Source organism: Mycobacterium sp. PSTR-4-N (assembly GCF_022348085.1).
Lineage (GTDB): Bacteria > Actinomycetota > Actinomycetes > Mycobacteriales > Mycobacteriaceae > Mycobacterium.
Map to the genome: position 1 here is coordinate 1 of NZ_JAKRFN010000031.1, position 57,671 is coordinate 57,671.

Consider the following 57,671-nt stretch of genomic DNA (forward strand, 5'->3'; position numbering starts at 1 on the left):
TGCGCATGATTCGGCGACATGGCCGCGCAGTGTGGAGACGCCGATATGGTTGGCGCGGGCCAGCCTGTCGATGTAGGACGATACGGCTTCCCAACGGAACGGTGCGATCGTTCGCGGGAGCCGCTGGCGTGGTCCGCGCGGCCACGGCCTGACAGTTGCCACGTCAGCTGGCCGTGCGGGCCGCGGCCGTGTGGGCGGCGTAGTCGATCAAAATATCGTCCATGGCCTCGCGGGTGATGTGCTCGGTGCCGTCGAGCATCGCTTGGATTGCTGAAGCCCGGATCAAGTGGGCCAGGCTGCCGATCATCCCGCCGGTGCGGCGGTGCAGGTAACGGGCCTGGGCGACAAGGCTTCCCGGTTCGTGTCGATGCAGACGCAAGGTACCTTCCATGGCGGCGACGAGTTGTCGCCACTCCTTGGCGTCGGGGAATGCGCTGGTGTGGATCACCCCGCAACGGCCGGCCAACTGCCGTCCCCGCGTGCCGGTGAACAGCCCCGAGCGTTCCACTTCGATCCCGGCGTAAACGAATGTCGCAGGCAGATGCTCGGTGAAGTATTTGAGGTGGTCGGACAGTTCTTCGCCGGCGCGGGTGTCGAGGTTGAGGTTGTGGATTTCATCGACCACCACGATGTCGGTACGGGCATCGATGAGCACCTGGCACACGGCATCGGAAATATCGGTCACGTTCATCCGCTGATTGAGCGTGGGAAGCCCCAGAAACCGTGCGAACTCCATCGCCAACTTGCGGGGCGACCCTTTCGGCGGGGCCGTCACATACACCACCGGAATCCGGCTCTCATCGCCGGGAAACCGTGCACGGGTGCGCAATTCGTGAAACCGACCCAGTTGCTTGATCGCCGTAGTTTTCCCCGTCGCTGCCCCGCCGGAGATGATCAGCCCGCGCCGGGCCCCGATCTCGCGCTGGTTGAGCAATGTCAACAGCCGGCCCTGATGGGTGATCGCTTCGATCGCCGACGTGGTGACCACCACCAGCTCCGAATGATGCGCAACCCGGGCCTCGTTGTAGGCCGTCCGCTCGTCCTCACCGAGGCTGGCCCACTCGTCGTCGGCGAGCAACGTGAACTCCGGCGGATCGGCATCAACAAAACGCCGCCAGCCCTCCAGCGTCGTGGTCGGCTGGCGGCGATCCTCTAACTGACCCACCGCCGCAATCTCGGTCACAGTCGCCACGTTTGGGCCTCCTTGCGTGCATCAAACACCGGCAGGGGTATGACCTCCGCCATCTCGCCGTCATCGTCGAAAGTCTCGTTGTCGGCGGCCCGTTCCGACGGTGACGGGCCATGATGTTCGGATGATTCCGTCGGGTCCGGCCAGTCCCGGCCGGCGCTCGCGGCGCTGGTCCGTCCAGTCACTCGGCGCTCGGCTTTCGTCTGCTGCTGCGGCCCAGCGGCGGCGCGGTCCAGCAAGTCCTCCGCGATGGCCGCAATCTCCGCTTCCTGGGTCTTCTGGGCCCCTCTGCGGTCGGCTACGGAGCGGGCGTGGCGCCACAGTGTCTCGCCGAACGGCACCGGCGAGGACCGAAGGTGCGTCCACGTCGCGGCCAGCCATCCGTCTTCGTGGTGATTGCGCACCCAAATCCTCGACACGTCATACGGGTCGTAGTGCACTTCCCACTGTCCGTTACGGGCATCGACCCCGGAATGCTGGCGCCGGTATGGGTTGAGCGCCTTGGCGTCATAGGTGCGATGGTTGATCCGGACCCCGTAACTGTTGATTGTGCGCCACTGCACGGGAAGCAATTCGATATAGTCGTCGGCGTCCAGTGGGACCGGTACATAGCCAGCCACCTCAACGAGGGCAGTGTATTTCTCGTTGGGAGACAACGCTTTCCCCGGCGTCACCGGATCCCGCAGGCCATCGTGGGGGCGGTTCTGCCACACCGCGATGATCCACTCGTCCAGCAGCGCCTGCAGCTCAATCATCGACCACACCGCGTCGTCCTCGGCGTTTTTCCCACGCCGCTCCACCGATGAACCGACGTAACCGGCCACGTACTGTGCGAACAGGGTGCCCACCGACTGCAATGTCCGCTCGATCTTCGGCTTATCGGTCGGGCAGTCGGGATGAGCCGGCTGCAGATTGATCCCCAATGTGCAGCACGCTTGCCGAAATGTTTGGGACAGATACGCTTTCCCGTGATCGCAGACGATCGTCTCGGGAGCGATCACCGGCCTGGCCGCAGCATCGGCCAGGCGCTGATCGACACTGGTCAGGCTGTGGTGCGGAAGTACCGACCGGGACATCCGCAGCGCATCGGCCCATCCCGGGCGCATCGGTTCGGGCGTCAATGCCCGCGCCAAGAGCAGTGACGCGTCCACTGCTTTGGTCGTCGGTCGCAGCACCGCGGCCGGGATGGACCGCGTAGCGTTGTCGACCATCGCAGTCAGCTCGACTCGGTCTACCATGCCGTCATCGAGCACTACCCGTACATCCAGAAGGGTTGAATCGATTTCCACCATCTCGCCGGGGCGCACCACGGTGATCGACCCGAATGGGCCATCGGGCTGCTTGGACAGCGATCGCCGCGTCCGTGCTGACCCGAACGTGTGCCGTCCTTCCGCGAGGCGCTTGACCAGCCGGTAGAAGGTGGGCTGCGACGGCATCGCGGGCGCGTCGTCGGCACCATAGGTGGCCACCAGCGTCTTGGCGACCCGCCGTTGCAGACGCTGCACCGTTCCCGTTGACAGGTCGGTCTCGCCCTCGATCGCATCCCGCACCGCGGCGACGACACGGTCGTCCACACGGCCGAATACCGCGCGCCGCCGATTATGGCGCCCGTCAACCACTCCCAGGAGCCCGTCCCGTTCGTAGGCAAATCGGCGACGCTGCAACGCATTCCGACTCACGTCGTGGCCGGCGGCACGCAGCTCGTCCAACTTGGCCAGCTCACGCTGCCGCAGAGATCGTTTCGCCGTGTCGAACTCTGGGCGGGGACGAATGCCCGCGGCCGTCCCAGGCGGGCGGCCGCTGAGGATCTCCACGATGTGGCGCTCCCACCACCGTGCTTGCTCGACGGCTGCCTCGGGAATGCCAGCCAGCATTTCCTCAGAACACAGTGGCGGTCGCGACCCCGACACCAATTCCAATGCCGGATCAACCATCAGCTGCGAGAGCGGCACCACAATCTGCTCGCCGACAGCGTCAACCAGTCGAGCTGATCCGCCCGACAGGGTAACGACGGTGAAAACACCTGCTGATAAACGGATTTCGTCTCCCTCTCGGACGACACCCGTTCGCACGTCAGGTCACCACCCGGTCCCGAGGCCAATCGCCGTGTCGTCGCCAAGTGCCGCTCCTTGCAGATCGGCAACTAAACGGCCGTGCCAGAGCAGATGAAACAGTACGGGCAGCACCACCAAAGGAGTCCCGACCGCGTGCACACCAGCCATCAACGGACGGACCCGAGCGAAGACCTCCGCCAGTTGATCAGCCAAACCGATCTTCAATACTCGCGGATGCCGATAACCCGACAACCAACGTAGATTCGCCCGCAGCACTGGATCGAGGGAACCGACACGCAGGTAATCCCAACCGACCATCGCGCACGTGGCGGCAGACCGATCGAACACGTCCCGATCAGCGTCAGAGATCCGGTCGTCCTCACGAACGTCGACTACGACGACAGATCCATCGCGGCGCCGCACGAAGTAGTCAGGAGCATGCCGCGTGCCGTCACGCCAATGAATCCAAAATGGTTGCGACAGAACACCAACAACATCCGGATCGGCATCCAACGCCATCAACTGGTCACGTTCTACCCAGGACTCGTGACCTACATGTGCGCCGGTTGTGGCGAACCACCACAGCCCGGGAAAGTTACGCTGACCTCGAAACGAGGGGAAATTCCGCACTGGTGAACAGTCCAACTCAAACCGGGTTGCAGCACATCGGTCCAGCGATTGCCGCGTGCATCCCTCGCGGGTGTTGAACTCCAAGTCCACTGCACTCGCTACACCTGGCCCAGCCGAAACAGCCGACGTCAGCACACATAAACGCTAAGCCTCGTGCCCCAGATTCAATGAGAAAGACACGCACTTACCCCAGATTCAATGAGAATGCCCCAGAATCAATGAGAACGGACAACCACGATGTCTTCAAATCCCCCTAGGCCGAGGTCGGCCTTCCTCTTCGACCACGCCCCTGCCCACGCACTAATACGTCACGGTGACGAATCACCGCCGCGCAGCTGTCATACCGAAGGAGCAGAATGCCCACCATGACCTCCACCCTGGATGCACAGGCACGCGCTGACATCGACAGCCGCCCTTGGTACGTCGTGGCCTACCGCGATCGCGACGTCGTCAACGTTCAGGAGTTCAGCACCTTGCGACCGGGACGGCGCTTGATGTCTCGCCACTGGAACGGGTTTCGGCTCTTCGACGACCCGGCGTACCTGGCGTACGCCGGAGGCCCTTATGCCCACCGCTGCATGCCGTGGGAGGTGTGGCATGTCATGCCCACCCGACCGTTGTGCTACGAACCGACATCGGTTCCGGGTTTCACCACCCGCCAGCTTCGGGCTCGCCGCATCGAAGTGGTGCAGCGCATGACCCCGGGCTTCGAGTACGGACCCCACGGCCGCACAGTCCGTGCACTCGTCGAAAAGCTCGCCCAGGTCCCACCCGATCCTCCCGATCCGGCCCGGCGCGATCTCGACTACGAAATCGCTCTGACCTTCCTCGAAGAGCAGCGGGGTCACGGAGGGTGGCTCCACGATTGCCGGGTGTCGCTGGCCACTGCATACCTGGACTGCCTCACATCGGGATCATCTACCGGGCCGACCGGCCGCTGGAAACACCGTCTGCCAACCAGCTTGCCGGTCCACACCCTCTTGGACGCGGCCATTTCCGGACTGCCGATCCCGCACGTCGTCGCTGAGCGGTGGAACCTCACCGAGGATTCAAGTGCCAGAATCTGACCTCTCACAACATCATTGGTGAGACGTCCGCTGTCTCTTACTGAAGGTCCCGATGCCGCCGTGAAGAACGCGGCGCAGTGGCGTGACGGCCAGGCCCTCGGACGGGGTTTCGGACCGAGACCAGAGTCGTAGGTGTCAGTGCCTCGGCGTACGGTCAGACGATGCCTCCCGAGTTGACCGCGGCCATGGAGGCGACGGCCTCGGCGGTCTTTAATGCGGCCACGACAACCCTGCTGCCGCAAGGGTTATCGCCGTCGCCACAGGTATTCGTCTTCGATCGGTTGGGTGGCGACAGGCTGGTTGGGCAGGTGACCTGTCGGCCGTACCGGCGTGGCCAGGACGCGGCGGTCGCTATCGCCGAGCTGGGGCGGATCGCCGCCGGCGTAGTTGGCACCGACCTGTTGGTGTTTTGGGAAGAGTTCGACCTGAGGACCTCGCTCTACGGGTCGTCTGAACAACACCCAAAGGCGCTGGTGATCCTGCAAGCAACCCTGCAGTCGCATTTTCTGACGTGGTTTCCGTTCGAAAGCGACGTGCTGAGCTGGCGGGCCAACGGCTTGCCCGACGATGTGCGGATCAGACGCGGTGCACCGACCGACACCGTCGAAGGAGCGCAGCTCTCAGAGCCGATTTACCGATTACTCGCTTTGTGGCGAGCTGGGATCGTGGCGTATGACTTCGACGAATGCCGGCGCATCGTCACCTCAGCTGTAAAAGACGGTTACGACGTCTCTTTCGTGACACAGTCTCACGATTAGCCCTGTGGGCCTGAACCGGTCAGGATTCGAAGTCGGCGGCCCCGGCTGGGCGGCAGTTCAAGTAGTTGCCGTCCTGGACCGCAATCCCGTAGCTGTCCAGAGGCTGAGGTCGGGGGCGGTGTCTCGCTCGCGGCCGCGGTTTCGGTTGTGGTGGTTGCGGGCCTGGATCCAGCGGCCGGCCGCCGGTGCGGTCGTCGAGTTCGGCGAGCATTACGGCAACGTCGGCTTGCAGCGGGAGTCGTTTCAGATCATCAGTGGTCGGCGGTCACGCTGAGATGTCTTGCGCCGGCGCCGCTGGGCATGAGCGTCGGCGGCGTAGCGCCACTCAAGCCGTATTGGTCCGCGCCAACCGTTCGCGTGCAACGCGATAGCGTGGATTTGCTCGTTCGTTAGCCCGGCGAGGCCGCCGTCTGCGTCATGGGAGACGATCATGACTCGGCCACGCAGGAGCGGAACGGTGCTTGGCCGCAGTTTCGCCGCATACATGAACAGCTCAGTTGCGGGCCGATTGACAGCGCGCGGCTCTGGCCCCGGCCAGCGGCTGAACCAGAAGTCAAGACGCCCGAACGGGCCTGCTGTTGCGAAGGTCTCGACAAACCTGTCCGGCGGGTAAGGTGCGCGCAGGTACATGGCCAGCTCGTCACGGTCGGAGACGTCCATCACGTCAAGCGACGACGGATGCAGATAGTGGTTCGCGTCGTGGATAAAGATCCCTTGCGGCATCTCTCGATCCTAATCAGCTTGCCCGACACTTCCCGGCTCCAACAACACCGTTCCTCGCTGCACAATTGCCGCTGCGGGACTTCGCCCATCGAAGTGGCCACTACGGCTGGTCTTCGCGGTGGAGCAGCAGATAATGCGCTCCTAATTGCTGTGTGTGGAACAGGGCGATGTTGGCGGGGAGGGTGTCGAGGCGGTCGGCGGTTTCGGTCCAGGTGGCTTGACAGGCGGGGCAGTCGGCGTGAGCGAGGTGCGCCAGGCTGATCAGCCAGGTTTCGGCGGTACCGCTGGTGAGCGTGTTGAATGTGCCCTCCAGCAGCGGCATTTGGGTGCTGGTGTAGGGGTGTCGGTACAGCCGTGGTGGATGGTGGGGCTGGAACTCAGCGGCGGGTGATCCGGGGATGTAGAGGGCTGATCCGTTGGTGAGGTGCCGCAGCCGGGATCGGGTGTAGCTGCTGAGGTCGTCGGGGTTGAGGCGGTGCAGTGTGATGGGGGCGGTCATCTGCTCAGTCCTTCGTCGGCGCTGCGGGTGCTGCGGTGTGGTCTGCGCTGTTGTTGGTCGGTCCACCATTGGCGCTGCTGCTCGGTGAGCCCATCGATGAGCTGCTGGTGCTGGGTGTGGTCGGGGTTGTCGCGCTGCCGGTCCTGTTGGGCGGGGATGAGGGCGGCCAGGTGGGGGTGCTCGCGCCAGGCATCGCCGTAGATGGCGTGGCCGGCCCAGAGGCTGATCGCGGGTACGGCGGGCCCGGTGAGCTGCAGGGGCGGGGTGTGGTCTTCGTCGAACGACATCACCAGGGTGCGGGCGTGCGGTTGGGGGTAGAACTCGGCGAGGTCTTGGTACCAGAACGACACGTAGCCGCCGTCGGGGCGGCTGCACATCAGCCGCAGGTTGGTGGTGAGGACCGCGGCTGGGCGGTGGTTGCGCCAACTGGGCTGGGCATCCTGTTCGGCGCGGCGTCGTCGGCCGCGGTTGACCGCTCCTTGGGTGGCCATCGCTCCGGCCATGAGCAGCGGGTTGACGAAGAATGGGGCGCCGGCGCGGTCGAAGCCCCCGTCGCCGCCCACCAGGCGGCTGTAGTGGGCGGGGGCGCTGAGCCTAGTCACCTCGTTGGGTTGCAGCAGTGGGCCGTGCGTGGCCACCACGGGTGGTTCCACTCCCCTGCTCAGCGCGACCGCGCAGCCTTGGGTGTAGCTCCACCATGGGTCGTCGGTGCGTTCCTGGCCGTTCACAGTGCCAGCCCTTCGTCGGTGTCGCGGTGAGCCTCCTGATCCGGTTCCTGTTGGGAGGCAAGGTATTCGGCGGCGCGGGCGCGCTCGGCCATTTTTTGGGCGAAGCGGTACTGCTCGGCGGTGTCGAAACCGGATTCCTCGAGGAGGAACGGGGTCGGGTTGAGGTGCAGGGACCATCCGGGTTCTCGGCCGGCGGCCCGCATGCGGTGCGCCGCCTCGGCGGCTTTGGCTTTGGCTGCCTCGGATTCGGCTTCCAGGCGCAGCATCGTGGTCAAGGTGGCGTGTTCTTCCCGGAGCGCGGCCAGTTCGTCGCCGCGGTCGAACGCCTCGACCTCGGTGGCTTGGAGGTCTTCGATGGCGCCGGCGAGCTGGTCATGGTGGCGCTGCAGCCGCTGGTGATGGTTGGGCAGGTCCTTGTAGAGGTTCTCGATGCGGGTGAGCAGGCCTCGGGCTTTGGCGTTGCCGTTGTCATCGAGACTGCCCAGGGTTGCGTGCAGGTCCATCACCGTGACGTCGACTTCGGCTGACGGCACGTCGGCTTTGATCCATAGTTTCGAGTTCATGTGGTCGCGGCGGGCGAGGAGCCCGACACCGTTGATCGAGACGTTCAGGGGGCGGTTCTCGTAACCGGGGGCGTTCTTCATGGCGTGGTAGGTATTGCGGCAGACGGTGGCCAAAGCTTCGGCGGCTTCCTTGCGCTCCTTGTGTCGGCGACCTTCGACCAGGATGGTCGGGCGGGCCTCGGGGTCGCGGGTGGTGACGTCTTCGGCCACGGGCGCTAGGGCCTGCAGGTCGGCGGCGACGATGGCGAGTTGGCGTTGGTTGGCGGCGATTTCGCGGTCGCGGCTGGCCAGCGTCTCGTGGTGGGAGCGTTCCAGTGCGGCGAGGTGGTCGATCTCGTCCTGCAGTTGCACCTGCCGCACGTAGCGCGGGTCGCCGGTGGCGATGGCCTTGGTTTCGGCGGCGCTGGCGCTGAGGTCTCCCCCACCGACGTCCTCGACTTCATCGACGGCGATGTCGGCGCGTTTCACCTGTTCGATGAACAGGGATTTGGCCTCGATCTTCTGCCACATCACCGTGTCGTAGCTGCCCTCGACCACATAGTTGAAGATGTGGACCTCGCGGTTCTGGTTGCCCTGTCGGATGATGCGGCCCTCGCGCTGCTCCAGATCGGCTGGGCGCCAGGGCACATCGACGTGATGCAGGGCGACTGCGCGGGCCTGCACGTTCGTCCCGGTGCCCATCTTCTCCGTGGATCCGAGGAGCACCGACACCATCCCGCGGTTGCATTCATCGAACAGTCGAAGCTTGTCCTCGGGTTTTTCGGCGTCGTGGATGAACCGGATTTTCTCGGCCGCCATGCCACGGGCGATCAACTCATCGCGGATGGCGGTGTACATCCCGAAGCTGTCTTTGGGTTTGCCGGCCTTCTTGGTGGGTGTCCCCCGGTCGCAGAACACGATCTGCAGGGCACCGGGATTGGGCATGTCGTGGCCGTGCTGGGGGTCTTTGTAGATGCGGTCGGCGGTGGCGTTGTGCACCGCCATGATCTGGTCGGCCACGGCCGCGGTGCGTGAGTACGCCGGGGCGGGTAGGTGCACCATCCGCGGGTCCAGGCTGGCCTCACGACCGTCGTTGCTGATCTTGAGGATGTTGTCTCGGGCCATGTTCTTCGGGTCGATGGCGGTGGCTCGATAGCCCAGGTCGGTGATGAAGTCCTTGAGTTCCTGATCGGCCGGGATGTTGATGATGGTGCGTTTGCCGCCGACCAGCTCCGGTAGCTCGATGTTGGCCTGGTCGAGCACCTGGTCGCGGGTGATGACGTCGGTGAACACCGACGACAGCTTCAACAGCTCCTGCAGGTTGCAGAACTTGCCGACGCGGGTGACCGGCCTGAGCTGGGTGCCGGTGGCGTTGACTTCGACGGTGTTGACGGTGGAGGTGAACGCTGCGCCCCAGTCGTTGAGGTGGAACACGCCGGCGTCGTCGAGCAGGTCGGGACGCAGGTAGCGCTGCATCACATACATTTCGCCGAGACTGTTGGCGACCGGGGTGCCGGTGGCGAAGGTGGCGACCCGCTCGTCGGCCGCGGTGGGCTGGCGGCCGACGGCCAGGGCCTCCTCGCGGCGGCGCTGGCGCAGCATGTCCATTTTCATCGCCAGGTCGTCGGCACGCTCAGACCCGTTGGGGCAGGCCAATTCCTTGACTGCCGACAGCCTCGTCCTGTTTTTGAACATGTGGGCTTCGTCGACGAAAAGGTAGTCCGCGCCGGTCTGCTCGAAACGCAACCCGGTGTCCTTGCTGGCCTGATCGGTGAGGTCGTTGAGTTTGGTTTCGTAGCGCTGCAGCGCTTTTTCGAGACGCTTGACGCTGGTGGGGGTGGTGTCTTCGGTGGTGGCGCTGAGTGCCTCGCGCAGGATTTCCAGCTCGCGTTCGATGTAGTCGCGTTGTACCTCGGGCCCGACCGGGATCGCCTCGAACAGCGACTGCGGCACGATCACCATGTCCCAGTCCGAGGTCGCCGACTGGGCGACGAAGCGACGGCGCCCTTCGGGGTCGGTTCCCGGTGCGCCGAGCAGGATTTCAGCGCTGGGATACCACCACTTGGCCTCCTTGCCGACCTGCTCGATGATGTGGTTGGGCACCACGATCCAGGGTTGGCGTGCCAGCCCGAGTCGGCGCAGCTCCATGGCGGCCATGAACATGGTGCCGGATTTTCCTGCGCCGACGACGTGATCGAGCAGCACGTTGGGTTCGGCGATGATGCGCGCCACCGCATCTCGTTGGTAGGGGTGCGGTTCGAAGCGCTTCGAGAGTCCGGGCAGGGTCAGCGCGGCGCCGGAGTAGCGGGGTGCCCGCAGGCAGTTGAACCGTTCGTTGTAGACGGTGACCAGTTCGTCGCGGCGGGTCTCGTCGGCGAAGATCCACTTCTGGAACGCCTCGCTGATCTTGGCAGCTTTGGCCTGCGCGGCGACCGTCGCGTCGCGGTTGACGCCGGTTCGGCCGGTGCGCTCGGTCTCCTCCGCAGTGTATTTGACGACGATTTCTTTGTTGTTGCACACCATTTCGAGCAGATCGATGGCGTCGCGGTTGTCGTAGCGGGTTCCCCAGGTTTCGAAGAAGCTGGCATGCGCCCGGTCGTGGTTGGGGCATTCGATGGTCCACACACCCTGGATGTGGTCGACGTTGACGCGGGGAATCTTGTGTTCGGAGGGCGCGAAGGTCTCGCGGGCGAACTGGGCGATGTAGCGGGCGTCGATCCAGGGTGATCCGGGGCGGGCGCTGATCTGGCTGGCTTGGCGGTCGATGGGCTGCACCTTTTGCAGCGCGTCGATGTATTCGTGGTAGCGGGGATCGGTTTCGGCGGCCTTTTTGGCCTCCCGCAACTGGCGGCGCACGTTGCCCGACAGGGCGGCGGTGGCAGGGATCAGCACGTCGGGGTCGCGCAGCGAGGGAAATACCAGGCCGCGCAGGTGTTCTCGCGCGGCGTCTGTGTCGGTGCCCAGCAGGGTGGCGATGTGGTCGAGGTCGACGCCGCCGTGCTGGTCGAGGCTGATGGCCAGTGCTTCCTCGGCGGTTTCGGCGCGGTCGCGGACGGTGGGCGGCCCCAACAGGTCGACGCTGAAGATCGGTGCCTTGCGGACCTCTTTGGTCTGCTCGTCGTAGGACTCCAGCGCCAGCACCGTGGTCCAGGACGGGTCGTTGCGCAGGGCGGTGACGATGTGCGGGCGCAGCTTGTAGGGGTTGGGGGCCTCCCAGGCCTCCTGGTCCCACTGCTCGATGAGTTCCTCGGGGAGACGGTCGGCGTCGGGGTTCTTCTTGCGCCACGAATCGATCTTCTTGCCGAGCCTCTTGTCGTGTTTGTCCTGGGTGATCTCGGCGGGGGTGCTCCACTTGAACCGCTGGATCGGGCCGTGCCGTTTGACGTAGGCGTCGTAGAGGCGGTTGAGCTGGGCGCGGAGCTGTTCGCGTTCCTGCGGTGGTAGCCCGTTGCGCTGTGATGCCACCACGGCGTTGGCGGCATCCCGCAGCGCCAGCAGTTTGATCGTCTCGTCCTTGCGGCTCTGGTAGACCTTGGTTTCCACCCACTTGTCGCGGTCCCAGGATTCGAACCGGTCGGCCTCGGCGTTGTAGCGCAGCGTGCCGTAGGCAGGCAGTTGGCCGGCGGTGGCTTTGGTCAACAGGCCGGGATCGAAGTTGACCTCGCTAACGTCGGTGAGGCTGGCCGGGCTGGCGGTCAGCCCGCGATCCTGGTCCACCGCGGCATCGACGATGCGGCGCAGGCAGCGGGCCACCTGCTCTGGGACGGCCGAGGGGTCGGTCGTGCGGACGTGCAGGGTGGTGCTGCCGTGGATGCCGTGCCCGATCATCGGGGTGCCGAGCATGTATTCGGGATGCTCATGGAAGTAGGTGTTGACGGGCAGCGACGACTCGCGCCCATCGTCTGTCACGAGGTCCATGTCGGCTACGGCCAGCCACCCGTCCTCCCCCACCCCGATCTTGCGGTCGGCCTCACGGCGGCGCAGCACGAGGATGTCGGTGACCACCTCCGTGCCGGCGACTCGGCGGAACGCGGCGGTGGGCAACCGCACGGCGCCGAGAAGATCGGCGCGGGCGAGGATTTCACGCCGAGCCTTCTCGTCGACGTTGTCCATGGTGTACCGGCTGGTGAGCACCACGACGTAGCCGCCAGGAGCGGTCAACTCCAGCGATTTGACGATGAAGTGGTTGTGGATGGACAGCCGTTTCGGGTTGTACGAGGGATCGCGCAGCGCGAAGTCCCCGAACGGCACGTTGCCGATGACGGCGGCGAAGCTGCCGTTGGGCACGTTGGTGGTTTCGAAGCCCTCGGAACGGATTTGGGCCGACGGATACAGGTGGGCGGCCACCGCGGCGCTGATCGGGTCCTTCTCCACCCCGACCATCTGGGCGTTGTCGGGTGCCAGCCCGATGAAGGTGCCCGATCCGCAGCCGGGCTCCAGCACACGGCCACCGCTGAATCCGGCGTGCTGCACGGCTTTCCACATGTGCTCGGCGATCGCCGGGTCGGTGTAGTGGGCGTTGAGGGTGCTGGCTGAGGCCGCCCGGTACTGCCGCTGCCCCAGCACCTCTTTGAGGTACTCGCGCTGGGACTCGTAGGTGTCCTTGCGGCTGTCGAAGACGTCGGCGATCGCACCCCAGCCCGACCAGCACGCCAGGGTCTGCTGCTCGGCGGCGGTGGCGGGCCGTGCGTCGCGCTGCAGCCGCGTCAGGGTGTCGATGACAGCGATGTTGGCCAGCAGCCGGGCCTTGGTGCCCGACGGCACGCGGATATCAGTGCCGGGCTGGAAGTCCACCGCTGGTGGGTGCACCACCTCCTCCGACTGCGGCGCCGTGGCCTTGGCCGGGGCCGAGTGCTCGGCAACGTCGGTGCCGACAGCAGCGGCGGCAGTATCACCGTCGACGGCGGGGGCGGTGGTATCGGGTACTGCGCTCAGGTGCGGTCGGCGTTGGGCTGGCTCGGCCGCGGCGGGGGTATCGGCCGGCGCCGGCGGCACCAGGGTGAGTGCCGGTCGCTGCGCGGAGTTGAGGGTCAGCGAGTCGACCGCCGGCGACGCCGTCTCCTGGTCTTGTTCGTCGGTGACGTCGCGGTGCGGACGGTGCAACGGGGGCAGCGGGGCGCCACCGGGGTCGATGACCCGGGGATCGGTGGGCAGGTCGAAGCTGTCCTCGGCGAACAGCGCCAACTGTGGGTCGTCGTGCTCGTCGCGTTGGCGTGCCTTCGTCTTGCGGGTTACTCGACCGGGTACCCGTCGGCCCTCAGCTCCTCCTCCACCTGCGGGGTGAGTCGGGGCACCAGGTGGTGGCGCGGGCTGGTGGGCACGGGGCGGCCTTCCTCCGCGCGGGTCGCGAGCAGGTAAGCGGCCTTGACCCGAAACATCGCCGAGCGTTGTGGCCACACCGTGTCGACCAGATCCTCCACGGCCTCGCTGGGTTCGGTCCGGTAGCGGACGTCGCGCCACCGGTCCTCCCAGCTCACCTCGGGCCGGGTCCTGCTGGCCGGCTCCGGTTGATCCTCGGCCGGCGTCGGAATCAGCGCGTACAGCTCCTGCCGCACGACCGCCTCCCGGGCGTTCTCCAGCGCTGTCTCGTGCAGGGCGACCGTGGTCTGATGATCGGGGTCTTGGCCGGGATGGGCCATCCGCCACCGACTGATGGCGTCCTCCCCCAGGTCGATCGACAACTGGGCGGCCCTGTTGTCCAGCCGCTCGGTCACCAGGTTGAGGAACGTCTCGGTCTGCTCGCTGGACCAGCCCGTCGGCAGGCCGAGCTGACGGTAGGCGGCCTCGACCGCCTCGCGCATCCATTGGCTGCTCACGGGCTTCATTCTCCGATGCATTGATGCTGAACAGATCCGGTTGCTGCTGGTCGCCCATAGCAGCCTCCCTACGGCCATACCGCTAGTCATGGATTTCTCCCTTACCTGCGGCATCGCTCTCATCGGAGCTGCCCGAATCTGGATCCAGCACGGCTCGCCGTGCCGGGTCCCCCACTTCTGCTATGGCGACGTTGACACGGGCCAAAGTCTCATCGACGTCGGACTGAAGCTGCGCCACGCTCTGGGCTTGGCGGTTGAGTCTGATCTTGACTGCCTTCAGGGTGTCGCGGACCGCGTTGAGCGGCACCAGCGCGGGATGGGCGACCGCGGCGCCGATACGCACCGGGGCTCCCCCACGCAGCACGGTCAGCGCCGATCCACGTTCCCACATCAGGAACCGGTCGATGCGGTCCAGTGTCTCGGCGGTTGGGACGTACCCGCGCCGGCCCAGTGTCGCTAGGGTCGAGCGGCCGGGGCCGCCGATCGCGGCGAACTTCGACTTCGTCATGTTCAGTTCGCGCAGCCGCCGCTCGATTGCGGTGACCAACGCGTTGTAGTCCCACTGGGCGGGGTCTTCGTTCGGGTTGAACAGGTTGTCGAGGGTGACCCCGGACTGCGCCTCCTCCTCGGGCAGGCTCGACTTCGGCAGGTGGCTGTACACGCCCTGTTCGCGCGGCACCGGGTCGCCGCCGTGCAGGACGGCTTTAGCTGACCCGGGTTCCCAAACCAGCAGGTCATCGAGTTTGGTGAGTGTCTGCAAATTCGGGACACGATCCGCGTCGCGCAGGCTGGTCAGGGTTGAGCGCGATAGGATTCCAAGCTTGGAGGCGCCAAGCAGGCTGAACCCCAGCTCCCGCAGACGTATCTGCATCTGCTGCGACAGCCGTTGGACATCGGGTTGCCCGTCGGATTCCGCGTCGGGCTCAACGGCCGCGATGATCGCCTCCTTGGGTCCGCTGCTCAACAGGACCGCAAAAGCCCTGATTGGTCCCCGATCTTACATGCCTGACACGCATACAGATAGGTCAACATCGCGCAATCGTCAATCGCCTTCTGCAACGAGTTGGTCTACGCCGAATCACGCGCGGGTCGCCCCCAGACCACTCTGCGCCACAACAGCCCCTCTCACATGCGGTGCAACAGCGGCTGCAACATGGCCTCCGTCCCGGCCATGGGTCACCTCGTATCCGAGCAGGCTCCCAACCTGGGAAAACGAGCCTAGACGCCCGTGGCGCCCCGAACGCGGGACCGCGCTATGGGAAGTGCCCGCGCCCGGTTCTGGAAGTGCGAGGAGCCCCGAAGAGCGCCTCGTTTTGGGTTATAACCCCGCGGTTCGGTGGTAGCACCCGCAACATCAGTCACCTCAGCGGTATGCAACATGGCATACAACAGGCGTAACAACATGCCGTGCAACACGGCATAGCTGACTGGTGCGGCTGGTAGGTGCGCATAGGTGGTGCGGCTATGCGGTCTGTGAGGGGACCGGCCTACGAGGTGCGCCGCGAAGGCGCAGCACCGACGTGCACCGACGTGGCGCGGCGAATGGGCGCGCCGTTAATGTGCGCCCATATTCACCAGCGAAGTCGTCCGCCATTGCCCTGCGCCGTATAGGTGCGGCGAAGTCGTGCGGCGTGTCGCTACGCCGGGGCTGTACGGCGGTGCTGTCTGTGTTATCGTTTGCGGCATTGGGTGGTGCTATCGCGTGACGGTAAGTGTTACCGCGCGGTGGGTGACAGGACGTGGCGACACGCTGGACCACGGCGGTAAGCAGATGTTGCATGGCGGCACTGCGCGGCGACGCGAGTACGGCAGCGGGGCGAGTGGCGGCACAAGCGGATGGAAGGGAAACTCCAATGCAGGTGACAGCAGGGGAGCGGGGGACAGCGCTGGGACGCATCGGCCTGACGGGGCCTGCCCTGGACACGTTCTGCGAGGACGTGGGCGCCAGCCCGGATTACGTGCTCGACCTGTTCGACCGACTCATCATCACCATCGCCGCGTGGAAGGGCGGCGTCGGGAAGACCGAGCTGGCCAAGGAGCTGGCATGGCTACTCGACGGGGTGCTGGTGGACCTGGACTGGGATGCCGGCGGCGCCACGCGTGCGTGGGGGTACCGCCACGAAACCCGCACGAATGCGCCGCTGCTGGACGCCCTGGAGCGGGGCAGGTGTCCTCGCCCCTTGTCCGGTAAGGGTGTGCGTGCCGACCTGATCCCCTCGCACCCTGATTTCTCGGTCAACCAGCCCGCCAGCCAGGACATGGCGGCCGCGCTGGAGAAATGGTCGGCCGAGCTGAAACGCCCGCTGGTCATCGACACCCATCCCGGAGGTGTCCCCTCCACGGTGGGTGCTGCCAGCGCTGCTCACGTGGTGGTGGTGCCGGTCAACCTCGAAACACGCGCTTTGGCAGCGACCGAGCAGATGGCCAACGAACTGCAGGGCGGGTATCCGCTGCTGTTCGTGCCCAACCGGGTCGAGGCGGCTCCCGAATCCGAGGTGAGCCGCCTGGAGAAGATCAGCACCACCTACGGAATCGAGGTCGGCCCGCCCGTGCACAGCCATGCATTCCTCAAGCGCCGCAAGTTGTCAGGCGCGGTGTGCGCACCGGGCAAGTCCGGCCAGATTCCCGCCTCCAACGCGAGGTTCGTCGCGGAGGTCAAAGACGTGGCTCGCGCCGTTTTGACCCATGCGGTGCGGAACGCGATCGCCCAACACCAGGAGGAGGCGTTGTCGTGAGCGATACTGCTGTCAGCGGTGGATTGAGCAAGCTTCGGGCGGGACGGCAGCGCAGGGCCGGACAGGTCCCGCCGCCCAAGCACCCCGCCGCGCCGCATACCACCGACCCACAGAACCCGGCGAACGCCGAGACCACCGCCCCTGCTACGGCCAACAGCCCCGCTCCCACCGTTGAACCTGCAGGCCAGCAGCGGGCGGGGCAGGAGAGCGCGAGCCCTGCGGCGGCCGCAACACCACCGGCCCCGCCCACTTCTGCACCGACGGAAGTCGCGCCGGCGGGCGGCACAACTTCCGCCCCGCAGCCGACGCCTACGCCTGCGCCGGCTGCAGCGTCGCCGGCGCAGACCGTCGTGCGGCGACCGCTGCCCGATCTGATCATCGACTGGTCCGATCCGGTGATGCATGTGGTGCGCGCGACTCGCCTCAGTGTGGCCAGTTCGGTGTTCGATGCGTTCAAGGCTGCAGCCGAGCAGCCGGGCCAGCCTCCGCAGACGTCGCTGATCATGGCGGCGGTCAGCACTCACTTGGCGCGGTTGCCCGAGCTGGTGTTGGCGCGGCGGCCAGAGGAGCACACCGACTTTTCGTCGTTTTATCGGCGGCCGGCGGCTCCGAGCAGGAACAGGACCGACCCGCAGGTGCCGCTCTACATCCGCCCGAACGGCGGCGAGGACCAGGCGCTCAACCGCATTGTCGATTGGGTCAACGCGATCATCACCGATGGGCATCCAGGGCGTCGGGAGGCGTCGCGTTCGGAGATCGTGGCGGCCGCGTTGGCGGCGGAGTATCTGGCGTCCTCGAAGCGCTGAACGACCGCGTTCACCTCAGTGCGGGCTCGGCCGCCACCACGACGGCGCCGAGCACTTCCCACAGCAGGGTCAGTGCCCGACGCTCGATGAGGGTTGATTCCTCGTCCTCGGTGTCGGGCAATCCGTCGTACCCGGGCACCGGGGGAGGGCCGGTGGCCAGCACCGACTGCAGGTAGGCGGCCTGCAAGGCCAGTGCCCGATCACGGCTGGGGCCGCGCAGGTAGGCCTCGTCGGCGGTCTGAGCGAGCAGCAGGTCATCTTGCACGTCACGTCCTCGGTCTAGCCACTGCTGCCAGGCGCTGCGTTCCCTGCGATAGCGCTCGATGCGTTCCTGACGGGTCTCGTGGAGTCTGTGCTGGGCGGCGATGGCGTCGAGGGTGCTCGGGCCGGGCCCGACGCGGCCGCGGCCGGTGACGGCGATCAGGCCGGCGATCTGTAGGTCGCTGATCATGGCGTCGCCGGTGCTGCGGCTGACCGCGGCCGCGGCGTAGATGTCGGCTCGCTCGGTCAGACCGTGCTGGATCACCAGGTCGTGGATGCGTTGCAGGCGCCAACCCAGAACGTGCCAGGCATCGTGCACAGGTTCGATGCGGATGCGCTCGGCTGCGCCGATGTCGACTGTGACGGCTCCTTGGCTGGTCAGGGCGTAGGCGTCGGCGTCGCGACCAACGGCGCGGCGGGTCAGGATCAACGGGGCGCCGACGCGTTCACGCACGTCGCGTAGCACCTTCCACACCGCGTCAGCGGTCATCAGACCAGCCGCCAGCGACAGGCTGCGTCCCCCCACCGCGACAACCCAGGCGCCGTTGACCTGTTCTCCTGATTTCAGAGCCAGGTAGGCCAGGGCCTGCAGCACCACCTTGACCGTCCAGCGTTGTCGTCGGCCGTGATACTCGGTGTCAGCCCAGCGGAAGGCGTAGGCCAGCCAACGGCGCAGTTCCACGGGCCCGCTGGGTCCGCGCGTCGCTGAGTTGGGTGCCTTGAGTGTTGACCCCCCCGGTGAGTCTTTCTGTAGCTTGTGCTGACGGTGCCGGTGAATTAACACCATTTCGTAGTAGTGGTTCATCGCCTTGCTGAAGTCCCTGGTCAGGGCGATGTCGGCGCGGTTGCCGTAGCGGTTGAACGCTGTCCCCAAGCCGTGGTGCCAGGGACCGGCGGGGGCGATGAGTTCGCGCAGGTCGTTGAGGGTGTAGCCGCGCATGACGGCGTGGTAGATCACCGACATCCGGGCTTCGGAGTGGCTGGGCCAGGCGCGGCCTGCCGACCCGTTGGCGTCACCGTGGGTGGCGTAGTGCAGCACTGCGGCCGGGATGGGTGTGGGGTTGGTGTGCTGGGGCGCCAGGCGTAGGTCGTCGCCGGTGCCGGTGGTGAACTGCGCCAGGGCTGGGCAGTTTTCGGCGGGGGCGGTGGCGTTCGCGGGCGTCGGGGCCGCGGTGGAGGGTCGTTTGAGAATGCCGAGGTGGGCGTAGAGGGTGGGCAGGAAGTCTGGGGTGGAGCCGTCGGCGATGGCGTCGAGTGCGTTGCTGAGGCTGCCGAGTAACTGGCGGTGTCCACCTTGCTTGTCGAGGGTGCCGGGCAGGCTCAGGCAGCCCGTCGCGACGTTGCCGTTAGGTGAGGTGTCCAGGGTCGGCAGATGTGCGGCCAGGACCGTCGTCAGTTGCGTGATCTCGGCGTGGGTGGCGCTGGTGGCCGGCGCCAGCGGGCAGATGATGTGCATCCCGCCGTTGGTGGAGCGGTCGATGATCAGGCGGCCGCCGGCGGCTGTGAGCCAGCGGCGGGCGATCTCGACGTCACGCTGCACCGCGGTCTGTCCGCCGCGGGTGGAGTCGAAGTCCAACGCCAGGATGCGTGTGGTCGCGGCGTGTTCGGTGTAGAGGTAGACCGCTGCGGGTCGGCCCGGCAGTTTGCGGGTGAGTTGGCGGCTGGTGCTGAACTTGCCCGTCGTCGGGTTGTACAGGCGCATAGTGGTGCGCCCTGGGGCGCTCAGCAGCGGCGCCAGCGCCGCCCACACCTGATCGGGAGTGGGGGAGGCAGGCACATGGTGTGCCACCGCTACACCGCCCACCTGCGGGTCGGTGTGTATGGCACCCCAGGTTTCGGGGTGCGCGAAAGATCACGGTTTCTGCACAGACTCCGCGCCGGTTCTGGAAAGAATCGTGGGTGTGCGCTACCGTGAGACGAGTCCTGCAAAGAACAACGTCCCTTCGGGGATGCGGGTGCGGACCCAGATTCGAAGGGCCAACTTCGAATCGAAACCGGAACGAGGCCCCCTAGTGGGGCCTTTGTTCATGTCCGGGTGGAAATCCGCACACCAGCTATGTATTTGTCACATCTGCCCCCAGAGTGGTCATCCACGACAACAAGACGAAAGGGGGGCTGGGGTGTTCAGATCGCCAACGGCAGCTCCTCACCGCGCCCGGGCGCATCGGTGGTCAGGTCTGTCAGGTTCAACTCGGTGAGGTCGAACCGGTATAGGTCGGTCATCAGCTCGGGCATGCCGACGTGCTCGCACAGCACATCACCGAGGTAGCGGCCCATGGAGATGCCGAGCATCGCAGCGCGGGTCCTGACCACGTTGTAGACCTCACGCGGAGCGAGGGCCTTGACGAAACTGGGTGCCTCCAGCGCTTCGACGTAGGAGGCGCGTTCCATATCCGGCACCGCGGGGGGCAGGATGCCTAGATCCAGGCCGTGCAGTTCACGGACAAGATGATCCAGGCCGACGTGCTCAGACAGCACGTCTCCGGCGTACTGCACGACCGGAACGTTCAACAGTGCTGCGCGTTCGCGGACCAGGGCGCATACGGTCGGGTCTGGGAGGGCCATGATCTGGGCCCTATCACCCTTGTAGGTGCTGCGATGGCGACGGTGCATCTCCATAACAGGTGACTCTTTCATCTCGGAACCGCTCTACCCTGTAAGTGATTCCCGCGTGTCTTGCACACTCCCTTGCGCGCGATGAGACGTACAGTACACAATGGAGCAGTTCGTGAACATGTTAGGCACATCGGGCGGGCACGAGAGAGGCTGAATCGTTATGAGCGCTGATCAGATCAGTTTGGACCCGGAGGCCGCGGCAGCCCTTGCCGACCGTTGGGACCAGTACGCCGATGAGCTGGGTCGATACCTGGCGTCGACACAGCCCGACATGGAGCAGTTGAGTAACCAGTTGGGGCCGATCTACTCGGCGTTCATTCAGGCCAAAGCGCTGGAGACGACCGAACGGGGTCTGAGCTACGAGCGCGTCATCGCCTGGGCTCGGTCGCACGCGCAGAAACTGCGTAATCATCGGACTGGCTTCGAGGCCGCTGACGACGACACCGCCCGCGCCATCGACGCCGCGGTGTCGAACTGATCTCAGCGAGGATCGTCCGGGTGGGGTTGGGTTGAGCCGGAAAGGGGGATGGCGTGGTTGACATTTCGTTCGAACCGCCCGCCCTGGTCGCCCACGGCCGCGAGTTGCAGGACGACGCGGCCGGGCATTCACCCTCCTGCTCGCTGTGCCAGCCCGCGGCCCCCGACGAGGTGTCGACCGCGGTGGCCGCGTCGTTCACCGCATGGGCCACGGGTCTGGAACTGCTCCTCGGGCACTCGATCGCCCAGCGGGCCGCCGGAGGAATGGCCGTGGCCACCACCGGGGTGGCACTGGACCAAAGTGACGCCGATGCCGCCACGGTGATCTCTTCCTATGGGCAGGCCCGGCCTTCCTCGGCCGCACCCGTCCTGCCCACCGGGCCCGGCCAGGTGCCGTCGTTACCGGCCGCCCCGGCAGTTCCTGCCGCTCCCACACCCGTGCCCGCTGAAACCTGGTCCTCGCTCATCCACGGCGGGCCGGGGTCAGAGCCGCTGCGCACGTTGGCCACCCAGTTCCGAACGCTGGCAACGGAATTGGACAAGCAGGCCGGCGACACCAAGCGCGCTGCCCAAGGGGTCGACGCGAACTGGAACGAGGGGAACCAACCCGCAGGCCGCAACATCTCCGAGCACGCCTCGTGGTTGGCCGATTCGGCGAACTACGCCAGGACTCTGGCGTCCTCAGCGGAGTCGGCGGCCAACACCGTCGACAATACCCGCACCGCGACGCCGACGCCGGAGACGTTCAAGGCGTTGCGCCAGGAGTACCGCACCGCGCTGCAGAAGTTCAACTCCAGCGCAGGTGTGATCAGTGAGCCGCTGGTGGTGGCCAAGACCAACCTTTCTACCGCGCAGGCTGAGGCCGTAGCTGCACAGACCAGCTATGCGCTGGCCGCCAACACCGACACCGTGACCGTGCCGCCGCCACCGCCGGCACCCCCGCCGATCGTGGGCAACACCCCTGGCACCGAGAATGCTGAGCACAAAGAGTCCACCACCGAGGCTGACGAGAAAAGGGACAAGCCCGAGCCCACCACCGAGGAGATCAAGGACGGACCCGGGTCTGGCGATCCTGGCACCGAGGGTGATCCGGCGACCAACAGCGACCCAACTGCACAGCCGACCGGCGACATCGCGGCCGCAGAGCAGGGGGACCTTCCCAGTGAGCCAACTGCGGCGCAACCTCCGCTGACTCCGGCCACCGATGCGACCGCCAACACCGCGGGCACTGTCCTGGGTTCGATTCTGGGCGCGGTGAGCCAATCTGCGGGCGGCGCTTCGGGGATGATGCCCGGCGGGGGCGCTTCTCCGCTGTCGGCGCTGTCGGGGATCCCGAGTCTGCCCGGCCTGGGGGGCATGCCCAGCACCGGCGGTGAGGGCTTGCCGCCTCCGGAGGACATGGGCCTTGACGACCTCGGCCCGAGTGATCTGGGTACCAGCCCGGCAAGCAGCGGCGGCGGCGGTGGTGGCGGCGGATTGCCTGCTGGCGGCCCATCGAGTTCGGTGTCCGCAGCCGCCCCCGGTGCGGCGATCAGCCCACCGGCCAGCGCACCGCCTGCGGCGCCCGCGCCGGCCCCTGGCCGAGTCGGCGGTCCGATGATGGGAGGCATGTATCCGCCGATGATGGGCGGTATGGGCGGCAACAACGAACCCGAGCGGGATAAAGACCTTTTCCCCGACAAGCGGGTCGTGCATCGCGGCCACGCGAACACTGAGCCGGTGTTCGGGGAGTTGGAACAAGTGAGGAAGCGTCCTGGCCGGCGTACGTCGTCCAAGACTCAGGAGGAGACCGATGGCGACACCACCGATTAACCCTGCCGCCGAGGCGGCGCTGGCACCGCTGAACAGGATGCTGGACGCGATCTACGCCTGGGACGAGGAGACCGACGCATTCCTGTCGAGCACCAGCGACGACGACGACATCATCGTCGTGCACGACTCTCGGGGACGTCTGCTTGACCTCGATGTCCGGGAGGGGCTCCAGCAGGAGTTGACCATCGGCGAACTCAACGACCGCATCAGCGATGCGTTGGCGCAGAACGCCCGCCAGGCCGCCGATGGGCTCGACGCCATCTCACAGAAGCTGTTTGACGAGTGCGCCAAGATCGCCTCACCCGAGCTGCTCCAACATCCTGTGGCCAACCAACTCGCCCAAGCATTGCACAGCCCGAACAATCAACGGAGGCAGTAGAAATGCCCGCAGTCACACCATCGGCACAGGGACAGTCAGCAGACAACATCGAAGTCGAACCGATGGCGCTCATCGCCGATGGAGCCGACACCGCGACCGAGGCAGCCAGCGTTGCCGCCCTCGGAGCGGGCGGGGCGGTTGGGGCCGCCGCGGCTACCGCGGCTGGGGCAGGGCCAGATGCGGTAAGTGCAGCGATCACCGCCGCCATGAGCCCGTGGGCCGCTGAACTGGCCGCATGCGAAGCTCAGGCCGCCGCTCTGGCAAGCCAAACGGCCGCGACCGACAGCACCTGCTCTGCCACATTGGAAGCCGAGGACGGTCAGACCGCTGCCACCATCAGCGCTGCCGTGGCTGGACCAGGGGTCTACACGGTCTGACGAGTTTTTACCGGCAAAGGTGTTGGTGCTGAGCGGTAGGCTCTAACCATCCACCCGATACGCAGGGAGACGACATGAGCCACCCCATCACAACCGGGCCTGGCACTGGACGCGCACACGGAGCTGGCTACCAACCAGCACCCGAATGGTCGGGGTATCAGCCCGCCCCCGAGGGGTGGGGCTACCAGCCATCCCCACCGCCACCCGAGGGGACCGTCTACCAGCCCGCCCCCGCGCCCGGACATTTTGGGTCACCCACTGTGGCCACCAAGCGCCCGCGTCGAGTGGGTCTCATCGCTGCGATCGCTGCCACTGCCCTGATCTCTGCCGGGCTGGGCGCTGCAGTCGGAACGGCCGTCACCAATTCAGCCTCATCGAGCGACGGTGCCACTCAAACAGTTGAGCCAACGAATGTTGCAGGTGCACCGGCCACCGGAGACACCCACGCACAGGATGTGGGACTGTGCACTCGCTACGCCATCATCAACGGGGCTATGCCAACTCGGGACACGAAAGCGAGTGACCTCCTTCCCGGCGTAACAGCGCTGCAGACGGCCCTGCAGGAGTTCCCTGGCGCGAGTCCCGAGATTCGAGAAGCAGTGGGCGACATGGTGTCCGCGTACTACGCACGTATGGCGGCATACGGACCAATCCGCCAGCGCGGGCTGGCTGAACCACCCACTCACAATGTGGAGGCCGAGAAAGCTGCGAGTGACCGGGTGTGGCAGATCTGCGGTCTCGACCAAGGCTGAGTTCGTATTCCAACGTGTGAATGAGGGGAGAGCGCAGCTATGCCTGCTGCTGGATCGTTAGGGGGTTCGGGAGATATTCAGCGGCCACCGGGCATCGGTGCCCAGATGGCCATCGGTGAGTTCTGGCCGAGTATCAGCGAAAGCGACATCCAGAGTGTTGCCGACGAACAACGGTCCGCTGAAACCAGGTTTTCCACCTACGGCGACACCCTCAAACGCAAGATCACAACGAGCCCGGACCTCCTTCAAGGGCAGGCCGGCATCGCGCGGGTCGAGCGGCTCACCATGATGCGCAACCATGCCTACGACGTAGCCGATCATGTGGGGTCGAAAGCCGTCACCGCGGAGTCCTACAAGAGCACCGTCGTCGGGCTGAAAATGGACCTCACCCGGATCGGGGATGCCGCTCAAACGGCTTGGGAGACAGCACAAAAAACCAAGACACCCTTTTCCGCTGGCACGTTCAAAGCAGAGGCCGCCACCGCGTACAGCACAGCGCTCGGAGACATCGCGGCTGCTCCCCCTCCACTTCCTATGCCTGGAAAGGAAGATGCGCCTGGCAACGGCGCCCCAGCGGAGCCAGCCAGTAATGAGACGGAGCAAGACGCGCAGCGCGAAGGCTCCTCGGAAGAAGTTCCGCGTGACGCCACGTCCGACGCTGTGGGTAACGCCGAGGAGGGCACTACAAGTCCTGATCGAGTGAACGAACAGGGCACTCCTGAGGAAGTTGTCAACGGACCAGGTGAACTCGGCTCTACCGATGGCGATGCACTGAACGGGCAGCGCCCGGTCGAGGCTGTTGAACAGCCCGGTATCACGCCCGTGACCAGTCCTATCACGCAGCCGACTATGCCGACGATGAGCAGCCCCCAGGTGGGCAATGTGGGTAGCGGCGTAAGTAGTGGCATGGGTGGGATACGGCCGCCGCAGATGCCGTCGGGTTTGAATGCGTTGAGCGGGAGTCCATTGAAGGATGCAGCGACGGCTCCGGCGTCGTCGATGTCGGAGGCGTTCAGTAGCAACCCGTTGACAAGTAATCCGTTGTCGAGTGCTGCGAGCAGTTTCCAGTCGGGTTTGGCGTCGGGTATGGGCGCTTCGGGTGCGGTGTCTCCGGCACCGGCGCCGCCGCTGGAAAAGTTTGCGGCGCAGCATCCTTCGGTGACTCCGGTGGCGTCGCCGGGTTCGCAGGGGCCGGTGGTTCCCGCTCAGGGCCCGACCGCGGCTGCACCAGGTCCTGCTTCATCTCCTGTTGGCGGCGGTGGAGGTATGGCGCCGATGGTCCCACCGGGTGGTGCAGGCGGTGGCGGTTTGGCACCGTATGTGCCGCCCGGTGGCGGCGGTGGTCCCATGCCGCCAGCTGGTGCGGGGACGTTGCCGGCGTCGGCTCAGCCTGCGCCTCCGGTCGGCCCCACACCGCAGCAGGGCGGCGGTGGTGCGGGGGCTCCGCTGGTCGCTGGCAGCGGGGGTGCGGGTGCTGGTGCGGCATTGACGGATTCGGAGCCGAGTGCCGATCTGCTGTTGGCGCGGCGGGTTCTGGATGGGCTGGTGCGCGGTACCGAAGTTCGGGAGGACTTACTCAACGGCGGGTTCGTGCAGTGGGCGGTGTCGGTGTTGCATTTGCCGTCCGGTCCGTCGGTGTCGATTGCGTCGAGCGTGGGCGGCGGCGCCTACCTGCCGCCTGGGGTCTTCATTCCGAACTCGGCGCACCTTGCGGTGTTCGATGAGCTGCTTCCGTTGAATTGGGCCACCCGGTTCATGGGGGTTGAGCAGCCGACAATCTTGCTGGCAGCTCATGCCGAGGAATTGTCGCGGCATGTGCCTGGGGCGCGCCGGTCTGCGTTGGTGACGACCGAGTTGGGGGTTTCTCGGCCGGTGGGGTGGCCTGATTTCGAGTCGGTCCGCGCAGTCGACATCCTGCATACCCCTGGCGAGGCTCCGAGTGGTGGCGGTGGATATGTCCACCGGTTGATGACGGTGGATCGGCCGGCGTGGGCGAAGGTGCAGTCCATCCTGCAGCAGGGTTTGGGTCTGCAGGCAGCTGGAGCGATCACCGAGGCGGTGCTGGCTGCTGCTGCGCAGACGCCGAGTCCGTTGGCCGGGGTGGGCGGTCAGGAGGCGCGGCTGATCGAGCAGTACGACGTGGATCATGTGTTGGAGCCGTTGCGCAGCCGTACCGCAGTGGACTGGGATGCCCACTACCGCAACGTGATTGAGCGGCATAATTCTGCGGTTCTGCATCCGAGCATGGCAGGGGCGGTGCTCGATGCTGATGATTCTGAGGTGTCGCGGGCTTCGCAGCAGGTGTACGTGCATTTCTACCGGGCGGGCCTGATGGTCGAACTGCTGAGGTGTTGGCGTGATCAGCCGCCGTCGCTGCCCGATCTGGTCTACTGCGCCAAGATCGCCGGGTTCGGCCATGTTGTCGATGCGGTGTTGGCGCCGCGGCCGCAAAACCAGGGGACGCCGAGCTGACCGGCGGCGAACAAACCTTCTCCAGCAATTGTGCCTGACATGTTCACTCATTGCATGAGTATGTGTAATATGTCCATCAACATGCGGGTCAGGTGACGTTGGGTGTGTGGCCGGAAGGGGAACCGTGACGGAGCAGGGGGCTGCTGAGGCGGCCAGTGATCTTGCCGAGCAGGTTGTGGCGACGGCGATCTCTGTGAAGCGCACAGTGTTCGTGCAGGTCAATGCCCTCGGTTTCGTCTGTGGTGTGGTGTTGAAGCCCGAAGCTCGGAACTGGGATTCGGTGACGCTGAACAACCGTGTCCGCAAGGTCGCCGCCGTCGCTCACGACCGGTATCTGGCCAATCTGGGCATTGATGGGACGTATCCGACGCTTGACGCGGTGGCAGCCGACGAGCGTGCATTGAACTTCTAGTCATAGGGAGAGTTGCATGTCGTGGGACATCGTCAGCAAAGCCGTCGAGACGGTCATCACCAACGCCATCCTCGGGATCGGCCGGCTGGCGCCGCTGCTGCCGACGTCGCCTGCCCCAGACGTTGAACTTGACGGGGGGGCGGGTGCGCCTGCCTCGCCGGCGCCGGGTGGACCGGGTCATCCTTCGCCGCCGCCTCCAGGTCCGGGCGCCCCTACGCCAGGGCCCGTGACACCGCCGCCTGGTCCTGGCGAACCTCCGTCAGGTCCGGGGGCGCCGCCCCCTCCGCCGGCACCTCCGATGCCCCCGGAGGGCGCTGAGGGGCCAGCCGCGGAGGCCGCCAAAGAGGAGGCGCGGCGTGTAGGCGAGATGCTGGAGCAGCTCGTGGAACTCGACAGCGCGGGGATCAGCGCTGAGGAGGTGGCCGCTGCGGGCGAGGTCGGCCGCCAGGAGCTGGAGGACATCCGCGCCGATGTGACGGCCAAGATCGAGCAGATGAAGGCTGACGGGTCGCTGTACACCGCCGAGGGTCAGAAGACGTTGATGGATTTCGTCAAGACCCGCCTCGAGGAGGCCCGGACGATCATCGAGAAGGCGGCGGCCGACTCCGAGGACAAGGCGACGGTGTCGCAGGACAACGCCACGAGATACAGCGGGGTGGGAACAGCACCCGACGGTGCTGGCGGGCCCGCCGACAGCGGAAGCGCCACGGATGCTCCTGCCGAGGCGGATTCGGCCAAGGAGGCGCAGACCAACCCGGCTGGCATGGGTCAACCAGGGCTGGGTATGGGCATGCCCCTGGGCGGTGGGATGCCGATGGGCGGTGGCATGCCGATGGGTGGTCTCCCCGGGTTCGGCGGTGGCGGGGGCGGACTGCCGGGCTTCGGCGGCGGCGGCCTGCCCACCGGATTCATGGACCCGCTGGCCTCGACGCTGGCGGGGTTCAACGATCAGCAGCCTGCCGATGAGGCTGCACCGGACTTCAAAGACGACGAGGCCGGCGCCCATACCGATGACGCCGCACCCGACTTCCAGGAAGACGAGGGTGAGACTGAGCCAACCTCCGAGGGCGAGAGTGGCTCCGAGGAGGGCGAAGAGGAGTCGGCGCAGACTCAGGCGGCCGCTGCCGAGCAGGCCGGCCCGCAGGCCGAGACGGTGGAGCCACCAGCGAAGTCGACTGATGTGCAGTTGCCCGACAACTCGGTGACGGAGGCGCGGACCGCGCAAGCTGCGGAGGCGGTGAGGTCGGCGCTCAACGGCACTCCGGTGGCCGAGGCGTGGCAACAGGCTGCGGGCGTGACACTGCCGCCGGCGGGCACCCCGGTGACCGATCCGGTGCCTCCGACACAGCTCAAGGCGGGGGATGTGGGCATGTGGAAGGACCACCTGGTGATGGCGTTGGGTGACGGCAAGGTGCTGGTGTCCGGGCAGGTGCAGCCGTTGGAGAGCGTCAGTTCGGGGCCGGACTTCCTGGGCTGGTTCGATCCCACGGCGACGGCGAAGGCGGGCGCACCGGCCCCGACACCGACTGCTGACTGACTGACGAGAGAGACGTGAGACTCGATGATGACCCCGCCGGAGGCACACTGAGATGTCGGTGGAGGGGTTTGTGCGTGCTGCCGGTGGGGTGATGGGTCAGGCGCGGGATGGTTTCGGCACCGGGGTTGGGGTGCTGTTGCCGCTGCCGCCGTTGGCTCCGGCACCGCCGCCGGCGATCACTCCGGGGCAGGGTCAGGCCGCCGATGGCCAACAGGATTCCGCGTCACAGCACCACAACTCGACGGCCGCGCTCAGCTCGCTCGATGACACCAGTCGCGCCGAGTTGGATGCGGCGACGGCCTCGGCCTCGGGTGGCCGGGTGAATATGGAGTCGATCATCGCCCAGGCGGTGGCCGACGTGCAGGCGCTGGGTTTGAGCACCAACACCCCGGAAGGCAAGCGGGCTTTGATCACCGCGATCAAGACACGGTTGGAGGAGACTCGCGGCACGGTGGAGACCGGTGCCGCTGAGGCGGGCACGCACGCGGCCTCGGCCAATGCCAACGCCGCCGGATACGGTGACGTGGCGGGCCTGACCCGCCCTGCGGGGATGTCGGCAAATCCGTTGGGCGCCATGCCAATGGGCGGTGGTATGCCGATGGGTGGCGGGATGCCGATGGGTGGCGGTGGGATGCCCGGCTTCGGTGCACCTATGTCCGCGTTGAGCGGACTGAGCGCCCCCTTCACCCAAGCCAGCCGACTCGCCGGCAGCAGCACTGGGAGCGCGTCCGAGGGCAGTAGCGGGTCGAAGTCGGCGGTGTCGCAGGCAGCGAAAATCCCGCTCGGTGCTGTGCGGTACGACCGGCAGAAGTTCCCGGTGGGCAAGGAGGCCTATCGGGGATACATCAGTGAAGCGCTCGACGTAATGGGTGTTGACGATCCGCAGGCGCGGGCACGATGGATGACTGGTTTGATGACCGCTGCCGCGCGGGAGTCCAGCTTCAATCCGCTGGCGGTCAACACCTCCGATATGAACGCCACGCGGCTGGCCGGCTCCGGTCCGGACGGGTTCCCAGCGGGTTCGTCACGCGGTGGGGTGCAGACGATTCCGGAGACGTTCGCCAGCTTCCACCAGCCTGGTACGTCGACCAACATCTATGAGCCGGTGGCCAATCTGTGTGCGTCGATGAACTACGTGATGAGCCGCTACGGGGTTGATCCCAGCGGGTCCAATCTGTCGAAGGTTGCGCAGTTCAACCCGAGTTCTGCAGGCGGTGGTTACTGATGTCGGTGGAGGGGTTTGTGCGTGCTGCCGGTGGGGTGATGGGTCAGGCGCGGGATGGTTTCGGCACCGGGGTTGGGGTGCTGTTGCCGCTGCCGCCGTTGGCTCCGGCACCGCCGCCGGCGATCACTCCGGGGCAGGGTCAGGCCGCCGATGGCCAACAGGATTCCGCGTCACAGCACCACAACTCGACGGCCGCGCTCAGCTCGCTCGATGACACCAGTCGCGCCGAGTTGGATGCGGCGACGGCCTCGGCCTCGGGTGGCCGGGTGAATATGGAGTCGATCATCGCCCAGGCGGTGGCCGACGTGCAGGCGCTGGGTTTGAGCACCAACACCCCGGAAGGCAAGCGGGCTTTGATCACCGCGATCAAGACACGGTTGGAGGAGACTCGCGGCACGGTGGAGACCGGTGCCGCTGAGGCGGGCACGCACGCGGCCTCGGCCAATGCCAACGCCGCCGGATACGGTGACGTGGCGGGCCTGACCCGCCCTGCGGGGATGTCGGCAAATCCGTTGGGCGCCATGCCAATGGGCGGTGGTATGCCGATGGGTGGCGGGATGCCGATGGGTGGCGGTGGGATGCCCGGCTTCGGTGCACCTATGTCCGCGTTGAGCGGACTGAGCGCCCCCTTCACCCAAGCCAGCCGACTCGCCGGCAGCAGCAGCCCCGCCAAACTCGCCTCGGCGGTGATTCCTGGGCTGGACACCAGCGGGTCGGGGAAGGCCGATGAGCGGGGTCTGCAGAAGTACACCAAGTTGATGAACCGGGCGATCTCGAATGCGTTCCCTGAGATCGAGGAGATCGGCGGGGTCCGCTCCGACAGCCTCAAGTGGCATCCGAACGGGCTGGCCTTGGATGTGATGATCCCGAACTGGGACACCGCCGAGGGGCGTGCCCTCGGTGATCGGGTGGTCAACTTCTTGATCCGCAACCAGAAACCGCTGGGCCTGGACCACATCATCTGGCGGCAGCAGATGATCCAACCGGACGGTAGTTCCTCGAAGATGGATGATCGAGGCAGCGCCACACAGAATCACTTCGACCACGTTCATGTGGCGTCATTGGGCGGGGGGTATTGAGCCGTGCAGGAACCGAAGCACACCCATCGGAGCGAGCGGCGCCGCGGCGGCACCGGATTGACTTACGCCTCACTGGAACAGGTTGCGGCGTGGCGGTTTCTGTGGCACCGCATGGCGGTGGCGGTCGCTCGCCATTCAGTGCGGCTGGTGCATGACCCGTCGAAGAACTACGGCGCGGCGGCCACCGTCGGGGTGGTGATCGCAGCACTGGCACTCGGGGTGTGCTTCGTGTTGTCCTGGCTGCGGCCGGTGGGGCAGATCGGCAACTCCAAGCTGGTGGCCGACCGGGGCAGTGGAGCACTGTTCGTTGACGTCAACGGAACGATGCACCCGGCGTTGAACCTGGCGTCGGCGCGGCTGATCCTCGGCCAGGACGCCTCCCCGACGCTGGTGCCGATGGCCCAGATCGAGGAACGACCGATCGGGCCCACGGTCGGCATCGTCGGGGCGCCCAATGATCTGACGCCACGCACTCCCGCCGACACCGGGTGGGGGTTGTGCGATAAGGCCGGCACTGCGGGCACTTTGGCGACGCCGCGGGTGACCGCACTGACCGGACAGGCCGAGCTGGGGGATTGGGCACACGAGATGGCTTCCCCGGAGGCGGTGCTGATGACCTACGGCGGCAGCGTCTTCCTGGTCACCGACGGGCACAGGTCCCAGCTCGACCTGGCCGACAAGCCAGTGATGCTGGCGCTGGGGCTGCAGGCGGGCAATCTTCGGCCCACTCCGATGTCGCGGGCACTGTATGAGGCGTTGATTCCCACCGCACCGCTGCGGGTGCCCGACGTCCCCGCGCCAGGTGGCCCGGTCGGGTATGCCGCGCCGGGGCTGCCGGTGGTGTCGGGGTCGGTGGTCAAGTCGCGGGGCGCGACCGGGGACGATCAGTTCTTTGTGGCGCTGCCAGCGGGGCTGCAGATGATTCCGGAGACGGTGGCGCTGATGCTGCACAACGCCAATGTGTCCCGGCAGGGGCGGGTGCTCGACGTGGAGGCTCCGATGGTCGCGTCGGCTCCGCAGGCTGTGGGCTTCGATGTGTCGATGTATCCCAACGGGCCGGTGAAGCTGCTGGATAAGGCCGCCGAACCGGTCACCTGCGTGATGTGGCGCAAGGATTCCGGTGCACCGCAGGCCACGGTGACCACCGTGTCGGGTCGGCGCCTCCCGATCGCGCAGGGCGAGGAGTCGCAGGTCATCAAGATGGTGTCGGCGCAGGCAGGCCAGCAGTCCGCCGACGAGGTGTACCTGGGGCCGCAGAGCGCGAACTTCGTTCAGGTGACCGGCGTCGAACCTGATTCCGGGCGCAGTGAGTCGGTGTGGTGGATCGGCCACACCGGTGTGCGTTTCGGCATCGAAACCTCAGACAGGGAACACGATCCGCTGCGGGCATTGGGATTGTCAGGTGTGACGCCGACCCCGGCGCCGTGGGCAGTGGTGCGTTGGCTTCCGGCCGGCCCGGCGTTGTCGCGGCAGTCCGCGATGGTCGAGCACGACACTTTGGGGGCCAACCCGGCGGCCGCGCCGATGAGCGAGAAGGGGACGCGATGACGACGAAGAAGGGTTTCGACAAGGAAAAACCGGCGGCGCCGATCCTGCCGGAACGCACCGCCACGATGCCCGAGATCGGCGAGATCACGCGGCCGCCGCAGCAGCGACCCCCGGTGTGGGTGTGGGTGCTGATCTTCGTCGTCGCCGTGATCGTGCTGCTGGTCATCATGATTCGAACCGGCGCGCGCTCCATCGGCCTGGGCGGCATGTTCATCATGCCGATCATGTTGGTGTCGATGCTGATGATGCTGCGCAATCGGGGCGGCGGCACCAACGAGAAGACGAAACCAGCAGCGCTCAACCAGACCAGGGTGGACTATCTGCGCAGCCTGGATGAACTACGCGACGACGTGACCGAAGGCGCTCAGGAGCAAGCCGCCGAGATCGCCTATCACCATCCCAATCCCTGCAACGGTTCGCTGCTGACCATGGTCGGCACTGGCCGAATGTGGGAGCGCCGACCCACCGACCGCAATTTCGGGCATGTGCGTCTCGGGCTGGGGGTGACCCGGTTGCGCACCATCATCAACCCACCGCAGAAGGTGCCGCCCCCGGAGTACCGGGAGACCTCCACAGCCATCGCCGCGCGCGATTTCCTGTTGGCGCAGAATGTGGTTCACGATGTGGCGCGGCCACTGCACCTGTTCGACCAGATGGGCTGGGCGTTCTTCGCCGAGGAGGAGCAGCGCCAGCTGGTGCAGGGAACACTGCGGGCGCTGGTGTGCCAGTTGTGCGTGTTCCATGGTCCCGACGTGGTGCGATTGGCGATCATCAGCGACGATCCCGCGTCGTGGGAGTGGGCCAAGTGGTGGCCCCATGTCGCTGACCCTGAGCTGGTCGACGCCTGTGGGCCGGTGCGGATGGTCTACAGCGATGTGGGGGAGTTTATGGAGCGCTTCGGGGAGCAGTGGCGAAGTCGGCCACCGTGGTCACCGCCGATGGAAGGACAGCCCCGCGCCGAGGACCACTGGGTGATTGTGGTGGACATGCCGGGCGCCAACTGTGCCCCGTTGTTGGGCAGCACCGGGTACGCCGGGGTGGCGGTGTTGGAGGCGACTAACGACTACTACTCGCCGCTGGCGACGTCGGCGACGGCGATGAAGTTCGATGCGGTAGGAAATCTGTTGCGGGCCAGGGAGGTTGTCTAAATGGTTCGGATTTCACCGTTGGCCGAGGAGGGGCTTTCCTTCGCGGCCACACCGGATGTGATGCCGCTGGTGGAGGCCGAGGTGTTGGCCCGCGCGGTGGCGGCATGGGAGCCGCAGGACGCCGCCACCCGCTTTGTGGCAGAGCGGGCTGCCGACGCGCGAGCAGGCCAGGATTTCCTCGACTTGTTCCAGATCGAGGATGCCCGGGTGTGGGATCCGACCACACTGTGGTCGCAACTGACCACGACCACGCGGCTGCGTGCCCCGTTGGGCAAGAATCCGAGCACCGGGAAAACGGTGTGGTTGGACCTCAAGGAGGGCGCCGAGGGCGGCATGGGGCCGCACGGCATGCTGACCGGTCAGATTGGCTCGGGTAAGTCCGAAACCCTGGTGTCGTTCTGCCTGGCTATCGCCATGCTGCACCCGCCGGAAGCGCTGCAGATGATCCTGGGCGACTTCAAGGGCGAGACGGCGATGATGAAGCTGGCCGATATCCCACACTGCCAGGGTGTCGTGTCGAATCTGGCCGAGTCCGCCGCCCGGCTGGATCGTTTCGAGGACATGATCAACGGCGAGACCGCGCGGCGCGAGGCGATCCTGAAAGCCTCGGGTTACAAGGACGTCCGCGACTACGAGCGGGCCCGGGCCACGACCCGCCCCGATCTGGAACCGCTGGGGACACTGCTGATCGTGCTAGACGAGTTCAGTGAGCTGCTGCGGATTCGGCCTCGGCTGGCCGAGACCTTCGACGTGGTGGCCCGAAAAGGACGCGGTCTGTGGATGCACATTCTCAATGCCTCGCAGCGGGTGGAGACCGGTCGAATGGCGGGCATGATCGCCCAGCAGACCTACTCGATCGGTTTGAAGCTCAAGGACGCCAGCCAATCTCGGGCCGCGATCGGCTCGACACGGGCCTACGAGGACCTCAAGGGCGCCCCGCAGGGCACAGGGTTCCTGGTCTTCGACGACGATCACACCCTATTTCGGTCGTACTACGTCTCCGCACCGTTCATCGCGCCGGTCGCGGGCCGACAGCAGCGGCGCCGCCAGGAGGGCCAGTACATCGATCCACGCCGATTCGGCGCCGCGGTTGAGCCGTTGCCGCTGGACATCGAGGTCGGGGAGGAAGAACCCAACGACGACCTCGCCGACGAGATCTCGATCGAGCAGATGAGCGTGGACGCCGACACCGTGGTGTCGGTGTTGGTGCAGCGGCTGGCGCAGGCAGGCCGCAGCGGCCGTCCCATGCACAAGTTGTACCTGCCTCCGCTGGATGAGACGCCGGTGGTGGCCGTCGATGAAGTGGCACAGGAGTTCTGGGGACGCGACTGGCTTGATGTCACCGCCGACTCCGGTCTGACGATTCCCTATGCCCGTGAAGATGACCCGTTTGACCACAGTCAGAAGCTGCTGAGCGTCGACCTGTCGGGAAGCATGGGCAACGCGGCCATCATCGGCGCCACGCAGAGCGGGAAATCCACTGCGCTGCAGTCGATCATGGCGAATCTCGCGGTTTCCCACAGCCCGCAGCGGGTGCAGTTCTACTGCATCGACCTCGGTGGCGGCAAGCTGCAGAACATGTCTGGGCTGCCGCATGTCAGCGGTGTCGCCGGGCAGGGCAACGAGGAGCGGCTCACCCGAATCCTCAGCGAGGTCGAGCGCCTGCTGGCCAGCCGGGTCCGCAACTGGGAGTTGGCCGGGATCGACCTGACGGAGTTCCGGGCCCGCAAGTTCGCCGGCAAGCCCGGTGAGGTGCCCGAGGACGGCTACGGCGATGTGTTCCTGTTCGTGGACAATATGGCGGCGTTGAAGATCAAGGACCAGGAGCTGTACACCCGGATCAGTGAGCTGGGGTCGTCGTCGGCACTGAACTACGGCATCCACCTCGTGGTCAGCAACGACCAGTGGACGAGCCTGCCGTACAGCCTCACCAGCAAGTTCGGCACCCGCATCGAACTGCGGATGGCCGATTACCGCGAATCGGAGATGGGTGATCGGGAACGCGCCAAAACCGTTCCCGACCAGCCGGGGCGGGGTCTCAAGCGCGGCGGCATGCACTTCCTGATGAGCGCTCCGGTCGCCACGCCGACGCTGACGGGCGCTCACGGCACCGTGACCTATGACCAGTCCTCGGTGGAGGCGACGTGCCGGTTGATTGCGCAGTCCTGGCAGCGGCGGGGCGTTGCCGGGGCGCCCCCGCTGCCCGAACTGCCCATCGAGCTGCACTGGCACGAGCTGGGGCCGGTACCTGCGGGCACCCTCAAGCTCGGTGTCGGGGAGGTCGCTCTTGACACCGTCGGTGTCGACCTGACCGCCGCAACGAACTTCTATGTGGTGGGCAGCAGCGGGTCGGGCCGCACGACGGTGATGCGCACGCTGGTGACCGCGATCCAGGACGCGTTCACCCCGACGCAGGCCCAAATCGTCGCGTTTGATCCCGACCTGAAGCTGGCTGCCTACATCGAACCGCAGTACCTGGCGGTACATATCGACAACCCGTCGGTGGACGTCGGCGCTATCGCGGCTCATCTGGCCAAGAGGTTCACCAGCGAACGTCGGCCGCCGGAGAACGCCACGGCCCATGAGCGGGCGCAGTGGCGCTTCAGCGGTCCTCGGTACTTCATCGTGATCGATGATCTGCACCTGTTCAACGCACCAGGCTCCACGATGGCGTCGCGGTTGATGCCGGCGTTGGAGCCGGTGATCGAACGAGGCCGGCAAATGGGGGTTCACGTCATGGCCAGCCTCAACGGCACCGGATGGGCGGCATCGAGCGCCCACAACAAAGTGGTGACCGCGATGGATCGCGCCGGGGCAGGGGTGCTCATCCTCGATGGCACCCGCGCCGACGGTGTCATTGTCGACGGGGTGCGGGCTGCTCCACGGGCACCTGGGCGAGGCGAACTGGTGTATCGCAAGCTGGGGCGCCAGCTCATGCAGGTGGCGTTGCCGCCGGCCGGGAAATCTCTGCATGAGCAGTCGGCTGATTCGTGGTGAACTGTAGTGACAACGTCAGCACGTCGTGGTGGAGTAGCAGAGCAAATTCATGCCGGTTTGTGCCGGAATGGATTGCCTGTGCATTAAGTGTGTACGAAGTGACTAACAATGTGTTAGGTTGCATCTACGGGGAGCAGTAAGGAGCACGATCATGTCGGCACTGTCAGTCTTCATGGAACCCGCCGGGGTCACCGCCGCGTCGGCCGCGACCGCCGCACTGTCGGCCGAGGCCGCGGGTCACACCGCTCAGGCCGCCGCCGCTTCCGCGGTCGTGCCGCCTGGGCTCGACGAGATCTCGGCGGCCAATGTCGCCAAGATCGCCTCCATCTCCGCTGACATCGCCGCGATTCTGGCCGCGGCGGCGGGCCAGCAGGCGCTCTACGGTCTGGCCAACGGCACTGCAAGCGTGCTCACCACCGTCGCTGACGAGGCGGCCGGTGCGGTGATCAACGCGGTGATCTAGAGAGCGGCAAGTCATGCCACCCGGGGCTTACCAGGCCGAACCGCCCGAGGCGACCTCGGCGCAGTTCTGGCTCGGCCCTGGGGCGGGGTCATTCTTCGCCTCGGCGGCCAACCTCAAGGCGTTGGCGGCGGCGATCATCGGCATGCTCGGCGGGCACATGTCGACCGAGGCGGCCATGGCGGCCAGTTGGCCGTCCCTGAGCGGGGAGATCGCCCGCCTGGCGCACACACCCCATCTGGCGTGGCTGGGCACGGCGGGCGCGATGGTCGCTGAGGCCGGGATGGCGATCGACGCCACTGCCGCATCGTTTGAGACATCGAAGTTCGCCACCCCCCACCCCGGCGAAGTGGCGGCAAATCAGTCCGAGCATGTGGCACTGAACAACGCCAACTTCTTGGGGTTCCTGACACCGCTGATCATCGCCAACCGCGTCGACTACGGGCGCATGTGGATGCAGGGCGTGACCAACAAGTACGCCTATGAGGCGGGGTCAGTGCCGCTGCAGACGGTGCCGCCGCTGCCACCGCCGCCGCCGTCGACGACCGGCGGTGCCGGGTCGGGAACACCGGGCCTGGATCAGGCGGCTGGCGAGGCGGGCGCTCCGCTGGACAGCTTCTTCCAGCAGATGACCGGCATGTTGCCCGCCATCGGGCAGATGCCGATGTCGGCAGTCCAGTCGCTGGGCAGCGGTGGCCCGCTCAAGACCCTGACCGAAGTGCCGTCGCAGCTTCTCTCTCAGATGGGATCGCTGGCCTCGGCGGCGAACCTGAGTCCCGAGGCGGGGCTGGATGGCTTCGCGGCGTCGGACTGGGTGACGTCCACACCGCTGGCCGGCGGTGCGGTGAACGCTTCGTTGGCCGGTGGCGGCGGGGGCGGCGGTCTCGGCGGGGCCGGGACCATTTCGGCAGCCTCGGCGCTGCGCAGTCCCGGCTCCTGGGCGTCGGCAGTGAGCGCGGCGGCCCCAGCGACCGGCGAGAGCACGTCACGGTTCAACGAGGTGCGGGCTCAGTCCAGCACTGTTCCGGCCTCAGCCGGTGGCGGTATGGGCGGGGCGATGGCGCCGTTGGCCCACGGTGCTGCTGGGGGGGCGCAGAACAACAACGACGAGAAGAAGACACAGACGGAACCCGGGCAGGTGCTGGTCTCGGCGGCCGATCTGTTCCGATCATCCGACGCCATGCCGGTGATCACCGGGGGAGGGGGCCTGACGCGAGCCTTTGAACCTGGAGACAAGGAGGCGCCGGTCTGACAGCTGAGCGGGCAACCGCCAACGCGTAAGGGCAGTAATCCCACACCGGCGATCCGGTTCGGGGGCAAGGCAATTCAGGAAGGAAGTCTCAAATGGATATTTACGGCGATGTCGAGGCCATGCATGGCGACTCTTCGGCGATGTCGGAGAAGGAGGACCGGCTGCGGTCGATGGTCCAGCAGCTCGGCTCGATGCTGGAGCACGCCTCGTCAGGCATGCAGGGCAAGGGCCGGGTCGCGCTGCAGCGTGCCGGCGAGGACCTGCAGACCTACGGCACCCAGCAGGCCACCATGCAGGCCGAACACTCCGAGAAGATGAACATCTCCGCGTCGCACCTGACCGAGGGCGACGAGGACGCGGCCGGCTACCTCAGCGCCATCGACACCATGACGGTGTGAGCGGCCGGACCAATTTGAACCGAGTCACCAAGACCAACTGAGAACTGAGAAAGCGAGCAGAAGATGGCGATTCAGTACAACGTGCCGATCCTCGAGGAATGCAAGCAGATGATCGGCGCCTGCGAGGTTCTGACGGCGGAAGTGCACAGCGACGCCATGTCGATGAAGGCCAACACCGAGCACCACTTCAGAGGCGGCGGCGGTGAGGGCTTCCAGGAGGACTACACCCGCGTGCTGACCTACGTCGATGGGCTGCGCGAGAAGCTCAACGCCGCCAAGGTGGCGCTGGGGATGGGCGTGGACGGCGTGATCCAGAAGGACGCAACGATCAAGGCGCAGTACGCCGGCGGTTAAAGCTTGCGTTGGCGCGTGCGCCAGGAAAGCTCCGAGCATGACACGGCCCGGCCCTGCACAACTGGCAGGCCGGGCCGTCGTCGTGACCGAACAGGTGGGGAATTGAACGACAGAGGAGTCCAGCGGTGGCGGTGCGACCGACATTCGTGAATCGGCCGGCGCCGACAACGACCGGACCGCAACCGGCCACCTCCATGGAGGTGACCCGAGAAGCACTATGGCTGCTGCAGGCGCTGTGCGGGGTGGAGCGGATGCCGGCGGTGCTGGTGACTCGACCCTTCACCGACACCGGCGATCCCGCGGAACGTCCGTGGGGGCATCCCGGTGTGGCGGTCCTGCGCGAGAAGGGTCTGGTGTTCGGCGACGAGGTGCACCCGCAGGTGCGGTTGTGGCTGGAGACCCTGGGCGCACCAGATGTGGTGTTGGCAGCCATGATTCGTCGCGGCGGGCATCATCTTCGGGTGGCCATCGCCCGCCGTGGTGAGATCACTGTGTCGGCGATCCAACATGAGGATGACCTGACGGTGGAGTACCTGGGTCATTCGGCGACGGTGTCGAGTCTGGTCGACCGTCTGGTGCCGGTGTGCGGGCCGCAGGTGGAGCCCGCACAGTTCGACGCGGTGTCGGTACCGACTGCCAACCTGCTCGAAGCGCTGGGGCAGGTGGCGCGAGGCGAGCACAGCGCGGCGACGGTGTTCGGCAGCATGGGGATGGACGCCGACCAGTACCGGGTAGTCACCATGGCCGCCGACAACCCGATCATGGAGCTGTCGATGACCGCGATGACCCCCGACGAGGCCGGTCGAATCGAGGTGAGCAGGACCGCGGCCACCGTGACCGACACGGCGCTGGGTCGGGTGCTGACGGGGCCGATCCGCAGTGAGAACGGCTCGTGGTGGACGCTGATCACGCCGGGCACCACGGCGGCGATTAAGTCGTCGGTGTCGGCGGTGCTGGGGATGGTCGGCATCCGCGAGTGGAGCGACCGGACGCCTCATCGCCGATAGGGGACGTCGCGCACCGCCAGTGCCCATCGCAGAGTATGGAAGACCGCCCCATCCACCCAACCACCAAAATCAGACAAAAATTGTGTTCACGCACTGCCTGAATATGTCTGAAGTGTGTAATAATAAGGCAGTGCTAGGAGGCAGGCCCGTGAGGCGCAACAGGATCGAGTCACTGTGAGCGAACAAGACTTCTACAGCCAGTACCTCAAGCCCGAGGAGCCGTTGGAGCCCGCCGCACCGGACACTCCCGCGGCGCCGGCGGAGCCGACCGGCGCGGAGGATCGTCCCCACAACGGTGTTGAACCCAGTGACGCGCACACCGATCCCCGGATGCCGGTGGTCGATCCGCACGCAGTGGCACCCCCACCCGCAGCGCCAGCGTGGCCGACCGTGGGCTATCCCCCTGCTGCTCCACCGGACCCTGCGGCCGCACCGCCCGGTCGCGGTCGGCACGCGCTCGGCGGTGCACCGGGCGAATCAGGCGTCGTTCCTGCACCGCCTGCAGGTCCGCCTGCCGGGTATCAACATCCTGGTCGACATCAGCCACCGCCCCCAGCGGGGGCACCGCAGCCCCCGCCAGGGTGGGCGCCGCGCCCGCCCGAACCCCCGGCATGGCCTGCCCGCGGTGGGGAGTCGGTGGGACCGATGCAGGCTCAGGTGCGGCAAGCCGACCTGGTGCGGCCGTACAAGCCGACGCCGGAATCAGGTTGGCGCAAGAAACTGTACAAGACCACGAAGATCAATCTGGGCCCCGGTGCCAGCGAGCGGGAGTGGAATGATCTGCGTCGCCGGCTGAAGGTCAACCTTCGCGGCACCTACGTCATTGCGGTGCTGCAGCAAAAGGGTGGGGTCTCCAAAACCACGGCCACTTTGGGCATCGGCGCGGCGCTAGCCCATTACCGCAGTGACAAGGTGGTGGCCATCGACGCCAACCCAGCCTCGGGCAACCTGTCCAAGCGGATCAACGAACCGAGCACGGGCACGTGGCGCACGCTGTTGGCTGATCCGAATCTGCACTCCTACAGCGATTTTCGGCACCACCTGGGCATGGATTCCTCGTCGGGTCTGGAGGTGCTCGCCGGTGATCCCGGTGATGCGGTGCTGACCGGGCGTGAGTTGGTGATGGCCTGGCAGCGGCTGGCCCGGGTGTATCCGGTGGCACTGCTGGACTGCGGTAACCAGATGCGCGACGACATCACCGCGGCGGTGCTGTCGATGGCCGATGCGGTGGTGGTGGTCTCGACGACCCGCTACGACGGCGCTGAGGCTGCGCAGCAGACACTGAATTGGCTGATCTCCCATGGCTATCCGGGCCTGGTGCGGGAGGCGGTGATGGTGATCAGCAACGTCAACAAGATCACGCCGACCAAGGCGGTCCGCAATCTGCATGAGGGGTTTGAGCGGGTGGTGCGTGCCGTGCACGACATCCCCTACGACCCGCACCTCAGCGATGCCACCGCAGTCGATTTCAACCGTCTGGCACCAGCGACGCGGCGAGCGTTCATCGAGGCCGCGGCGTCGGTGGCCGACGGGTTCGTCAAGGCCGCTGACAAGGACCCGGGGTATCGGCCGCAGTGGCCCGAGCAAGGCGAGGGATGGCGATGACAACAGCGACGGAGAGGGGCACGCAGGGAGCGGTCCCGGCGCGTCAGGTCCGTCTGGCCGAGCAGGTCAACGTGGCGGTGCTGTTCGACGGCCGCCAACACGACGTGACGCTTCCAGCCAGCTCCCCGGTGGCGGCGGTGGTCGACGCGCTGGTACGCCGGTTGCAGACCGACGACGACAGCGGTGAGGAGGGGCTGCGCAGCCCCGACGAAAACGGCATGGTCAGCCCCGGCCTGGTGAACCTGACCCATATCGACGGACGGCCGCTGAACCGGACGCAGACATTGGGCCAGCAGGGGGTGGTCGACGGCGACCTGCTGGTGCTGGAGGTGATCGACGCCGAGGTCGAGTTCACCCCGGTGATCGAGTCCCCGTCGTCGGCGGTGGCGGTGCTGAACAAGGCCCGCACCCCCGTGGTGACTGCTGCCACGGCCCGGCTGGTGGCCGGAATCATCGTGGCGGTGGCGGTGACCGTGACGACCGCGCTGCTGATGCTGGCGTGGTCGCGCAACCGCGGCGCAGGCCAGGACTGGAACCTGATCCCGACCGCCGGCGCGGCGGGGCTGGGACTGCTGCTGATCGTCGGTGGGGCACTGGTGTGGAGACAGCAGCGGGATTCGGTGACCGCCAATGCGTTGTGGCTACCTGGGGCGTTGATCGCGTGCCCGGCGGCTGCGCTGATGGCCGCTCCGGGAAGCGTAGGGCCCTGGCACCTCACCTTCGCCGTGATGGTGGCGGTGGTCCTGGCGGCGCTGTTGTGGCGGCTGAGTCCAGCCCCACGTGCACTGATGGCCACCATCGTCATCGTCGGCACCGGCCTGGCGGTCCTGGCCGTCATCCATGCGCTGACCGGAGCGACATTGCAGAACCTGTCGGTGGCGGTGATGGTGCTGGCGCTGTTCGTGTTGACCGGGGCGCCGAAGATCGCTGCCCGCATGGCCGGTATCCCGGTGCCGCCATTCCCCACGGTCACCGGCAAGGACACCTTCGATAACGCCGACGCCATCGCCAAGGAGGCGCTGGTGGCCGCCGAGCATCAGGGCACACCGAGTGTGGAGGACCTGCGCCGCGGGGCAGAGGCGGCCAACGTGTACTTGAGTGCGTTGCTGATCGCGGTGGCGATCTTCTTCGTGGGCGCATCGGTGTTCGTCGTGGAACCGGGGCGGGGCCGCTGGTGGCTGGCCACGGTGTTCATCGGACTGCTGGCGACGGTGCTTGTGTTGCGCGGCAGGGCGTTCGCCGCTCGCGGGCAGGCGATCACCGTGGTGGCCGCTGCCGTGCTGATGGTGATGGTCACGACCGTGAAGTACGCGCTGGCATGGCCGAACCCGGTGGCGGCCTACGCGGCGGCGGCGGTGATCCTGGCGCTGGGCGTCGCGGGAATGGGGGCCGCGGCCGTCGTTCCGGCGAAGGTGTTCTCCCCGGTGTTCCGCAAGGTCGTGGAATGGGTTGAGTACCTGTTGATCGTGGCGGTCCCGCCGATCGCGGTATGGCTGCTGAACCTGCTGGCCCTGGCGAGGAACATGTGATGGCTGGCTCTGTGGGGATCGGCCGTCGTCTGGGGGTCGCGGCAATGGCCGCGATGCTGGCGCTGGTGTGGCCGTCGGGCACCGCCACGGCGATCACACCTCCGGCGATCGATCCGGCCGCTGTACCCGCCGATGGTGTACCCGGCCCTGATGAGCCGATGAAGCAGCGTTACGCATGCCCTGGCAACGCGCTGATGCCGGGCACCGATGTGGCCGTGCCGCCCGCAGCGCAGACGTTCATGAATGTGCCGGAGCTGTGGAAGTCGGCCGGGCGGGGGGCCGGCGTGACGGTCGCGGTAATCGACACGGGTGTGTGGCCCTCTCCGCGTCTGCCGCGCCTGCGCGGCGGCGGCGACTACGTCATGGCCGGTGACGGGCTGTCGGACTGCGACACCCACGGCAGCGTGGTCGCCAGCATCATCGCGGCCAGCCCGGCCGAGGGCGACGGCCTGGTGGGGGTCGCCCCGGAGGCCGAGATCATCTCGATCCGGCAGTCCTCGGGCATGTTCGTGCGCGAACGCGGCGGCAACGAGGATGACGCACGAGCGGGCACGGTGAGCACGTTGGCTCGCGCGATCGTGCACGCCGCCAACCTCGGCGCCCGGGTGATCAACATGTCCATCGTGTCCTGTGTCCCGGTGACCAAACCGGTGGACCAGACCACGCTGGGAGCCGCGGTGCGGTATGCGGCGGTGGAAAAGGATGTCGTCCTGGTGGCCGCGGCCGGCAACGCCAATGCCGCCAGTGCCGGAATGCCGATGGGCACAGGGTGTTCCCAGAACCCCAACATCGACGCCACCAATGTCGATGATCCCCGCAACTGGGGTGGAGTCGTGACGATCAGCACGCCGTCGTGGTTCTCCGACTATGTGCTGTCGGTGAGTGCGACCGATGACCGGGGTCAGCCCGCGCAGACCCAGGAGGGCGCCGACATCAGCCTGGCCGGGCCGTGGGTCGGTGTGGCTGCTCCGGGCCTGTTCGTGGAGGGGGTCAACCCCGCCGGAGGCATCATCAACGCCACCGTCGATCCGCAGACCTCGGAACTGAAGCCGATGAGCGGCACAAGCTTTTCTGCGGCATATGTGTCGGGGCTGGCGGCGCTGATCCGCGCCAAGTACCCCGATCTGCCTGCCGCACAGGTGATCAACCGGATTAAGCAGACCGCCCACTCACCGGCGGCGGTGGTGGACAACAGGGTCGGCCACGGGGTGATCGACCCGCTGGCTGCTCTGAACTTCGATGTACCCGAAATCCCGGCACCCCGGGAGAACCTGACACGACCGCTGGGACCTCCGGCGCCCCCGCCCCCGACCGATCATCGGCCGATGATCCTGGCGGTGGCCGGATCGACCGCACTGCTGCTGGTGCTCGGTGTGGTGCTGCTGGTGACGTCGATGTCGAAATCGCGACGAGGACAGTAGGGGGCGACCGTGACCGTGCTCGATGAGCAAATTCCCGGCCCGCATGCAGGATTCGGTGAGCAGATTCGACGCTGGCGGCTGGATTTGCGGTTGAAGCTGGTGGTGATTGCCGAACTGATCGCCGCGGCGATCCTGGTTGCGGCCTCGCCGGTGCCGTGGTGGCTGATTCCACTGGTGCTGGTTCTGGTGCTGCTGGTGGTGACTGTCAGCTACAACGGTGCGACGGCGCCCGGCTGGCTGGCCCGATGGATGCGGTTCGTGTACTTCCGGCGCCGCGAGAGTGCCCGGCGGGCCCGCGCCCGTATCCCCGAGCCGTTCACCGTAGACATGCCCGGTGCGGGGCCGGTGGGGATGATCTGGGACGGCCAGTACGCGGTCACCATGATCACCCTGCACGGTCGCCCGTTTTCTCCCACGGTGCTGGTGCCCACGGGAGCAGAGACCATCGACACGATCCCGTTGGAGGCGATTCAATCCCGGTTGCGCCAGTTCGCTGGTCTGGAGCTGCACTCGGTGGACGTGGTGCAGGTGGGCAGCCGGGTGGCCGCCGACGGGAGCTACACCCCGAAGTACGCCGAGATCGTCGGTGACCGCGCCGCTGTCGGCGACCGCCGCTCCTGGCTGGTGTTGCGGCTGTGCCCGCAGGCGTGCCTGGCGGCGATGCTGTATCGCGGCGATGCCGCCGCGGCCGCTGCAGCGGCCACCGAGAGGGTACGGCAGGCGGTGTTGCGGGCGGGCTGCCGGGCGGTGACCTGCACCGCGCCGCAGATGAGCGCAGCGATCACCGCCCTGCTCAACGAAACCGATCTGGATCGCGTGCAGGAGAATTGGTCGAACCTGGACGCCGACGCCGACTACGTGACCACCTATCGCATCTCCGGGCGTGACCTGACGACCAAAATGCTCAACGACCTGTGGACGGTGCGGGCACACCGCACCGTCACCACCGTGAGGGTGTTCGGTGACCGCGCTGGCAGCTCCCGCGTCGCCGGCCTGGTGCGCTTCCACACCGACGCCCCGTTGACCCACCCTCCGCTGCTGGCGCTGCAGCCGGTCTCCGGTCAGGCCTTCGACTCCCTACTGGCGTCGTTGCCGTTGGGGGACAGGGCTTTGCATCTGGAGATGTCGCCACGCCTGCTCGGCGACGGCGCCGACCTGAAGATTCCGGTGGGTCCGTCGGGGCCGATGTTCGGCATGACCGTCACCGGAGTCCCATTCCTGATGCCGCTGACCGATCCGCTGCGGGCGACTCGGGTTTCGATCAACGCCGACCTTTCGGTCGTGATCCCGCTGCTGCTGCGGACCAGCGCCGCCGGGGCGGTGATCCTGATCCACAGTGATCGTCCCGCTGTGTGGCGACCGTTGTGCGACAACGACTATCGGATCAGTTTGGCCGGTGACCGTGACCCAGTGCGGCAGCCGACGGTGATCGTGGCTGACGGCGAGGGGTTGGCGCTGACGGCCGGTGAGCGGGGACACAGTCTGGTGACCGTGGGGTCAGTGGACTCCGACGCTGATGTGACGATCGTGCAGGAGTCCCCGGACGAACTGGTGATCGGAACTCCGGCGGTGCGTGGGGTGCGATTGTCGGTGATGCGGCCCCGCAATGAAGCGCAGTTCCTGACCCATCTGCGGACAGGAGCACTGCAGCCGTGATCGATGACCGTTCACTGCAGGCGCTGCGGGCCGCGATGAAGGTGCTGAGCAGTTCTCCGGATCGGGCTGGGCAGGTGTTCGTCCTAGCGACCGGGGACAACCCAGAGCTGGCCGACGCCTGGTTGGGCCGGTATGCGACCGGGGAGCGCTCGATGCAGGTGCTGGAGCGACTGGCTACCCACGCCGACCGGCTCGGCGACGGGCTGGTGCGGATTCAGCATCGGCCCGCCGATCTGCGAGCGCACTTCGACATCGACTATGTGCGGATGCCGATTGTGGACGCGACTACCGCACGGTTGGCCTACGCCGCGGCACTGATTCGGGAGCAGAACTGGCAAGGCGCCGACGACATGGTGCGCACGCTTCCGGCGACACCGGCGGTGGGCTATGTGCGGTCGGTGCTGGCCACCGCCACCAAGCGCTGGCCTGATGTTCTGGTCGCGGTGAGCAACTGCCGGCAGTGGCATGGCGACCCGCATCTGCGTAGGGCCGCCAGCCTGCAGGAGGCTTGGGCGGCAGCCTCTTTGGGGCTGACCGATCGGGCCTTGGAAGCCGTCGAGCGGGTGGTCAATCCTCCCGCCGACGATACGGCGACTGGGTGGAAGCCCAGTGCCCAGCAGGCCAGCGACGACCTGACCAGGGACGCGCTGTTCTGTCGGGCGCTGGTGCTGCGCCATCAGGGCCAGGCCGAGGAAGCGCGCACGGTGCTGACCAACATCCGCGTTCAGTGGCCCGACTTCGAGCGTGCCCAGACCGCGCTGTCGGACCCGAGTTTCGGATTGCAGATCACCGACCCGCAGACGATCGAGACACGCACCGATCGCTGGGACCCCTCCACTGAGACCAGCCCCGAAGAGCGGGCCGCTCAGGAGTCGGCCCGCTCGGCGAAGACCCTGCTGGCTGAGGCCGAAGCGGAGCTGGAGGCGATGGTCGGCCTCGGTGAGGTCAAGGCGCGGATCGCCGAGCTGCGCCACGACTCCATCGCGCGAGTGCTGCGGCAGCGCAAGGGATTACCGACCTCCCCGGTGTCGCGTCACCTGTTGATGATGGGTCCCCCCGGAGTCGGCAAGACGGTGTCGGCGCGGGTGATCGCCCACATCTTCTGCGGACTGGGGCTGCTTCGCCGTCCCGACGTCTATGAAACCCGCCGTGACAAGCTGATCGGCCGCCACGTCGGCGACACCGAGAACAACACTCTTGAGCAGCTCGAAACGGGTTTGGGCGCCACGGTGTTCATCGACGAGTTCGGTGATCTCATCCACACCGGCTACGGTTCGGGTGACCCGTACGGTCAAGCCATCATCAGCACCCTGGTCCCGTTCATGGAGAACCACCGCGACGACATGGTGGTCATCGCCGCAGGGTATCCGATGGCCAGCCAGCGTGTGTTGGCCGCCAATGATGGTCTGCGGGGGCGTTTCGCCACGCTCATCGAGTACACCTCATATAACCCGGATCAGTTGATTGCGATCATGGAGGGGATCGCGGCCAAGGACGGTGACACCTTCGCACCGGATGCGCTGCTGTCGCTACGGGAGAGTTTCGCGCAGTACTACAACGCCCAGATCACCAGCAGCGAAGGTGATGTCATCCGCGTGATCGACGGCCTGGGTAACGGGCGTTTCGTGCGCACCGTGGTGGAGAAGGCGCAGTTGAACCGCAACAGCCGCATCGTGAGTTCGCTGGGCTTGAGCGGTGCCGACCTGTCCGACCCCGATTTTGGCACCGACCTCGATGCGGACATGCTGACCCTGCTGACCGCTGAGGACGTGCACTACGGGCATCAGCAGGCGCTGCCCCCGGAGATGCGAACCAACGGCGCGCGGGCGTCGGACTGGCTGCGCGAGTCGGAGGAACGGCGCCGGACTCAAACCCAGTAACGGCGTTCGGACAATGTTCACGTATTGACTGACGTTGTATCTGTCTGCCAGGATTCGGGCATGCATGCAGCCGATCCGTCCTTTGATGTGAACAGCGCACACGCGGCGATCGCTGCGGCGGAAACGCTGCTCAGGGTGGGCCGGCCCGGTCTGGGCCGTGACCGGCCCGCTGATTACTGGGACGTGCAGGCGGTCCGTCCTCTGGCCGCGCTGCTGTTCGCGGCGTCGCCGCTCGGCAATGGGCAGGGAATTGAATGGGTGCGGGCGGCACTGGATAACGTCGACCCCGAGGACGTACGAAGTCCGGGCTGGGCGCAGGCCGCACTGCGGTGTGCGGTGTCAGCACCGGTGCTGGGCCGCTCGGTGGTGCGCGCGCTGACCTTCGACGCCCGGCAGCGGGATTCGGTCGTCGCGGCGATTCGCGCGGCGATCAGCCCCGACGAACTGCAGGGGGAGCAGCGCTGTGGCTAGTCCTGCGGTGTCTGAGGCTCCGACGTTCACCCCCACGCCTACCACCTACTGCGGCTTCGACCGCCGGATGGTCGGCAAGCGTGAGCAGTTGTACGTGCCACGCAGTGCCCCAATGGTGTTGGTGTCTGCGCCCTCGGACACCGGTAAGTCGCGGCGCATCCTGGCGCCGGCGGCGGTGCTGTGGGGCGGGCCGGCGGTGGTGGTGTCGTCCAAGGACGATCTGATGCAGAACGTGATGCAGCGGCGGTGGGGGCCGCGGGCACTGCTCGATCTGCGGCCGCTCAGTTCTCCCGTGTATCCCGAGGGCATCGTGGCCAATGTCTATGACCCGACGGTGACCATCGACAGCCCCTACGAGGCGTTGACGGTGGCCGAGACGATCATGCAGATGGCCACCGTTGGCCTGGGGACCGGGGCCGATCAGGTTTCCGACGGTGGGGTGTGGGAATCCCAGGCTGCCGGTCCGCTGGCGGCGTTCCTGTTCGCTGCCAGCCCGCAGGGCAACAGCAAGGGCATGGACTGGGTTCTGACCGGGGTGGACAACATTGACCCGAAGAACACCAGTGAACCGGGCTGGGCGCAGGCGGCCGCGATCTGCCATCAATACCCCACACTGTCGATGGGCATGATGCGGATCATGGAAATGGATCCCCGGCAACGGGATTCGGTAGCCATCACCATGCGCAAGGCAATTACGCCGTGGCTGCGGACCTCGCTGGTGCAGCGCCCGGGCGCGCAGCCGTTCACCCCCGATTTCCTCGATGATCCCCAGGCGACGCTGTATGTGCTGGCCCCGGCCGACGGCACGGTAGCCGGCTCGGCGGTGACGCTGCTGGATTCGCTGGTGCGGCGGTGGCGGGAGAAGACCTCGGCGCGCGAGCCGATGCACCGGCTGCTGATGATCGTCGACGAGCTGCCGAACACCGCACCGATTCCTTCGCTGCGCAGGATCGTCGGGGAGGGCCGCGGCCTGGGGATCAACTTCATGGCTGCGGTGCAGGCGTCGTCGTCGCTGGACACCGTGTACGGGCCGACCTATGCCAACGAGTTGCGCGACATCTTCGGGGCCGCGGTGATCATGTTCGGCGCCCGCGAGGAGGAGTTGTTGACTGCCGCCGAGAACTGGTCGGGTCTGACCAATCGGCGCAGCCAGGGGTTCGGGCAGGCCGATGCCCACAAGAATCTCAGCAGCGACCTGGGCGCGACGCTGCGCTGGCAGGAGTTGCTGCCCCCGGATCGTGAGCATGCCCGCCTGCTGGTGCGCGGTGGCGTGGGAACCTGCGTGGAGATCCCGGATTGGTCGGAGTTCCTGCATCGCTACGACACGGCGATCAGGGAAATCCTGTCACGCACTGGCAGCCGGGAAAGAGCTGGCGCCAAGCAGTATTCGCGTGCTGCGGGACTGCTTCGCCGGTTGTGGTCGGACACCCGCAACGACGCAGAGCTGTGATCGTCGTTCAGCACCATCAGGGGTCCAACACCAACCCCTGCCCAGCGGGGCGCTTCAGCCGGCGTGGGTCGCGCCGATGGTACTCGATGGCGTCAGCGATTCCACGACAACGTTTTTCACACCGACACCCACGGCTGCCAGGGTCCAGATGATACCCAGCACATTGACAGCCAGAGCAACGGTGAGCAGCCGCGAGGATCGCGGCAGCGAACGGACTGATCCGGCGCCGGGCGGAGTGCGGTCGATGGGGTCGGCCACCGGAGCGGTGTCAAACACTGACGGTGCGGTCAGGTCGTCGGGTAGCAGTGTGGCGGGCAGTTCCACCGACGGCGCTGGTGGGGTCAGCGGCCACCACTCGGTGGAGCCGTCGATGGCCAGCCAGCCGTTGAGGATGCCGTAGATAGCCGCGGTCAGGGCGGCGGCTGGAAGCTGCGCCATCAGCCAGGGCGCCAGGATCGCGCTCTTGAGCCCCTGGCCGGGGTCATAGAGCAGGGTCGTCACCGCGCCGAGCACCGCTGCGACGAACAACAGCGCTGGGATGGGGTAGGAGCGCAGCCGGTCTGGGATCAACGTCTCGATGCGCTGGTAGATGACCCGACCCGCAGGCCAGCCCAGCGGTGCCGCCAGCGCGGCCAGGATGACGATGGCCAGCTCAACCTTGGTCTCCACGGTCTTAGCGCCCCGGCTCAGCAACGGGTGAGTGCCGTGGTCGTCGTAGGGGTTGGGGCGGGCGCCGGCGGTCTCGCGGTGACGCCGACGGATGCGCCGGTTGAGCAGTTCGGCCCGGCGTATCTGCATCGTGAAGATTCCGGAGTGCTCGGCGATCCACTCGCGGCGCAACTCGTCGTATCGGTCCACACTCGGCTTGAACAACATTTGTTTACGTGTTGTCTTTCTATGTCTTGTCTGTCACCATGAAAAGCATGTTGGACAGCGTAGCTCTGGGGCTGGCAAATGTCTCCCCTTGACGGGTGCAGTGCTGGCTGTTGGCGCTTTTCTGTTCGTAAACAGCGCAATTCGCGCCTTGATGGGCAGGATTCGGCGCCGTCGGCGCCGTCATGGCCGCGTGGGCGTCTCGGTCCTGGGCTGCGGGGGTGCCCGCACAAGTCAGTCACTCGTGAACACTTCGACACCGGCCGGGTTCACCTCGGTCGGGGGTTCGACGCTGTGGCCGCCGACGCTGGTGGGGCCGGCGACGGTCCCCGGCGGCACCTCGGTTCGCCCACGGGTCTGGCTGGCGGGTCGCGGGCAGCGCCGCCGGATCAGCTCCCGCGGTGCGGCGACTCTGCATCACCGCGTCAACCCTCACGGAGGCCAGTCATGACGTTGACCAATGAACAGTGGACTGAGCAGTTGCAGGCCTGCGAAGACCCCGCCAGTCTCTACCCGGATGCACCCGTGTTCGACCTGCCCGAGGGCGCTCAGACCGACTACGAGGTCGCCGACGAGGACCAGTACGACGATGAGTACGGCGACGAGGACGACGGTCAGTACGACGAATACGGCGGTGACGGTGAGCCTTTCGATGATTACGCCGATCCCGAGGAGGACGGAGATCATCCGGGTGCACCCCGCGACCTGGTAGAGGTTCCGCTTGACAGCGAGGAGCCCGGCGAACCGCAGCGTCCCCGCCGGTTCGACGGCAAGATCGCGATGGGTTTCGCCGCTGCCGGTCTGGTGGCGGTCCTGGTCGCGATCGTCGGCGCGGTGGCCGTCTACAGCTCGGATGAACCGGCCCGGCCCACGGCCGCCTCGGTCACCGAACCGGGTGCTGCGCCGCCGCCGCGTACCGCGGCACCGAAGCCGGTGGCCGCGGAGTCGGCTGATCGCCCGCTGCCCTACACCGCCGATGCGGCGGGATCGTGTGCGGCGGGGTCGACGTCGGCGCAGACGATGGCCGGGGCCGATCCGCACAGCGCTTTCGTGTGCGTGCGCGGGGGAGCCGATGGTCAGGTGATTGAGATCGACCTGTCGAAGACCTACATGATCACCGCGATCTCCCTCACCCCCGGCTGGGTCGGTAAAGACGCCAGCGGGGTGTCGCAGTGGGGGCAGTACCGGGTGGTGACCACTGTGCAGTACCTGTTCAACGACACCGACAGGACGCTGGTGACCCAGGAGACCAAGAACGTCCACGGTGAGGCGGTGCAGCCCATCAAGCGGGTGCTGGCCTCCAAGATCAAGATTTTGATCCGGCAGACCTCGCGGCCACCGGCCCAGCCCGAGCCCGGTGCGACTCCCACGCCGACGCCGGGTGGTTTCAATCTCCCGGCGCCCCCGCTGACGCTGGCGCCGCTTCCGGGTTCCCCGTTGGGCGGTCACCAGGAGTCCGATCCGGTCGATGCCGCTTTCGCGATCAAGAGCTTGAAGATCATCGGCCACGAGCCGCTGTGAATCGAAGGGACGACCCGGAATGCAGATGAGCAGGACGTGGCAGCGCCGACTGCAGCGCGGCAAGCGGGCGGCGACTGCTGCGGGCAAGCCGCTGGTGCTGGGCTTGGCGGCGCTGGCGGGCCTGAATATGGTGTGGCAGTTTCTGTTTGGGGCGCCACCGGATCTCGTGACTCCGTCACGGGAAGTGGTGAACAAGTCGGCGGTGGTCAGCGCCTTCGCGCAGGACTACGTGTCGGTGTGGCTGACGGCCAGCCAGTCCGATGTGGCCAGCCTGAACCAATTCGTCACAGTCGACAACGCCAGCCTGCAGCTTCCCTCCACCCCGGCGGTGGTCATCAACACCCCTACGGTCGTGGCGGTCACCTACGCGGGCTTGGCGGGCAAGGACGCGGACGCCGAGGTGTTCTCCGTGGTCGTCGGCGTCACGCAACGGCCCTACGAGTCGGCCAGCCCGCAGCGGGCGCTGTACCGGGTGCCGGTGCTGTGGTCCCGGTATGGCCCGCGGGCCGCGTCGCTGCCTGCCCGGATCAGCGGGCCCGGCGCCGGCGCGGACCTGCCGCTGAGCTATCCGACCACATTGAGCGAATCCGATCCGGCGTACTCGGTGGCCTCGGGGTTCCTCACCGCCTATCTGACCGGCGACGGGCAGGTGGAGCGCTACGTGACCGCTGAGTCGAAGCTCATCGGCGTTCCGGGGGCCTATCAGAGCATCACGGTGTCGGGGATCACCGCCGTCTCACCGCCTCCCACGACACCGGCCGACGGGCAGACCGTGCGCGTGCTGGCCACCGTCACAGCAATCAACTCTCAGTACGCCCCAACGGAATTGAGCTATCCGCTGACGCTGACTGGGGTGGGTGGCCGCTGGCTGGTGGCGGCGATCGACTTCGCTCCGGCGGTGTCCACCGACGATGCGCTGGTTCCGGCCACGGTGGACACCGACTGGCGCAGCGCCCAGACCCCGAACTGAGACATCCACACAACTGGAAGGAACACATCATGACCGAGACGGCACTGGCAGCAGGTGACCTGATCACCGCCATCCCCTCGCTGTGGCAATCCCTGCAGATTCCGTTGGCGATCATCGCCATCTGTGTCGGGGGTGTGGCGGGAGCGTTCTCCCTGGTCCGTGGATTCGGCGCGGCGGCCGGCAAGGTGCTCGGCGGAATCGCCATCGCGGCCATCATCCTCGGCGGTGTCGGCCTGGCGGTGAGCTTGAAAGGCACCGTCGACAAGCACGGCGGCGGAATCACTTCCGGCCAGTTCGGCTGACGAAAACGCCCTCTGACGCAGGAAATCCTCGAGGAGTCCCCAGGTGTCCGACGACGCAGACCGGCCACGCCGAGCGCGGGTCTATGCCGATGTCCGCGACTTTCCCATCTATCTGTCGCATATCGACGACAACACCCGGCTGTGGTTCGCGCCGTGGCGCATCTGGGATGGGGCGACGTTTCTGCTCGGCGCCGCAGCCACGGTGTGGGCCACCCGCCACTGGCTGGACTCCGGGCACGCGGTCACGATCTTCCTGTTCGGCGCGGCCCTCACCGCCGGGGCCACCTTCCTGGCCCGGCAGATGCCGGTGTCGCGGCCCAGCCCGCTCTACCGCATCCTGTGGATGTTGGAGGGACTGGTGCACACCCGGCGCACCGCTGATGTCGACGGTCGCCGCGATGCGTGGCTGTCCCCACCGGATGAGGTGATCGACAACCTGATCTTCACCCCTGGTGGGGTGTATGCCGAGTTCCTGGTGGATGGCCAGCCGGGCGGCATGATGTCCTACGACCGCAAGGACGCCGTTGCGCGAGGGCATCGACCCCTGGTGCGGCAACTGCCGTCGGGCATGCTGCTGTGGGGCGCCAATGTGCGCATCAATCCGCGACAATTGTTGCGCCGCATGCTCTCTGGCTACGACAGTCATCGTGCCTGGATTCAGGAAGTCCGCGACTGGGAGCAGTTCGTCCAGATCGAACCGTTCTACGAGCAGGTATTCGGACTGCGTATCCCGGTCGATGCCGGGATGGAGGGCCGCAGCGGGGTCGGTGGTCTGGCCAAGGTGGCGACGGTGGTCGCCGGGCGTGACCCAGACGATCCGCAGTCACTGGCCGGCTACCGAGACATGGTCGACAAGCTGCTGACGAAAATCCCGCGTCAGTTCAACGCCCGACCTGCCACGCCACGCCAGATTCACTGGTGGTATCGACGTCGCTGGTCGTTGGGCGCGGTGTCTGAGCCTTTCCCGCATGAACCGGGCGGTCCGGATCGGTTGACGCGCGCGGACTTTGAGAAGTTGATGCCCGCCGAGTTCGACTGCGGCGACCAGCTCGCCCGGCGCCAGCATCGGTCCTGGTGGCGGCGCATCGTGCCGTCACTGGCCGCGGTGGTGGTCATTCGGCGCCAGCAGCAACCCGTGAGCTATCAGAGCATGCTCGCAGTGGCCCAGCTTCCTCGCGCGGGCCTGGTGTATCCCCGTGCGGAGTATCTGCTGTCGCTCTACGACGTCGATGTCGACAGCGACGTCGAGGTCGACTGGTTTCAGCACATCACCACCCGCTCGGCTGAACGGGCGCTCAACCGGATCGACCGCGCCCAGCGCAATCTCGATGACCAGGCCTTCCAGCGAGGGTCGGTGCGGGCCAGTAACACCGACCTGGCCGAGCGGTACGCCGCCGGCGAGGAGTACAACGCGAAACTGCGAGCCAGCAAGCTGGAGCGTGAGGTCTGCGCCTCCACGGTCGTCGCCGTGGGCGCCAACAATCGGGCCGCTCTTGATCATGCCGCCCAACAGATGCAGACGCACTTCGCCGAGGAACTCGACACCACCTTGAGCCGCTGGGGCGGCGGTGCCCAGATCGGGCTGTGGCAGACCGGGCTACCCGGCAGTGAGGAACGCAGCCCCCGCAGTCAGTTCGACCAGCCCACCACCACCACGGAGTGGGCGCGGTTCTCTCCGCTGGTGTCCAACGAGTTGGGCAACGAGACCGGAATCCTGTTCGCCCGCAATATGGCCACCCGTCGGCCGAGTCCGGTCCTGCTGGACCCGGAGGGAGCGGCGCAGCGCCGCGGTGCGCCGGGGGTGCTGTTTTTCGGCCCGCCCGGTGGTGGAAAGTCGCAGGGCGCCAAGCGGGTCGTCACCGAGTTGATCGCCCGCAACAGCCAGTGCTCGATCGTTGACCCCGGCACCAATCGGGAGTGGGAGCCCGCTCTGGCGCATCTGGGGGATCGGGTGGTCTACATCAACCCGACCCGCGGTGATGTGTCGATGGACGGTCTGCGAATCTTCCGTCGCGAGATCGCCGTCGAGCGGACGCTGGATCACCTGCTGCCGATGATGGGTGTTGAACCTGACGCCGAGATCGCCCGCCAGTTCAGGTTTCTGCTGCGCCCCGACCAGCGGGTGGCCGAAAGCATGGGCGCCCTCGTGCGCTACCTCAACAGTCTGCGGGGCGCAGAGGCTCGGGAGTACACCGAGCTGACCGCCAAGCTCGACATGTGGGCCAACATCGACTACCTGCGGGCGATGTTCGATGAGTCCCTTCCCGTGCCGCCGATCGCCGAAAAGGATGCCGTGGTGTGGCTGACCTCCGAGCTGGAGCTGCCGACCACCGCCCAGACCGAGGACCTGCATCAGTACCGGCGCCAAAGTGCGCGTGCCAGAGCTGGTTTCGCGATCTACGGAATGATCGCCGCAATCACCCGAGAGGCCTACACCGGGCCGAACCGGCGCCCGGGAGGGTTCGGCTGGTTCGTTGCCGAGGAGGCCCGCACCTACTTCTCCTCCCCGGTCGGGCAGGAGGACGCGGTGCGGCTGATCACTCAAGGCCGCAAAGAACGCTACGGGCTGATCGCGATTTCACAGCATGTGGAGCACTTCGCGGGCATCCCCACCAAAGACCTGCCGACGCGGATCATCACCCCGTTCAAACCCATCGAACGCGACCAGGCCCGCGCGGAGTTCAAGGCCATCGGCATCGACCCCGAGGAATATCCCGAGGTGCTCGATCTGCGCACGGTCGAGGGCCACGGGTATGCGTACATGATCGATGAGTTCGGCCGGGCCGGGCTGGTGGACATGCTGCCCCCGGTGCAGCAGGAGCGGGTGGCCGCGTTCGACACCAGAGGTCTGTATGCCCCTGCCGGAGACAACCTGCCATGCTGAGCGCGTACTGCGCCTGGCGCTACACCCGTCCCGGTCTGCGCCGGGCGTGGCTGATGGTGCAGATGCTGTGGACCGGGGCGCTGACTGCCCTGGTGACCGCCCCGCAGGCCAGTGCGGCCGGGTTCGCCAACGCCGTGGGATGGACCGGGATCACCGACACCACCGGCCAGCCCATCGGCTCCTACTTCATCGGCACCGTCTCCATGCTCGATGCGGTCAAGGAGCAGGGCAGCGACATGAGCATGCTGGACCCGTCGTCGTGGGTGCCGGGGCTGGCTGACCGTGTGCAGATCGCACTGACCTACAGCCAACTAGCGACGTTGCTCGGTTTGTGCTGCGGCTTTCTGGTCGTGGTGTGTGCACTGGGTATCTGGTTCATCAAGTTCGCGTTGGGGTCGGTGTGGCTGGGTTGGTTGGGGGCACTCGCCGCGCCAATCGCCGCCTCCTTGGCACATTTCGTGCAGACCTACAACATCTTCCCGCTGGCCGTTGTGCTCTGCCTTGCTGTCGGCGGAATCCTTTGCTACTGGAGGGGTTTCGCCACCGGCGCTGCGGTGATGGTCAGCGCCTATCTGGTGCTGCTGTTGATCTGGGTGTTTCTGCGCGACCCGATTGATGAGCTGGTGGGCGAGCACGGGCTGCTGGCAGTCGCACGGTCGTTGGGGTTCCAGATTTCACTCGGCGTCGGCAACAACGGGTCGCTGGGCGGCGGCAACGTTGATTCCCAGACCACGGTGTTGTCGCAGTGGATGGCCACCGTGTTGGTGCGCCATCCCATTCAGATCGCCAACTTCGGTGAGGTCATCGACAACTACAGCGGATGTGCCGAGGCGTGGAACGCGGCACTGAATCGCGGCAGCGGGGTCACTGGGCCGGCGGCGGCGGTTGCAGGATCGGCCAGCGGGCCGGTGCAGGCGATGGAGCAGTGCGGTCGCATGGAGGCTGTGGTGCACGCCCGCCAGCTCAGCGGCGAAACGGTCGGGCTGATGTTCTTCATGA

At 66.5% G+C, this 57,671-nt stretch carries 43 protein-coding genes; 31 read left to right on the plus strand and 12 right to left on the minus strand.

Annotated elements, in window-relative coordinates:
- Positions 1-163: 163 nt before the first annotated feature.
- From MHN84_RS27295 to MHN84_RS27305, 3 genes are all read right to left on the minus strand, one after another.
- On the minus strand, positions 164-1,192 hold the full coding sequence (locus MHN84_RS27295; RefSeq protein ID WP_005148661.1) for an ATP-binding protein: 1,029 nt from the start codon (positions 1,190-1,192) through the stop codon (positions 164-166).
- Positions 1,180-3,144 carry a Mu transposase C-terminal domain-containing protein gene (locus MHN84_RS27300; RefSeq protein ID WP_005148662.1) on the minus strand — a complete coding sequence of 655 codons (1,965 nt, stop codon included), beginning with the start codon at positions 3,142-3,144 and terminating at the stop codon, positions 1,180-1,182. Before MHN84_RS27300 ends, MHN84_RS27295 begins: the two co-directional genes overlap by 13 nt.
- A 123-nt stretch (positions 3,145-3,267) precedes the next feature.
- Complete coding sequence (locus MHN84_RS27305; protein WP_011894084.1) at positions 3,268-4,008, minus strand: TnsA-like heteromeric transposase endonuclease subunit; 741 nt, start codon at positions 4,006-4,008, stop codon at positions 3,268-3,270.
- A gap of 230 nt (positions 4,009-4,238) precedes the next feature.
- Here MHN84_RS27305 and MHN84_RS27310 point away from each other — a divergent pair, with 230 nt between their 5' ends.
- Together MHN84_RS27310 and MHN84_RS27315 are read left to right on the plus strand one after the other, a co-directional pair.
- Positions 4,239-4,940 carry a hypothetical protein gene (locus tag MHN84_RS27310; protein WP_241207609.1) on the plus strand — a complete coding sequence of 234 codons (702 nt, stop codon included), beginning with the start codon at positions 4,239-4,241 and terminating at the stop codon, positions 4,938-4,940.
- A gap of 161 nt (positions 4,941-5,101) precedes the next feature.
- Positions 5,102-5,698, plus strand: coding sequence for a hypothetical protein (locus tag MHN84_RS27315; RefSeq protein ID WP_241207610.1), 597 nt, complete (start codon positions 5,102-5,104; stop codon positions 5,696-5,698).
- A 243-nt stretch (positions 5,699-5,941) separates the two neighbouring features.
- On the opposite strand, the gene MHN84_RS27320 is transcribed toward MHN84_RS27315, so the two are convergent.
- From MHN84_RS27320 to MHN84_RS27345, 6 genes are all read right to left on the minus strand, one after another.
- A complete protein-coding gene (locus tag MHN84_RS27320) occupies positions 5,942-6,421 on the minus strand; it encodes a hypothetical protein (RefSeq protein ID WP_241207611.1) in 480 nt (159 codons plus the stop codon).
- A gap of 100 nt (positions 6,422-6,521) precedes the next feature.
- On the minus strand, positions 6,522-6,920 hold the full coding sequence (locus MHN84_RS27325; protein ID WP_241207612.1) for a hypothetical protein: 399 nt from the start codon (positions 6,918-6,920) through the stop codon (positions 6,522-6,524).
- The gene (locus MHN84_RS27330) at positions 6,917-7,648 is read right to left on the minus strand and encodes a hypothetical protein (protein ID WP_241207613.1); all 732 of its coding nucleotides are present in this window, start codon (positions 7,646-7,648) and stop codon (positions 6,917-6,919) included. Before MHN84_RS27330 ends, MHN84_RS27325 begins: the two co-directional genes overlap by 4 nt.
- On the minus strand, positions 7,645-13,374 hold the full coding sequence (locus tag MHN84_RS27335; protein WP_241207614.1) for a helicase-related protein: 5,730 nt from the start codon (positions 13,372-13,374) through the stop codon (positions 7,645-7,647). Before MHN84_RS27335 ends, MHN84_RS27330 begins: the two co-directional genes overlap by 4 nt.
- A gap of 47 nt (positions 13,375-13,421) precedes the next feature.
- A complete protein-coding gene (locus MHN84_RS27340; RefSeq protein WP_241207615.1) occupies positions 13,422-14,015 on the minus strand; it encodes a hypothetical protein in 594 nt (197 codons plus the stop codon).
- A 73-nt stretch (positions 14,016-14,088) separates the two neighbouring features.
- Positions 14,089-14,970, minus strand: coding sequence for a hypothetical protein (locus MHN84_RS27345; RefSeq protein ID WP_241207616.1), 882 nt, complete (start codon positions 14,968-14,970; stop codon positions 14,089-14,091).
- A gap of 889 nt (positions 14,971-15,859) precedes the next feature.
- Here MHN84_RS27345 and MHN84_RS27350 point away from each other — a divergent pair.
- Both MHN84_RS27350 and MHN84_RS27355 read left to right on the plus strand, forming a co-directional pair.
- Positions 15,860-16,741, plus strand: a complete 882-nt coding sequence (locus MHN84_RS27350; RefSeq protein WP_241207617.1) for a ParA family protein — start codon at positions 15,860-15,862, stop codon at positions 16,739-16,741.
- Positions 16,738-17,547: a hypothetical protein gene (locus tag MHN84_RS27355; protein ID WP_241207618.1), complete on the plus strand. Its 810-nt coding sequence runs from the start codon at positions 16,738-16,740 to the stop codon at positions 17,545-17,547. Before MHN84_RS27350 ends, MHN84_RS27355 begins: the two co-directional genes overlap by 4 nt.
- A gap of 10 nt (positions 17,548-17,557) precedes the next feature.
- On the opposite strand, the gene MHN84_RS27360 is transcribed toward MHN84_RS27355, so the two are convergent.
- Both MHN84_RS27360 and MHN84_RS27365 read right to left on the minus strand, forming a co-directional pair.
- A complete protein-coding gene (locus MHN84_RS27360; protein WP_241207619.1) occupies positions 17,558-19,597 on the minus strand; it encodes a hypothetical protein in 2,040 nt (679 codons plus the stop codon).
- A 335-nt stretch (positions 19,598-19,932) separates the two neighbouring features.
- A complete protein-coding gene (locus MHN84_RS27365; protein WP_241207620.1) occupies positions 19,933-20,373 on the minus strand; it encodes a hypothetical protein in 441 nt (146 codons plus the stop codon).
- Between the two features lie 211 nt (positions 20,374-20,584).
- Between MHN84_RS27365 and MHN84_RS27370 the strand changes: the two genes are divergently transcribed.
- From MHN84_RS27370 to MHN84_RS27480, 23 genes are all read left to right on the plus strand, one after another.
- Positions 20,585-20,902: a type VII secretion target gene (locus MHN84_RS27370; protein WP_241207621.1), complete on the plus strand. Its 318-nt coding sequence runs from the start codon at positions 20,585-20,587 to the stop codon at positions 20,900-20,902.
- Between the two features lie 53 nt (positions 20,903-20,955).
- Positions 20,956-22,713, plus strand: coding sequence for a PPE domain-containing protein (locus MHN84_RS27375; protein WP_241207622.1), 1,758 nt, complete (start codon positions 20,956-20,958; stop codon positions 22,711-22,713).
- Positions 22,694-23,092 carry a hypothetical protein gene (locus MHN84_RS27380; protein ID WP_179474332.1) on the plus strand — a complete coding sequence of 133 codons (399 nt, stop codon included), beginning with the start codon at positions 22,694-22,696 and terminating at the stop codon, positions 23,090-23,092. Before MHN84_RS27375 ends, MHN84_RS27380 begins: the two co-directional genes overlap by 20 nt.
- A 1,234-nt stretch (positions 23,093-24,326) precedes the next feature.
- Complete coding sequence (locus tag MHN84_RS27385; RefSeq protein WP_241207623.1) at positions 24,327-26,693, plus strand: hypothetical protein; 2,367 nt, start codon at positions 24,327-24,329, stop codon at positions 26,691-26,693.
- A 124-nt stretch (positions 26,694-26,817) separates the two neighbouring features.
- Positions 26,818-27,105 (plus strand): hypothetical protein, encoded by a 288-nt coding sequence (locus MHN84_RS27390; protein WP_179474322.1) that lies wholly within the window; start codon positions 26,818-26,820, stop codon positions 27,103-27,105.
- 367 nt (positions 27,106-27,472) lie between these two features.
- Positions 27,473-28,642: a hypothetical protein gene (locus MHN84_RS27395; protein WP_241207624.1), complete on the plus strand. Its 1,170-nt coding sequence runs from the start codon at positions 27,473-27,475 to the stop codon at positions 28,640-28,642.
- A 70-nt stretch (positions 28,643-28,712) separates the two neighbouring features.
- Positions 28,713-29,867, plus strand: a complete 1,155-nt coding sequence (locus tag MHN84_RS29920) for a transglycosylase SLT domain-containing protein (RefSeq protein WP_241207625.1) — start codon at positions 28,713-28,715, stop codon at positions 29,865-29,867.
- Between the two features lie 17 nt (positions 29,868-29,884).
- Positions 29,885-30,946: a hypothetical protein gene (locus MHN84_RS27405; RefSeq protein ID WP_241207626.1), complete on the plus strand. Its 1,062-nt coding sequence runs from the start codon at positions 29,885-29,887 to the stop codon at positions 30,944-30,946.
- 3 nt (positions 30,947-30,949) lie between these two features.
- Positions 30,950-32,494: a type VII secretion protein EccB gene (gene eccB / locus MHN84_RS27410; protein ID WP_179474314.1), complete on the plus strand. Its 1,545-nt coding sequence runs from the start codon at positions 30,950-30,952 to the stop codon at positions 32,492-32,494.
- Positions 32,491-33,642: a cell division protein FtsK gene (locus MHN84_RS27415; protein WP_179474312.1), complete on the plus strand. Its 1,152-nt coding sequence runs from the start codon at positions 32,491-32,493 to the stop codon at positions 33,640-33,642. Before eccB ends, MHN84_RS27415 begins: the two co-directional genes overlap by 4 nt.
- Positions 33,643-36,639 (plus strand): type VII secretion protein EccCb, encoded by a 2,997-nt coding sequence (gene eccCb, locus MHN84_RS27420; protein ID WP_241207627.1) that lies wholly within the window; start codon positions 33,643-33,645, stop codon positions 36,637-36,639. It abuts the gene before it with no gap.
- Positions 36,640-36,790: 151 nt separating this feature from the next.
- Positions 36,791-37,102 (plus strand): hypothetical protein, encoded by a 312-nt coding sequence (locus tag MHN84_RS27425; protein ID WP_179474308.1) that lies wholly within the window; start codon positions 36,791-36,793, stop codon positions 37,100-37,102.
- Positions 37,103-37,115: 13 nt separating this feature from the next.
- Positions 37,116-38,351: a PPE family protein gene (locus MHN84_RS27430; RefSeq protein ID WP_241207628.1), complete on the plus strand. Its 1,236-nt coding sequence runs from the start codon at positions 37,116-37,118 to the stop codon at positions 38,349-38,351.
- A 92-nt stretch (positions 38,352-38,443) separates the two neighbouring features.
- Positions 38,444-38,749, plus strand: a complete 306-nt coding sequence (locus tag MHN84_RS27435; RefSeq protein ID WP_179474304.1) for a hypothetical protein — start codon at positions 38,444-38,446, stop codon at positions 38,747-38,749.
- Positions 38,750-38,812: 63 nt separating this feature from the next.
- Positions 38,813-39,103 (plus strand): hypothetical protein, encoded by a 291-nt coding sequence (locus MHN84_RS27440; protein ID WP_179474302.1) that lies wholly within the window; start codon positions 38,813-38,815, stop codon positions 39,101-39,103.
- 125 nt (positions 39,104-39,228) lie between these two features.
- On the plus strand, positions 39,229-40,110 hold the full coding sequence (locus MHN84_RS27445) for an ESX secretion-associated protein EspG (RefSeq protein ID WP_179474300.1): 882 nt from the start codon (positions 39,229-39,231) through the stop codon (positions 40,108-40,110).
- A 174-nt stretch (positions 40,111-40,284) separates the two neighbouring features.
- Positions 40,285-41,715, plus strand: coding sequence for a MinD/ParA family protein (locus MHN84_RS27450; protein ID WP_241207629.1), 1,431 nt, complete (start codon positions 40,285-40,287; stop codon positions 41,713-41,715).
- The gene (gene eccD, locus MHN84_RS27455; RefSeq protein WP_241207630.1) at positions 41,712-43,244 is read left to right on the plus strand and encodes a type VII secretion integral membrane protein EccD; all 1,533 of its coding nucleotides are present in this window, start codon (positions 41,712-41,714) and stop codon (positions 43,242-43,244) included. Before MHN84_RS27450 ends, eccD begins: the two co-directional genes overlap by 4 nt.
- Complete coding sequence (gene mycP / locus MHN84_RS27460) at positions 43,244-44,665, plus strand: type VII secretion-associated serine protease mycosin (RefSeq protein ID WP_241207631.1); 1,422 nt, start codon at positions 43,244-43,246, stop codon at positions 44,663-44,665. The genes eccD and mycP overlap by 1 nt, the downstream gene beginning before the upstream one ends.
- Before the next feature lie 9 nt (positions 44,666-44,674).
- A complete protein-coding gene (gene eccE, locus MHN84_RS27465) occupies positions 44,675-46,321 on the plus strand; it encodes a type VII secretion protein EccE (RefSeq protein ID WP_241207632.1) in 1,647 nt (548 codons plus the stop codon).
- The gene (gene eccA, locus MHN84_RS27470; protein ID WP_241207633.1) at positions 46,318-48,201 is read left to right on the plus strand and encodes a type VII secretion AAA-ATPase EccA; all 1,884 of its coding nucleotides are present in this window, start codon (positions 46,318-46,320) and stop codon (positions 48,199-48,201) included. Before eccE ends, eccA begins: the two co-directional genes overlap by 4 nt.
- Positions 48,202-48,261: 60 nt before the next feature.
- The gene (locus tag MHN84_RS27475) at positions 48,262-48,672 is read left to right on the plus strand and encodes a type IV secretion system protein VirD4 (RefSeq protein WP_241207634.1); all 411 of its coding nucleotides are present in this window, start codon (positions 48,262-48,264) and stop codon (positions 48,670-48,672) included.
- A gap of 7 nt (positions 48,673-48,679) precedes the next feature.
- Positions 48,680-50,122, plus strand: coding sequence for a type IV secretory system conjugative DNA transfer family protein (locus tag MHN84_RS27480; RefSeq protein ID WP_241207635.1), 1,443 nt, complete (start codon positions 48,680-48,682; stop codon positions 50,120-50,122).
- A 54-nt stretch (positions 50,123-50,176) separates the two neighbouring features.
- Here MHN84_RS27480 and MHN84_RS27485 read toward each other — a convergent pair whose 3' ends face one another.
- Entirely contained in the window at positions 50,177-50,998 is an 822-nt protein-coding gene (locus MHN84_RS27485; RefSeq protein WP_241207636.1) for a hypothetical protein, read from the minus strand.
- Positions 50,999-51,442: 444 nt separating this feature from the next.
- Here MHN84_RS27485 and MHN84_RS27490 point away from each other — a divergent pair, with 444 nt between their 5' ends.
- The 4 genes from MHN84_RS27490 to MHN84_RS29925 are packed head-to-tail and all read left to right on the plus strand — an operon-like array spanning position 51,443 to position 56,672.
- Complete coding sequence (locus MHN84_RS27490; RefSeq protein ID WP_241207637.1) at positions 51,443-52,516, plus strand: hypothetical protein; 1,074 nt, start codon at positions 51,443-51,445, stop codon at positions 52,514-52,516.
- Positions 52,517-52,541: 25 nt separating this feature from the next.
- Positions 52,542-53,486, plus strand: coding sequence for a conjugal transfer protein (locus MHN84_RS27495; RefSeq protein ID WP_241207638.1), 945 nt, complete (start codon positions 52,542-52,544; stop codon positions 53,484-53,486).
- A 29-nt stretch (positions 53,487-53,515) separates the two neighbouring features.
- On the plus strand, positions 53,516-53,788 hold the full coding sequence (locus MHN84_RS27500) for a hypothetical protein (RefSeq protein ID WP_179475935.1): 273 nt from the start codon (positions 53,516-53,518) through the stop codon (positions 53,786-53,788).
- 43 nt (positions 53,789-53,831) lie between these two features.
- On the plus strand, positions 53,832-56,672 hold the full coding sequence (locus tag MHN84_RS29925; protein WP_241207639.1) for an ATP-binding protein: 2,841 nt from the start codon (positions 53,832-53,834) through the stop codon (positions 56,670-56,672).
- Positions 56,673-57,671: the final 999 nt, after the last annotated feature.

Coding starts and splice junctions, on each gene's coding strand:
- MHN84_RS27325 (WP_241207612.1), bottom strand. CDS start 6,920: ATGACCGCCCCCATCACACTGCACCGCCTCAACCCCGACGACCTCAGC.
- MHN84_RS27500 (WP_179475935.1), top strand. CDS start 53,516: ATGACCGAGACGGCACTGGCAGCAGGTGACCTGATCACCGCCATCCCC.
- MHN84_RS27490 (WP_241207637.1), top strand. CDS start 51,443: ATGACGTTGACCAATGAACAGTGGACTGAGCAGTTGCAGGCCTGCGAA.
- MHN84_RS27475 (WP_241207634.1), top strand. CDS start 48,262: ATGCATGCAGCCGATCCGTCCTTTGATGTGAACAGCGCACACGCGGCG.
- MHN84_RS27380 (WP_179474332.1), top strand. CDS start 22,694: ATGGCGACACCACCGATTAACCCTGCCGCCGAGGCGGCGCTGGCACCG.
- MHN84_RS27425 (WP_179474308.1), top strand. CDS start 36,791: ATGTCGGCACTGTCAGTCTTCATGGAACCCGCCGGGGTCACCGCCGCG.
- MHN84_RS27350 (WP_241207617.1), top strand. CDS start 15,860: ATGCAGGTGACAGCAGGGGAGCGGGGGACAGCGCTGGGACGCATCGGC.
- eccCb (WP_241207627.1), top strand. CDS start 33,643: ATGGTTCGGATTTCACCGTTGGCCGAGGAGGGGCTTTCCTTCGCGGCC.
- MHN84_RS27440 (WP_179474302.1), top strand. CDS start 38,813: ATGGCGATTCAGTACAACGTGCCGATCCTCGAGGAATGCAAGCAGATG.
- MHN84_RS27485 (WP_241207636.1), bottom strand. CDS start 50,998: ATGTTGTTCAAGCCGAGTGTGGACCGATACGACGAGTTGCGCCGCGAG.
- MHN84_RS27395 (WP_241207624.1), top strand. CDS start 27,473: ATGCTGGAGCAGCTCGTGGAACTCGACAGCGCGGGGATCAGCGCTGAG.
- MHN84_RS27435 (WP_179474304.1), top strand. CDS start 38,444: ATGGATATTTACGGCGATGTCGAGGCCATGCATGGCGACTCTTCGGCG.
- eccD (WP_241207630.1), top strand. CDS start 41,712: ATGACAACAGCGACGGAGAGGGGCACGCAGGGAGCGGTCCCGGCGCGT.
- MHN84_RS27365 (WP_241207620.1), bottom strand. CDS start 20,373: ATGGCCCTCCCAGACCCGACCGTATGCGCCCTGGTCCGCGAACGCGCA.
- MHN84_RS27310 (WP_241207609.1), top strand. CDS start 4,239: ATGACCTCCACCCTGGATGCACAGGCACGCGCTGACATCGACAGCCGC.
- MHN84_RS27340 (WP_241207615.1), bottom strand. CDS start 14,015: ATGAAGCCCGTGAGCAGCCAATGGATGCGCGAGGCGGTCGAGGCCGCC.
- mycP (WP_241207631.1), top strand. CDS start 43,244: ATGGCTGGCTCTGTGGGGATCGGCCGTCGTCTGGGGGTCGCGGCAATG.
- MHN84_RS27415 (WP_179474312.1), top strand. CDS start 32,491: ATGACGACGAAGAAGGGTTTCGACAAGGAAAAACCGGCGGCGCCGATC.
- MHN84_RS27495 (WP_241207638.1), top strand. CDS start 52,542: ATGAGCAGGACGTGGCAGCGCCGACTGCAGCGCGGCAAGCGGGCGGCG.
- MHN84_RS27385 (WP_241207623.1), top strand. CDS start 24,327: ATGGCCATCGGTGAGTTCTGGCCGAGTATCAGCGAAAGCGACATCCAG.
- MHN84_RS27320 (WP_241207611.1), bottom strand. CDS start 6,421: ATGCCGCAAGGGATCTTTATCCACGACGCGAACCACTATCTGCATCCG.
- MHN84_RS27430 (WP_241207628.1), top strand. CDS start 37,116: ATGCCACCCGGGGCTTACCAGGCCGAACCGCCCGAGGCGACCTCGGCG.
- MHN84_RS27315 (WP_241207610.1), top strand. CDS start 5,102: ATGCCTCCCGAGTTGACCGCGGCCATGGAGGCGACGGCCTCGGCGGTC.
- MHN84_RS27370 (WP_241207621.1), top strand. CDS start 20,585: ATGAGCGCTGATCAGATCAGTTTGGACCCGGAGGCCGCGGCAGCCCTT.